The following is a 57,671-nucleotide window of genomic DNA, read 5'->3' as shown; positions in this document are numbered from 1 at the left end:
ATTTCCAGGGCCAAGCCTGGTTACGGAAGATTCTTATAAATATTACTTAGCGTTGCCATTTATGAGAAATTGCAGACGGAAACGCACAAAAAAAGCCTTCATCAAAAGATGAGAGCTTTACGACTGTTTCTGCATATCTTGAATTTTGCAATGCTAAACCCGGCGTGTTTTTCCTCCCCTTACTTCCATGCAAATACAATCTGCCATTCTTCATCAGGAATTGTTTCTGCCAGCTTATCATCTTCCTCGAATAAGAATCGCCATGGTATGCTTGAAAGTGCAGGTACTTCACCAAGAACGGATAAATCAAATGCCTTTTTTGCCCATGCTCTTCCGCTCCCATCCACTAACCATATATCCACGATTTCAAAGCGGATCGCTTTCTCCAATGAATTTCTTAAAAATGCGATGATGATTACATCATCCTCTTCTTTAACGAGCTTCACCCCGGATATCGAAATTTGGTTGGGCTTTAACGCTGGCAGCTGTTGATGGTGGAACCTATAAACGTATTCCTCTTGCTTTGAAATGTTCCATTCGTCATGAAAGAGCAGGGAGGTTTGAACAGAGTCAGCCTGCTTGGGTACGTTATGTTCAGTGGAAGCTAAAATTGCTTTCCTCTCATTAACCCTTTTATAAAATGAACTCATCAATCATCGCTCCCCTCCTGGTTGCTCTTCATATATTCGAAGAAATGAATACTGATATCCGACTCAATTTTATTCAGCAGAAAATTAAATCGACTAAGCGCTTCTTTTTCGAACAACATATACGGATCCTGTTGACCATATCCGCTTAATCCGATTCCTTCCTTCACACCATTCATTTCGTCTAAATGGTTCATCCAATTTGTATCAATATGATGCAGGATGAAAGCACGCAGCTGATTACCCCAATCCGTATCGACTTGAAAAATTTCCAGCATCGATTTCATTTCGGCTAAAGCATCCATCGCTTTGGCTTCAACTAGATGAAAATCCAAATCCTCCCCATCACTTGTCTGCCAGTGCAACGACGGAAAAACAAGGGAAAGCTCTTCAATCAAGGTAGTAATCTCATCCATATTCTTAGAATCAAATTTAACCGCTAGCCTGCGAATGTACGCTTCGATATATTCGAATATAACCGCATTCAGCTTTTCCGTCTCGAAATCAAGTACCTCATCCCTCATTGCAAAAATGATTTCGCTTTGCTCATTCATTGCAAGTTCCAGCTTGAATAAATGGTTACGGCTTGATTGATGCTGCTGCTCGATCGTTTCCTGCACCTTCCTCACGAATTTATCGGGTGCAGGACCGATCACCAGTCCTGTTTCATCCGTTTTGATTTTCTTTAAGTACCGGTCCATTCCTTCTCGATCGTAGTAATCAAACAACTCATCTTCCAAAGAAATGATGAATTGCGAGGAGCCTGGATCACCTTGCCGCCCGGCACGTCCCCTTAGCTGCATATCAACCCGATTGCTTTCGTGCCGCTCCGTACCGATGATATGAAGACCTCCCAGCTTCTTTACTGCTTCATCCAGTATTATATCGGTCCCTCTTCCAGCCATGTTCGTAGCAAGCATCACTTCGTTTATTTGCCCGGCCTTGGCGATGATTTCCGCTTCATCCTTTTCCGTCTTTGCATGAAGGATCTGATGCTTAATGTTCTCCCGTTCTAAATGAACCGATATTTTTTCTGATTGCTCGATAGAGGTTGTCCCGATTAGAATCGGTCTTCCTTCATAATGAATTCGTTTTACGTCCGTAACGATTTGCTTAATCTTGCTGATTTCATCCTTATAAATCAAATCCGGCTCATCTGAACGAATAATATGCTTATTGGTTTGAATTTCAATCACGGGAAGCTGATAGGTTTCCCAGAATTCCGCCTTTGCTGGCATGGCGCTGCCAGTCATACCGGAGATTGAATGATATAATCGGAAATAATTTTGGATGGTGATAGAAGCCTGCGTTTCATTCACCGCGGAAATCTCCAGACCTTCTTTTGCCTCGATAGCTTGATGAAGACCATCGCTGAAGCTTCTTCCTTCCATCACCCTGCCCGTGAATTTATCGATCAATGAAATCTGATCGTCCATGATGATATAATCAACATCCCGTTTCATGATTGCATAGGCTTTTAGTGCCTGTGATAGATTGTGTAATAGCTCCCGGTGCTCTATGTCGTACAGATTCTCGATGCCAAAAGCTTTTTCAATTTTGGACGCACCATGATCCGTAAATGAGGCAGCACTCGCTTCAATCGAGACCTCATAATCCACGTTTTTTATAAGAGACTTCATGATTTGTGCCGTAATTTCGTGAAGCGCTGTCCCTTCACTACACTTACCCGCAATGATCAATGGTGTCCTTGCTTCATCAATTAAAATACTGTCAATCTCGTCGATAATGGCAAAATCGTGCCCTCTTTGCACTTTATCTTCTCTTTGCAAAACCATATGATCACGCAAATAATCGAAACCGAACTCGGTTGCCGTTCCATACGTGATATCTGCTGCATAGGCTTCACGTTTTTCAGCGGCATCCAAGCCGGAAATATTCAAACCAACAGACAGTCCTAAAAATTCATGGATTTGTCCCATCAGCTCTTTATCACGTCTCGCCAAGTATTCATTGGCCGTAATGATATGGACACCCTTTCCTTGCAATGCATGTAAATAGCTAGGCAAAGTAGCGACAAGTGTCTTTCCCTCTCCTGTATGCATCTGGGCAATGGCTCCTTCGTTCAGAACAAAACCGCCCATGAGCTGAACATCATAGTGCCTAAGCCTCAAAACCCGTTTAGAAGCCTCCCGAACGACTGTAAAAGCCTCGATTTGAATATCCCTTATTTTTTTTCCAGCATTCAATTCGTTTGTAAATCTATCCTTCATTGTCCTTAATTCTTGATCTGAGCAGCTTTCATATTCACTCTCCAGCCGATTCACAGCATCTACCGCTTTATATATACGCTTTAGGTCTTTCGAGCTTTCATTGAAGAACTTTTTCATAGCCGATCGCATAAGGTCCCCTCTTCTACTATTTCGATTGAACTCTACTGAAAGTATATCAGTTATATATTTACTGTTTATTAAAAATCATCTATATATTGTAATCAATAGTAAATCTTCTTTTCACAACCTGCCGCTTTATCCAATATCGGTTCCAAACTGTGAATTCTGTCGTTTTATACAAACAAAAATCATTATTCAATAATCAAACGTAGTATAATACTTTTTCATTACTTTTGCTAAACAAATATGAATGAATACCCATTCATATTATGTTTTCATTTTAACATCCGACTAAAGAAGTGTTTTCCAGACAACAAAATCATTATTCTTTGAAACTATTTAACTAAAAATGAGGGTGTACGCTGAAAATATTTGTAAAATCCAAGAAGGATTTAACAAAAATAGTCAGAATATACTGTGTTATGAAGTAGGGCGGGACATTTTCCATCCCATTTCACAACTATCAAGGTATATAGGGGGTAATGTATGAAAGGTTCAGGGTTACAGTTTGGCGGCTCCACTAATAGGACGGGTTGGATCATTGCCATTCTAGCTGTCTTATTCATTCCAATCATTTACGCAGCAATCATTCTAACTGCAAAATGGGGTCCGTACGATAATTTGTCTAATTTACCGGTTGCCGTAGTCAATAAGGATGCAGGTAGTACGATGGGAGATAAGCCGATTAATGTCGGTAAGGACTTAGTAACGGAGCTAAGGAAAAGCGATACCCTTGGCTGGGATTTTGTCGATGCTAAAAGGGCAAACAAAGGTCTGCACGATACAGACTATTATATGGTCATCGAAATTCCCGAAAACTTCTCTCAAAATGTAACGACGGTGTTAGACGAAAAACCTGTTAAACCTGAATTAACCTATATACAAAACGAAGGTCTGCATTACATGGCTGCTCAAGTCACCAGAAGCGCCACCGAGCGCATCCGTGAAAATCTATCAGATAAAGTAACGGCCAGTTATACGACAGCCCTTCTCACTCAATTGGCCGAAATTGAAAACGGTTTCAATGAAGGGGCAGGAGGCTCACAGCAAATCAATGACGGCGCCGGGAAACTAAAAAACGGAACGGCTCAAATCCTCGAATCACTGCAGCAAAAAGCACCTGACATCAACAAGCTTGCAGGCGGAGCAGCTCAGTTAAAGGTTGGAACCGGTACAATGTACAACTCAATGGTAGGTAAACAAACTGATATCGGTAAATTAGCGGATGGAGCTAACCAAGTCGATACCGGTATGCAGCAAATAAACGGCGGCGCCAGGAAATTAAATGCAAGTGTCCAAAAATTGAACGTTGGCATGACCGAATTAAATTCCGGGGCCCAAAGACTCAACGGTGGCATCAATGAAGCCAATACGGGAGCCCAAAAGCTTAGTGGCGGGGCCAGTCAGGTGGATGATGGCGCTCATTCCGTATATGCAGGGGCAAGGAAGTTATCGGGAGGCGTCAATCAAGTGAATGATGGCGCTCAAAACCTAAAGGACGGAGCAGGCTCCGTTTATGCAGGGGCAAAGGTGGTATCCGGCGGCGCCAATCAAGTGAGCGATGGTGCTCAAAAGTTGAACACGGGCATGAAAGATTTAGCCAATGGGGCAACATTGGTGAATGGAGGGGCAAAGAAGGTATTGGATGGCTTGGTGAATGCTGAATCAGGCAGCAACGGATTGAAGTCCGGTTTAACGCAACTGGAAGCTGGCAGCAACAAGGCTGCCGAAGGTGCTGCTGCCGTAAATGCAGCGGCTAAACAGCTGGCCCCGGGTGCAAAAGATGTAGAGCTTGGTATCATAAAACTTGGAGAACAAGTTCCGGACCTTAAAGAAAGCCCTGCATATCAGCAGTTAGTAACTGGCAGTCAAAGAGTCTCGGGAGGTTTGGGCGCTTTGGCTGATCAAACCCCAACCTTAGCTGATGGAACGGAGCAACTTTCTCAGGGACTGAAAAACGCTTCAAAGGGCTCCACTGATTTAGAGGCGGGACTGAATGAATTGCTGGAAGGACAAAAACAAGTATATGGAGGAACCCAAGGTGTCGTCCAAGGGACAAACCTACTATCCGATGGTGCCGAAAAGGTTGCCGATGGAACAAGCAGTGTAGCTCTAGGCAACAAAAAATTGGCTGATGGTTCTGGCGCTGTGGCAAATGGCTCAATAGCACTTGCCGATGGCACCCGTTCAGTAGCTGAAGGAAGTGAAACATTGGCTGTTGGCTCAGGCGCAGTCGCCGACGGTACCCGTTCGGTAGCTGATGGCAATAAAGCATTGGCTCAAGGCACGAGCACACTGGCCAATGGCTCGGGCGCACTTGCCGATGGCATTCAATCGGCAGCGTCCGGAAGTAATGACCTAGCTAATGGTTCAGGCAAACTGGCCGATGGAACAGGTGAGCTTGCAGTCGGAACTGGAGCCGTAGCTGCCGGTAACCAAACCGTAAGAGCTGGCTGGAATCAGTTAACAGCCGGTGCAAACAAACTGAATGAAGGGATGATTCAGGTAAGTGACGGTACGAACACCGTTAAAACAGGCTGGGGTCCTTTATCTGATGGTGTCGAGCAAGTGGATGGCGGATTAAATAAAATTAAAGATGGCAGCAAAGAGCTTGCTACTGGACTTTCAGGCGGTGCCGGCAAATTGAGTAGCATTCATGCGAATGAACCAAATATCGATATGTTCGCCGCACCCGTCCAATTGAGCGGGAAGGCAATCAATGCATTCCCTAAATACCGCTATGCTAATGCTCCATATATCCTTTCATTAGCACTATTTGTTGGTGTTTTGGTGATGGCATGTCTTTTCGACTTACAAAAGCCGGCCTTTACAGAAATTTCGTCCTTCAGATGGTATGCCAATAAGCTAGGAACGATGGCTGCTTTCGCCACGGCACAGGCGCTAATCGCATCCGTATTCGCTTCTTTTTATTTAAAATCAACATTCACAAATGGCATCATGTTGATTTTATTCTCGATATTCGTCAGCGTAACATTCCTTTCAATCGTGTTTTTCCTGGTCGTACTGGCAGGCAATATAGGCAGATTCATTGCATTTACATTCCTGGTTTTACAGCTATCTACAACAGGATCAAGTTTGCCTGTTCAAATGCTGCCTGAAAACCTGGAAAGAATGAGTCATTTTCTCCCGCTTACGCATTCAATCAATGGCTTTAAATCAGTCATAACCTTAAATAATCATGATTTATTTTGGTCAAGTGTAAGCGTTCTCGGCGCTTTCCTTCTCATATTTATCGCTCTTTCGCTAACGGTCATCTGGTTCAAGGCGAGACGTGCTTCGCAACAAACCCATATTGAAGCATAAAACCTATCTCCTTCCTGAATATCAGGAGGGGATTTTTTATGGACTTTAACAAATAATAGGGACACAAACAACAAATGGAGGATTACAGATGAAGAAGACATTTAGGAAATCATACATTCGCAAACTTTTCCAGCCCTATCGCTTTGGCTTACTCTTGTTTTCCTGCCTAATTGGTATCACCCATCCCATTCAAGCAGAAACGAAAAAAATACCCAAAAATGTCATCCTGCTAATTGGCGATGGCATGGGGTTAGGTGCAATGGAAATCGCCCGGCAATTCGAATATGGTAAAACAGGTGTTTTACATATGGAAAAACTGGACCATGTCGCCTTGATGCGCACTTATTCAGCCAATAATCATGTCACCGACTCGGCTGCTGGCGGGTCCGCAATTGCCACTGGTGTTAAAACCAACAATGAGTCAATCGGCGTCGATGTTAATGGCAATGAAGTGGACAGTGTATTGGATGCATTTGAGAACCACGGAAAAAAAGTCGGGATCATCTCGACCAATATGGTAGTCGATGCCACCCCTGCAGCCTTTGGCGCAAGTGTGCCGAACCGTTGGACGGGTGGGGCCGATATCGCGAGGCAGCTCTTCGACAACCAAATTGACGTCATTCTCGGCGGAGGGGCCAGCTATTTTGGAGAAGATAAGCAAAATGGCGAGGATTTAGTCAAGAAATTCAAAAAAGCAGGCTATGGAATTGCGACGACTAAAGACGAACTCAGTTCCATTCATAAAACCGACAAGCTTTTGGGCCTATTTCACCCGACTTATATGAATTTCAAGCTTGATAAAGAAGTGATGCATTCCCAAGAACCATCACTGCCCGAAATGACAGCCAAAGCAATTAGTGTTTTGTCTCAAGGTGACAAAGGGTTCTTCTTGATGTCTGAGGGTGCACGAATTGACTCGATGGAGCATGCAGCCGATTTCACAGGGATATGGAAGGAAACGATCGAATTTGATCAGACCGTGAAAGAGGTTGTCCATTGGGCCAAGAACAGAAATGATACGCTAATCGTTGTGCTCGCGGACCATGAAACGATGGGAATCTCCGCATCTGAAACGATGAACATCGCAGCCTTAAAAAAAATTCGGGCATCAACTGAATTTATGTCCAAACAGCTTACGTTCGATAGAAATCATGAAATTAAACCAGAAAGTGTTTCTTCCGTATTCAAGAACTATGCCCATATATCCCTTACCGATAAAGAAGTGCGCCAATTCATTAACAACGTAAGAAAGAACCGAACGCTCGTCTATCCGCAGCATCGTATCGATTGGGAAATCGGCAGCACCATCGCCAGACACTATAAGGCAGGCGTAGCTGATCGGAGTATTCGCGCTGCCAGTTCAACTGGAGGTCATACAGCCAATATGATTCCCGTTTTCGCCGCAGGTCCAGGCAGCGAAGACATTGATGGGGTCATTGAAAATACCGATATCTCAAAAATCATCACTAAAGCCGCCGATGTCCCCTTCACGCCCGGTGAACATAAAGCAAAAAGCGAGGAATGAACTCATTCCTCGCTAATGATGATTGTTGCTAACTATATTGAATTTGAAGCAGATGAAAATCCTTCTATTGTTCAAATAACTGCATATCGTAAGTGTTCTTGATTTGTTTGCATATGCCACGTGACGCCTGCGTGGAATGCGTGTCTACGTGAGAATACTCAGGCGCGAGCACCGCGGACGCTCCCCAACCATCTCTGAATAAGGGAGCACCTTAAGTGCAATGAAACGGTCGACGTACAGATTCACCAAAACTGGATGACTCCAGAAGCAGCGCCTTTCATCTTCATTTCTTGACATGTTTCTTCTGTACAAAACCGACTTGGCTTCCCTTTTTCACTTTATACCACTCACCTTGTTGAGCCAATATCGTGAGAGCTTGATCCTCATAAAGCGTTCCGCTCGTTTTGGAAGAAGAATCTGCCTTTTCTTTTATCCGTATTTCCCTTGCTGCCACGATTCCCATCGTCTTCCTAATCGGGATTTTCGTTGAGACGGCTTCCTCGGCATCGCCCCCATCCTTGGCGGATATCAACACCGTAAACATCCCGTTCGATATACTCCCAAAATCCCAGTTAACCGATTGGCGCCCTTTCTTGAACTCCCTTTCGGCAAGGACGCCCACCACTTTGCCTTTGCCATTCTTGATTTCCACTGCCACTTTCGAATTTTCGTTTATCGTAAAGGCGATGTTCACTTTTTCTGTACTGTAATTTCCCATTGTTTCGACATCGGTGATTATTGGTTGCGGCGTATCTTTGCTCACCTTGAATTCCAGTGTCTCCCTTGCTTCCATCCCGCTTCCATCCCTGGCAGAGGCTACTGCTGCATATGTACCATTGTGTACTTTATCAACATTCCAGACCGCCACATAACTTCCCTTTTTCAATGATTGTTCATTGACTGGTGTCGTTATCGTTTTGCCTTCATCACCTTTAATCATGAGCGATACGGTTGCAGCTTCTTTAAGCGAATAGGTGATAGTGACTTTATCATTAACAGAATCATGCTTCGCTTTCATGTTTATTGACTTCGCATTTTTAATGGGAATCTCTTCGGATATCTCTGATGCTTCTCCATATTCCCTGGCAATAGTAGTGTTAGGATAGTAAAATGCTAATATCTGCTGATACGCTTGACCTGCCTCCGCCCTTGTCTTGGCGCCAAATTGGCTTAAGCCGACTCCATGACCGTAGCCAGACCCTTCAATGTCAATTTTGGAAGAATCGGATCCCGAATGGTCCACCAAATAGCTTTTCATCACTTCTCGACCGACCATGCCCCTGATTTTGGAAGCTGGTACATTAGTAAGCTCAACCTTTTGCTCTTTAAGTTTCCCGCTTTCATTAACGAGACCTCTGGCATAGAATTTTAGTTTAATGGACCCTTTCGTTGCCCGCCCGCCCGTTTTTTTATCAGTAAAGCTCAAAACGGGAATTTCGGTTATTTTTATATCCCGGTTCGCATATCCATTACTTTTCAGCCAAGCTTTTAGATTAGGTACAATCGTTTTATCTTTTTCCTCTACACGCGTCCACCATTCAGCTGGCTTCGATAAGTCTTTGTTTGACAGATCGATTTGTTGCTTATCAAGCGTTATCGTCCATTTCGTTTTTGGATCATAGGCATCTTCTTTTATAGCTAAATAGCCTAGAGGATTTCCTCTTGACCAAACATTGGAATTCAATTCGGTCATGCCTCCATTGCTTGAGGAAAAGAATGCCTCGATTATTTCCCCATCATGCTTGATTACCATACCGGCTGTCTGTTCGATGGCGGTATTCGTGCGCCTGCCACCATCCGCCCCTCCATACACTTGATAGGATATCGTATCATCGATCATTTCCGCTTGGTGGTGAGTAGCATATGTCCGGGCGGCAACCGCTTGTGCTTTCAATGCTTCAGGGTGCCACAGTGCAGGCATTTCGTTCGGAACGACACCCCTTAAATAATCCTCGATATGCACATGATTGATAGGCCGGATGTAACCTCCAGCCACTGTAAATAAAAATGATCCATGATACGGCCGGCCATTAATGGACAGTAAAGCATCTCCCTTAACCGGAATGATTTTTAATAAAGCAAATGATCCCAATTTCTTGGACTCTTTATACGCGGCAAGTTTTCCTGACTTCACGTTCAAAGTCATCTCTTCTCCTGCCTTGATGAAAATCTCTCCTCTGGAAGTCTGGTAATCCCCTGTTGCCGTTATTTTGACACTCGTCTGATTTCCTAAATAGTTCTTCAATTTCACTTCCATCGTTGCATTCTCTTTAGCTGCAATTGCTTCATGTGAAGGAAATATAGCAAAAATGATAAAGAAAGCCATAAACAAACCCTTTAAACTTCCCATTCCTTTCAACCTCTTTCCTACCTAGTTATCTTTCAAAGATTTTCAACAGCTTCTATAATTTGATTCATTATAGATTCTGGATATCTTCCCTATATTCCTTCATTCTCTATCAAAACTTCAATGCTGTACTCACATGAAAAAAAAAACTGGACATGGAAAGATCCACATCCAGCTTACTTACCGTTTATTTCAAATACTTCTTTAAGACAGGCTTCATATGATCGACAACGACATGGCTGCCGCCTCTTCCCTTTACATCTTCAACCATCCAGGCCATGAGGAGCTCCGGGTCTTCCGTGTCCACGGCTACAAACCAGCCATTTTCCGTTCCATCGGAATTTTTGGATGCCTTGATTTCAGCCGTTCCCGTTTTGGCTGCGATTTTGATACCCAAATCATTAATACCATGTCCACTCCCCTTAGGGTGTTCCACTACCTGCGTCAGCATTTTAGTGATTTTATTCGCTTGCTCAGCAGTCATGGCATTTTCCTTCCATATTTCCTTTTCTTTTTTATCTCCTGACAGCAACGTAGGCTTGACGATGTTTCCTTCATTCAAGAAGGCTGAATAGGTCATAGCCAGATGAAGCGTGCTCATTTGGACCTGCGCCTGACCATATCCAGCATCAGCCAAGCGACCTTCACTGTCGATTTTCCCGATGCTTGACGCCTTTATCGGATAATCGTAGTTCAATGGTTCATCAAAACCAAACGCTTTGAGTCCACTTGTGAATTTTTCCTTACCAAGCCCTAAAGCTTTCTGAGCAAAATAAATATTATCAGAATATATTAAAGCCTTCTCCATATCGATGGCAACACCCGGGTCAGAGACCCTTGTGATGGAATGGTCTTTCCATGTCGATTTAGCCCATATTTTTCCTTGGATATTGATTGCCTCGTTCGGATCCACTCCATTTTTCAAAGCGATTGCGGCAGTGAGGGCCTTTATCGTCGACCCCGGTGCGAAGGTCGAACTGAAACGATTCAGCAGCGGCTTTTTGGAATCTTCCTCCAGCGCTTTTCGCTCCTCATTTGTTATCCCAAAAACATATTTATTGGGGTCGAATGAAGGACTCGATACAAGTGCAAGCGTTTCGCCCGACTTCGGATCAAGTGCCGTTGCAGAGCCGACTTCGTTCTTATATTGCTTGAAGATATCCTTTTGAAGCTCGGCGTCGATGGTTAATGTAATGGTCTCTCCCTCTTCAGCAGGCTTTTCAGCGATCACTTTTTCTTCGCCATCTTCTGATTTAATATAAATCTTGCCGCCTGGCTTTCCTTTCAAGCGTCCTTCCAAAACTTCTTCAAGACCGCGCTTGCCAATGACGTCACTTGCGGTATAACCCTTCCCTTTCAACTTTTCCAGGTCTTCGGCAGATGCTTCACCGACATATCCAATCAGATGGGCCGTAGCATCTTTGTATGGATATATCCGGGATTCCGTATTATTGACCGATACCCCAGGAATGGCCAAAAGCTTTTCCAATGTTGAAGAATTATCATTGGACATTTTCTTGATCGGTACAAAATAACCGGGCTTCACCCATGTTTGATTTAACTTCTTATCCAGTTCGTCGGTGGACATATTAAGGATTCCAGCGACCTGTTTGACCGTTTCGGTTTCGTTGGCCATTTTCTCAGGCACAATCCCCACTTCCGCGACTGTTCCATTCATGGCAAGGCCGCGCTCATTTCGATCGACAATTTCCCCGCGGATGGCTGGATATGTTTGAACAGATATCTTTTCACCTGCTTGCAGCTGGGGGAAAATATAGCTTTCATCCCACTTGATGTACCAATTTTCCTTGTCACCTTCGCCTTCCTTGACAAGGGTAGCTTGATGATCGGAGCTTACCTCCCCCACCAGCGTCGATAGATCAACGGTATAAGCAAGGTTTACTTCTTCTCCATCTTTATGCTTTTTTTCTTCTTTGGGCTTTTTATAATCAACCTTTAATTGGTCTACCTCTATGCCGTTATAAATTTTTTCATAACGCTTCGCAAATTCATCCGCGCTAATGTTTTTTTTCGTTTCAGGTGACAGATATTCGTACATCTTTGTAAAATCCTGTTTATTCCAAAGCTTGGTGTATGCCGCAAAGCGCTCTTCCGGACTTGGCTCATCCGAGCAGCCCGCCAGGAAAAGTACGCTCATCAACAACAAGCTGGAAACTATAGCTAGTTTCTTCATGAGTTCCTCCTAATGAATAGTTAGAATGATATACATATAGTTTATCAAAATATTAGAGGGAATGGGGGAATTTGTATGACCATTTTCTTTATTTTGCTACTTTATCCTATTTTCACTAAAGCAAAAGTCCTACACATCGATATAAAACTCAGCAACTAGAAAAAAACAGGTCCATCTACACGTCAAAAAAAGCTGATTCCCAATAAATATGCCGCACCCCCACGAGTGCCGCTGGCAAATCAAGTCCTTTAAGTGCAAAGCAAAGGGCAAAGTCTAGACCCTCCACCTAGGGTTGATGGAGCTCCTAACCTAGATTCCTTCCAGATTGGAGTTCAAAGTAAGGCGCGAGAATCCTCCGGGAACTGCGCGTCTACGTGAGACCCCGCAGCTAAAAACGAGGCTGCTGAAAAACTTACGATACTAAATTAATCATTGTTTATGAAACAAAATTTGCTCAGTTCCTGTTCGATACGGAACAGGAACTGAGCTATTTTTTCTTATTTAGTTACTTTTCTGCATCTATTATCGTGAGAATTCGTTTGAGGTTGACTGCGAAAATGGCTGTTGCTCCTTGGATGTTCATGCCTAATAGAACCGTTGATGATGCTTCATCATACCCGTGTCTGTGTTTGAATTCACTGTTCTTCGCCTCAATAGTTTCTTTACTTTTCCCGATTAATTCTTGTAGGTATTTCCCATCACTTTTTTCACCAGTTGTAATAATCGCAGCTGTAATGATGCGTTCATCGCTCATCGCAATATGTGTTTTAATATCAAAAAAAGAAGAATCAGCTGTTTTATTTCCAACGCGAGCATCCCGGTCACTGGAAAAGCTTAGCTGTTCTGTGTAATCTTCCACGACTTCTTTTAATACATTTAATTTTTCCTTCACTGCTGGAATGGATGCGATTTGTGGCTCATTCTCAACTATGGTAATAATTTCACTGCAATATTCTACTTCTTCTTTTACTTCGTTGGAAGTGGGTTTTGAAGGGAATTTAGTTTTCATTGATTCATCGATTTGATACACGGCTTTTCGAACATTTTTTGATTTCTCTTGTAAAAATTCTTTGGGTGATTTTTGGTTATAACGTGCTTTTGTATGTGTGGCATCAACAATAATGGTTTTACTTTTAATGATTTCTTTTTCAAGTGCAATCTCAACGCTCTTCCCAATAAGCATGTCTAATAAACTCACATCTTGTAGGCGGAGTTTACGAAATTTCGTTAGTGAGCTTGGATTAATGACGGGATCTTCAGGTGCCATTTCTAAGAAGTATTTAAACGACATATCATATTTTGATCGCTCTACTACATCCACATCTGATAGGTCAAAAAAAGATTTTAATAATAGATACTTAAACATGCGAATAGGCGAGACGGCATTGCGACCATTATCTAGGCAATATTTATTTTTTAATTCTTCTAGAATGAAGGAAAAGTCAACGAGTTCATTGATTTGGCGAAGCATATTGTCTTTTGGGACAACAAAATCGTAAATGGCCATAAAGGGACTAAGATTGAAAGATGCTTGATTTGAAATCATTTGGATACCACCTATACATTAATATCCTAAGTGTAATGCATAAAAGGGGTGGAAAGTTTGACTAACTCGAACTTTCCATCCCCTAAGTTTAAAATTTGGACTTTTTCAGTGCCCTCGGCTGAAAGCCGAGGAGGCTCACGGACCGCCGCTTGATTAGGGAGCGCCTGAAGTGCAATGAAACGTTCGAAGTACAAAAACAAAAAAAGTAGACACCCTCCATCATCGAGGTTGTCTACAGACCGAATCCTGAACATGAATTCAGGATTAAAGCATTCTTTTTTTCCGGCTCTTTTTCTCATGCAACCATTTTTTCAAGAAGAAAAAGCCCAAGATGGATGTAATGGCAAGACCGCTTGTCGTAACGAATACTGCCACCCACTCATATAAGGTATAATCCATATACGCTTTCCACGGTAACTTCTTTTTCCAATCTTCAATATAGAGATTCATCCCGAATATTCCCGAAACGACGGTATAAATCGTTAGGATCTGCAAGAGATAATTACTACTCTTACCAGACAATTTATCCTGATTTTTATAGAGGTAAGAAAGCGTCTCTTTTACTTCATTATAGAGAGGACCGATCCTAAAGGTATCGTCCGTAATCTTGAATAGCTCTTTACCAGACGCCGTACTATTGACTTCAGTGAATAAATATTTTGCAGTAAACTCCGTAATCATGAAAATCAACTGCTCGGTATCAGATTGATCTTTTTCAATATCTATTTGGGAATGCTCATGTACCAGCTTTAGAAGCACAATTTTATAATAAAAGGAGAGCAATATTGAATAAAAGTTTTGGCCGTACATTTCACTAGCCAATTGCCGTTCCAGCTTGCCCTTCGCTTTCGTCAAACAAGCGAAATGGTACAAACTTGTTACATAAAAGGTTTCCTCACCCCACCTGTCATACACCCTCTTCTGATAATACTTATCAATATAAGCGGGGTTTGTTGCCCCGATATATGGCTCTCCGTCACTGTCGTATCCATTCAGTTCACTGGCCCTAAATAAATCCTCCTTACTTATGTCACGATGCTCAGGGAGTGCAATATAGCTGATGACGTACATCCTTTCATCGATAAAGAACGGTAAACTTCCGAAATACGTGGAATCCGTCTGCTCTTCATCCATATATTCCTCCATTGGCGGCAATAGCTCGTTGAAGATGAAATCCTTCACTTGTTCATACTGGTTCTTCCTGCAGCCTACTTTTGTCTTCTGTTCATCGTCAGCAATCGGTTCGAGAATTCGAAATGTATCTCCAAAATAAAGCACATCATCGTACGAAAGATTTTCAGGTAATGTAATACGCAAATTCATCATGCCAATATGAAATGGGCATATGAAGATATCGATAGAATTAATAATGAATGAGGTATTTAAAAAGGGGGATTCAAACGTGCAATCAATATCCAGTTTCTTCGTAAAACGCCGCAGTCCTTCTTTTTCTTTTAAGTTCGCTGGAAATAGGATTGGCTCGATGTATGGCATGAAATACTTTTCCAAATTACGATGTGATACTTGATGGTTACCGTAAAATTGATTTTGCTGGTCCATATCTCTCAAGTTCAGGAAAACGAAATGATTTTCAAGCAACTTTCCCACAAACGTTTCGATCTTATTCCCTTCGAGCGTAAACGGAAAAAGGAATTGCTGAAAACTCCCCTTCGTGGAACCATTATTTTCTAGCTTCATTTCCATAATTTATATTCCTCCGATTAAACATGGATGTTCAAGGTTTAATTCAACTTGTTTCTTATGTTTACCCATGTTTACGTAATCAAAACGAAACATTTCATAGAAATAAAATGGACAAATTACTTTTTCATAAAAAAAATCCCCCAAGCTAATGCTCGAAGGCCATCGAAAAGGGTTCTTCAACCCTCTTCACTATAGGGTACTAGAAACTGATGTTTCTAATGAAAAATCCGATATTCGGATCATTTTAGCATGTATTATAAAGAAGGTAAAACACGGAATTTCTCCATATATAAGCTCTACACCTCAATAATCGCTATATGTTCCAATTAAACCGGAACTGACAAAAAAATATATAACTATAGGAATAAAGAAATCACTCCGCAGCTCCCTTTGTGAATTCTAGTTTTAAGTATGCGAAAAAGGGGAAATGAAAAAAAGAAAAGGAGAGACATCATGAAAACTAATAGCAATAAACAGCCCTTGAACTATTTAAAACAAACACATAGCTCTAAACCGACTGAAAGAAAACAAATGAGCGATTTCATCAAAAAAATGAAACTGCATGGCCAAAACACTCATTTAAATGGAAAAAACTCATGACACGAATAGGAGGTCATGAGTTTTTGTGATTAGGATGTAATTTCATTTCCCTGCAGGTTGTGCCGCACACATTTTTTGATACCGATTACATTCAAAAAATGTTGGATTTTCTTCATGGAGGTTGCCTGGTATTCATCTACAATGGAAAATTTTTTAATGTAAGCGACTTTTTCTTGTACATCTGTATCTATATGATCTTGGTTGCAATCTTTTTCTTCTGATTTTTCGCATGTATACACGACAGCCTCACCAATTTTCCTGGTCGCCTTATCAAAATAAAAAGAAAACACAATGGCACATTCATCATCGTAAAAAGAGGGTTGAACTTTCATATTAATATCAATCATCAATTTTACACCTCTCTCCGTTTTGTTATATAAACTATAACAAAATCCGTAAGGGGAAATAGGTGTTCCAAACTACGCTACCGCTTCTCCCACACCCTCCAAATGAACCGTACATCAGTCATGCATGGATAATTATAACTACAGGAATATGCGCAAAAGAATAATAATAAAGTTAAATCAAAAAAAGACACTCCCTTTTGGAAGTGTGTATTATACATTCGTTATTTTATGCCTTAGTAAATACTGAAGGTAATTCAAAAACGCTTGGCAGTTCAGCTGGTGAAACGCCACCTACTAATACTATCGCAGTTACTAAAAGAAAGGATACAGTGATTCCCTTAAAAGCTTTTTTCATAGGTACTTCCTCCTTATTTTTAATAAAATATTGGTTTTAATAGAAATAACTTCTATAGTTGTATTTAACCATAGTTTTATTTTAAAAGTTTTAGCTATTCTGAAACGCAATACATATTTTAAATGATACATTCTATTTTATACTTCTATTTTCCACTAAAAATATAACTCTAGGCATATTTTAAGGAGATTTAACATGGATTTCTTTGCAGTAGGGAAAAAAATAAAAGAACTTAGAAAACAAATTGGTCTTTCTCAAGAAGAACTTTCAGAAGGCATTTGTACTCAAGCCCAAATCAGTAAAATTGAAAAAGGCGATGTCTATCCATACGCGACTACTTTATACTTAATTTCTAAAAGGTTAGGTGTCGATGTGAATTACTTTTTTGACATCGGTATGACACCGAGATTAGATTATGTACAAGAAGTTTCCCATCAGTTAAAAATTGCTCGAAGAACAATGAACTATCAAGAAATGAAGGAAATTGTTAGAACAGAAGAGAAAAATCCTTTATTTACTCAAAATAAACAAAACCACCAATTACTCATATGGCACAAAGGCATATATGAGTACATGATGAATAAAAATCTCGATAAAGCTATTCAGTATCTCGAAGAAGCGATTGCTTTATCGGATTTAACAGACAAGGTTTACTCTGAGCGGGAAATTGAATATCTACTTAGTATGGGCGTTATATATTTTGAAGAGAAGCTCTATGAAAAGGCCCGATCTATAGATAAATTGGCTCTAACTCATTTGAACCATTTACCCTTTTTAAATGATAAAACGATAAAAACAAGATTATATTATAATTCTGCAAGGGTTTCCACACGCTTAGAGGATTATAATGCATCCATCACGTACTGTATGGAAGCTATCAAGTGGTGCTTACAGGAAGATCACTTGTACCTTTTAGCTGAGTTACATTATCATCTGGGTTATAACTATGAATTGCAGGCAGACTATAAACATGCTAAAAAGTACATGGAAAGAGCCCGCTTGATCTTTGATTTACAAAAAGAAAAACGATTCGTTACTTTTATTGATGAAAAATTCAAAGCTTGGGAAACCAAATTAAAAAGTCATTAAGAAACAGCCATTCCCCACTGGAATGGCTCTTCCCATTCGCCACGATTTCCAAAACCTCTATTCTACATTTCAAATTCCAAGCCAAAATGAAGTATAATAAAGAGATGCTTCAAAAAAGGCACTTTTAAAAAAGGTTTCGGCCCTAAATGTTAAGTTTTATGCAGTGTAAGTGGATGAAGATTTTGAGGCTTGGTTAACATGAATGCCAGTTATTCCTGTTTGGAAGGCTATATATCCGTTTCATACCGCTTATATTCAAGGCGATTTTTGACGATATTGACTTTTATAGGGTTTTATTAAATATACGGCTAAAAGCAGTGATTGGAAGATGAAAAAGTCCAGTTATCGAGACAGAAAGTCAAAGCACTGATGATTCATGATCAGGTAAAAATATAAACTTTGGTAAGCGGGGCTTGTCCCTGAAGGAGGAGAGTATGGAGCGGGAGTTGTTGTTAGGTGGGGAGCTGCTGGCGGAATTTTTGGAAGCCGGGAATCCAGATGATTCGGACGTGGTGAATCAGGGACTCCAGTTATACCGTCAGGGGCTTGTTGAAATTAAAGAAGAAGCGGCAGATATGATTGCGGCTGAGGTACAGGACGAAACGCGTCATAAGGCTAGGTTGAATCTCATCTTCCCTCAGGATGGAAGCTGTACATGTGATTCAAGGTTCATATGCCGGCATCAAATGGCCGTTTTCTTTTCCGCGTATTCGGATTACGCCAGTGTTTCCGACTGGCTGAGCGAATGGAAAGCACCAAAGAGTGAATCGACGGCACAAGCGCTGCAGCAAGTAAAACGTGCAAGTGAAATACTGAAACAAGCGGAGGATAAATCGATTACGCTAGATAAAAGCTATCCATCATGGAAGCAATTCGTGGACGTCACCTTCTCGGAACATGTCGAGCCCCATATTGGCGAACCAAACTATATGATCGAAAATCATATACAAACATACTTTAAACGCCTTAGTTCAAAGGCTCCCATGGAACGGGAATGGAAACTGCTTTACCATTTCGTTACACAATTTTGTACGATGCAGCTGACACTGAAAATGATTCAGCTGCATAAAAGCCAGACGCAAGCGGTCAGGGTCTTTTATGCACTTGCTGTCGACCTTGCGGAAGAACTGCATGAAACCGTGCAGCCGCTTAGCCGGCAAGCGCGGCCCTTCGCTTTTGATCCCTTCGTTTTCAGCATCAAGGAAGATGTAGCTAAGCTGCTGGACGGCGGATTTGGTCTTGAATATGAAAAGATCGATCTGTACAGGGAAATTTGGAGCTACTTATTCTCCAACTCCTCGTGGCGCAGAGAAGAGCTGGAACGAATCAAGGAAGAACTTCCAGACAAGTATATGGGCACGACGGAGAGGACGTCCTACTCCCTTGCAGCCATTCACCTATCCCTTCTGGAGAATCAAGATAAACAGGCAATTGAACTTCTCCTGGATTTGAAGAAGGATGCCTGTCCATACATTTTCTATTGGCTGAATCTCCTGTCTGAATCAGATAACCGGTCACGGGCCATTCCTTTCATTGAATTCATCATCGCCAATGTCCAGGAGTTCCTCGCAGATTTAACCGATTATTATCAGCGGGTGGACTTCGTAAGGACGTTTACAACTTTGATCAGCAATTGCTGTTATAAATTGAAACGAACAGATTTACTCGAGAAATTTTACAGAGCCACCCTTCCACACAGCTATTGGAACTATGCAAATTTTCTTTTTGAACAAGGACAATACAAAAAATGGGTGGAGATGCATATTTATTCTGAAATCAGCATTGATTTAATCAGCAGTGAGTCCATTAAAGTGGTGGTCTCTAAAGAACCTGAGTTAATTCTGCCCCTATACTATCATGCGGTACAGGAAAAGGTATCGTTAAAAAACAGGCCTGCCTATAAACAAGCCGTCCGTTATTTAAAAAGAATGCGCACCATTTATAAAAAGACCAAAAAGGAAGACGTTTTCGAACGCTATATATTATACGTAGCCGACTCAACCAAACGGCTTCGCGCTTTCCAAGAAGAACTAAAAAGGGGTAAGCTTATCGATGTTTAATCCAGGGAAATTAAAAATCAGAATAGCGGCTCTCGAAAACGGATCTTACGCCTTAGGTGTCGCCAATGAAGACAATGCCTTCCTCAACACGAATCATATACGCAGGCTGCTCTTCAATTGGGATGACGCAAGCTTTTATGGCACGAAAATGACTACGGATATCTTGGATGGCAATCCTGTATTCATTCTTGATGCGTGGGGACTTCTCAATTTTTTTGCGAAGGAGAGCTTCAACTCCTTCATAGAATGGGAATGGTCCGAGATTTCATCGCTATGCCTTGCAGCGGCACCCGTTCTTCATGAGTCGATCGAGGCCGGCATCACCGTACCCGATTTCACCAATCTGCAGCTGGACTCCATAGGCTGGAAGCTTCCGGAAGAAGTCGAGGACGAATTCGTCCCTTCATTTTGGGAAGAAAGCATAGCACTGGATCTCCCTTCGCCTGAAGCGGAAACGAATCGGTCATTCATCGAAAAATGGTATAACGGTGCCGCCAACATGTATTTAAAGAATTATTCTCCCATGCAGCATAAATGGAGCGAAGCTGTCGGTGCTTTAAAGGATTCGAGACTTTCCCCTGAAGAGCTGCAGGCCTTTTTTGACAAAGAAAGCTGGCAGGAGTGGCTTGGAACAAAGCCCGATCCGAAGCCCTTCACTATCGGCCTTCGTTTAACTGAGCCTCCTGACGGAAATGGGCCGTGGATACTCGACGTAACCCTTCGTTCCAAAAGGGATGAGAATATCATTGAAACTTATACCGGAAAAAAACTGCCGCGCGGCTGGAATAAGTATGCAAGTGAAGTGGTGCGGGCCACGAAACGCTGGCAGCTCGTCGTGCCCTGGCTCGGAGAAAATGGCCGGCTGAAAAGGGAGATTTCGGAAACGGACGCATGGGAGTTCTTGACCGATGCAAGTGAAAAACTGCTATTCCTTGGCGTCGAGATCCTGCTTCCATCATGGTGGCTTGCCTTGAAGGAGTCTTCCTTGAAGGTGAAGGCCAAAGTAAAGAGCCAAACCAACCGCGGCCCTTCATACGTAGGGCTGAAAGCTTTAATGGATTTTGATTGGCGTTTCTCATTGAATGGCAAGGAGCTCACTGAGGCGGAGTTCGAGGAGCTCGTTGACCAAAAAAGGCGTCTCGTCTTCATTCGCGGTCAATGGGTCAAGCTTGACCCGGCTTTCATTAAACAAATTCAGGTGCTGATGGAAACAGCCAATGAAAAAGGAATACAGCTGTCAGACTTGCTTCAGCAGGAATTATTGAATGGCGAAAATGAAGATAGTGATAACGATCCAGAAAATGATGATATGCTCCGAATTCAATTTGAATTGAATCAAGAGCTCCGTAAGATGGTCGGAAGGCTCAGGGAAACCAAAAACATTTCCGTCCTCCCCGTCCCTAATGAACTTCAAGGTGACCTTCGCCCCTATCAAAAGCTGGGCATGAGCTGGCTGCTTTTTTTAAGGGAGCATGGTTTTGGCGCTTGCCTTGCGGACGATATGGGGCTGGGAAAAACGGTTCAGATGATTGCCTACCTGCTTCATGTTAAAGACCAAGAAGAAGCAGGTAAAGAGCTACCCACGACAGCCAATGACGAGCAAAAGAGTGAAACGATCATCGTCGAAGAGGAATTCTGCACAGAGGACAGTGATGCGGTAGATATGACCGCCACACCTGTTGAACCTGTTTCCGTAAAATCTGCGCTCATCGTCTGCCCTACGTCGGTCCTTGGCAACTGGCAGAAGGAATTGGAAAAATTCGCGCCAACACTTAAAGTCCACCTGCATTACGGATCAAATCGATCAAAAGGTGAAGCGTTCATCAAAAAAGCGGCACAGCACGATATTGTGCTCACATCATATGGCCTGACGCATCAAGATGTGGCTGAGCTATCTTCAATCCATTGGAGCAGCGTCATCCTTGATGAAGCACAAAACATCAAGAACGCCCAAACCAAGCAATCCAAGGCGGTCCGCAAACTCAATGGCCAGCATCATATCGCTTTATCGGGAACGCCGATGGAAAACCGCTTAAGTGAGCTATGGGCGATTTTCGATTTCATTAACAAAGGATATCTTGGGACGCTGGGCCAATTCCAGGAAAAATATGTGGCCACCATCGAACGGGATGAACAGAAAGATAAAATCAAGGAATTGCAGCGTTTAATACAGCCATTTTTGCTCCGCCGTACAAAACGGGATAAAGATGTCGCACTCAATCTTCCTGATAAGCAGGAGCAGAAGGAATTCGTCCCGCTTACCACCGAGCAAGCATCGTTGTATGAACAACTGATCAAGGATACCTTCGCTGATATTGAACAACTGTCAGCCTTTGAACGAAAAGGCATCATCCTGCAGATGCTGAATAAGCTGAAGCAACTTTGCAATCACCCAGCCCTTTATTTAAAAGAGACGGATAAGGAGAACATCATGAAGACGGCGAATCGATCGGGGAAACTCGAGAAGCTGACCGAGCTTGTTGATGCCGTCCGCGAACAGGATGAAAGCTGCCTCATTTTCACGCAATATATCGGGATGGGCAACATGATGAAGGAATTGCTGGAGAAACGGTATAACATCGAAGTTCCATTCCTGAACGGAAGTGCGAACAAGAAGCAGCGTGATGAAATGATTACACGCTTCCAAGATGGCGAATTCCCCATCTTCATTCTCTCATTAAAGGCTGGCGGAACCGGCCTTAACCTAACAGAAGCAAACCACGTGATCCATTATGATCGCTGGTGGAACCCGGCTGTCGAAAATCAAGCCACCGACCGCGCTTACCGAATCGGACAGCAGCGGTTCGTTCATGTTCATAAACTAATCTGTACAGGGACACTCGAAGAAAAGATTGATCAAATGCTTGATAAAAAACAAGCATTGAACGACGAAATCATCAGCAGTGACAACTGGATCACCGAACTTTCCACAGAGGAAATCAAGGATCTGGTCGCACTTCAATAAGGTCGAAAAGGAGAATGCTTATCGAATGGCATTCTCCTTTTTCGTGTTGAATATTCGCCAAACCCGGCTCGACACAGTTCAAGAGAAAATCGATTCAAAAGTTGAACTCATCATATAGAGAGCCGTAATCCAGATGATGATTGCCGAAATCTTATTTAACATCCTTAGAAACTTTCCAGAAGTATCAACCTTTTTCAATACTCGCCCTGCAAGACATAGTCCATGAAACCAGCACCATGACACCGTGATGCACGTTATCGTGAAAATCACTTTATCCGTTCCTGAATAAACAAGCGAGCTTGAACCGATGACACCGATCGTATCCAAGATTGCGTGTGGATTCAGCAATGATACCGATAAAGCAAATACCATTTGTTTTTTGGCGGACATTGGCTTACTATGAGCATCTGCCTGTGGATTCGCACCGGAAGACCAAATCTGAAAACCCATAAACAATAGAAATACGACGCCAATAATGAGTAATGCCAGACGCAGCCAATCATATTGCATGACAATTAACGAAACGCCGAAAATGGCCAACAGAATGAGAGCTGTATCACAAATGGCAGCTGTAATCGTTGCAGGCAATGCTTTTTTTATGGTCGGCTGGATTGCCCCTTGATTGAAAATAAATACATTTTGCACCCCTAATGGCAGGATCAGGCCTAATGCCAATAACAATCCATGAAAAAATGGTCCCATACGAATACCTTCCTCCCTCACATTCAGTATAATGAATAAAACGAAGGAATTGACCATCCATTTGAGAGGAATTCAACCCAACCAATTAATGATGAATCGAACAGGAAAGGAGTGTTTTCTTATCATTATCGAATGGAGACCAAGCCGGAAATCCAGCCTATCCCTTCACCAGCAAATAGTGAATTGGATGAAAGAACAAATTACAAGCGGAGAATGGCCAGTGGCGACCAAGCTTCCATCGCAACGCTCATTGGCCGATTCTTTTGGCATAAACCGAAGTACGATCATATCGGCTATAGATGAGTTGATTGCAGACGGACTTTTGGAAACGAAGGTAGGGTCCGGCACATTCGTTTCCAACAACACTTGGAACGTGCTCGTCGCAAGCAAGCAGACCGATTGGAAAAACTATGTCCGCAATGGCCTGCACGAACCTAATTTACAGACGATTCAGGACATCAACCGCTATGAAGCAGACACTACCATGATCAGATTGGGCACCGGCGAGCTTTCACCAACACTATTGCCAGTAAAAAAAATTGAACAAACGATGCATTCCACCGCTTTTGATGCACACTCACTTGGATATTCCGATCCCAAGGGTGATAAAAGACTGCGTCAAAGCATAAGTGATCATTTAAAGGAAAAAGGAGTAACCGTAAGTCCGAGCTCGCTCATGGTCGTATCCGGAGGGCTTCAGGCACTCCAATTGATTGCAGTTGGCTTGCTTCAAAAAGGATCATTGATCTTACATGAATCGCCTTCTTATATAAATTCGGTTCACCCCTTTCAATCAGCGGGCATGCATTTGACAGGCTTATCAAAACAAAGCAGGGAAACTATCCCGAGACAAATAAAGCGAATTAATGGAAAGCAGAAAGCATCACTATTTTATACGGTTCCAACGTTTAACAACCCAACCAATTACACATGGACAAAAGAAGAAAGGCTAGATCTCCTATCTCTATGCAAAAAGGAACAAGTTCCAATTATTGAAGACGACGTTTACGGTGATTTATGGTTTGAAAAAGAACCGCCGCCACCCTTAAAATCCTTTGATGTCGATGGTCTGGTCTTGCACATTGGCAGTATGTCGAAAACATTAAGCCCAGGGCTACGCATCGGATGGATTGCTGGGCCGATGCCTGTTATCGAACGCTTGGCGGATATTAAAATGCAAATGGACTACGGCTCGAGTGCACTATCGCAGCAGCTTGTAGCAACATGGCTATCACAGGGCGATTATTCGAAGCATTTAGATTGGCTGCGGCGTGAACTTATCGCACGCAGGGATTTCACATTAGCTCTTCTCAATCAATATTTTGAGGGAATCGCCAACTGGCATATACCTCAAGGGGGTTTTTATATATGGTTAGAATTATGCAAACCGATTGTAAATCCAACCCTCTTCAAGCTAGCGATAAAGGAACACCTACTCATCAATCCAGGGTACATATATGAACCAAATAACCATACGCATCTTCGGCTCTCGTACTCATATGCATCTGAGGAACAACTAACTTATGGGATTCGAACCCTCTCAAAAATCATCCGGCGGTTGATTTAATTATGTGAAAGGCGATCGAGGGCAAGTGAAAATGACTTAAGGTTTGCACTTCACTAATTGGGTCACGAAAAGGCTGCCACGGCAGCCTTCTTGTTTAGCTAAAGAATTGCTCACTTTTTTACATTCATCTCACTTAAATTGCTGATGAAAAAAGAATGGTGTTTTCCGTGATCGATCATGATGTGCTCAAGAATGGCATGAATCCCCCCGCCTTTATTTAAATGATATTCTTCTGAACTATCTTCAATCGTAATCAATTCTTTATGCGGGTCGTAATTAATCGATGTTCTAGCACCATTTTCAAAAAAAGAAAGGGTTACTAACTGGCTTAGTGGATAATTTTGATATGTTGAATCCGAGAGGGGCATTTTTTCAAATGGAGAACTGACATGTTGAAGCGCATCAAAAAAACTCGGTCTTGCCAATGAAGCCGGATCACTGTCTCTTTTTTCGAATTTCACTGTAATTCCAGGAACATCATCATTGCTCGAACCTTGCTTATAATTCATAGAAATCCTCCTTCCTAATGATTCCTTATACCTAATTCTTTTTTTCTCATGCGAATTACCTGCTAGATTATAAAAATATTTTCATCATACCCAATAAATCGTTTACAAATTAAACGGACCTACATCAAAAAACCGCTCCATGCATCTGTTACCGTGAAAAAAAAGATTGTAAATAATAGGATCCCTCTCTCCGACTTATTGCAGGAATGATAGATTGAAATGAAAGGTGCGAGACTTCTGCGGGAAATGCGCGTCTACGTGAGACCCCGCAGGCTGAAAGCCGAGAAGGCTCTCCGACCAACCGCGGAAAGGGAGCGCCTGCAGTGCAATGGAACGGTCTAGGTACACCACCACAAACTAGAGCCAAGTGGAATGCCATCTTCGTTTTCACGAACAGTGGAATGAAACGGAAGGTGCGACACTCCTGCGGGAAATGCGGTTTACGTGAGACCCCGCAGGCTGAAAAGCCGAGGAGGCTCAAGGACCGCCCGCGGAAAGGGAGCGCCTGCAGTGAAATGAAACGTTCAAGTATCAAAATAAAAAAAACTGTAGACAAACTCCATTATTACCCGAGTTTGTCTACAGTATGGGATTTATTTCCTTACTTTAAAAATGTTATATTCCTTCTTCGACTCATTTCCAGCAAGGTCGGTCACTTTAAATTCAATCTTGTTGTTGCCCGATTTAAGCGGCAGCTCCAATTTCTTTATTTCCTTCTTAAAAGCACGCATTTTGTATGGTTCCTTGAATTCATTATAAAACACTTCACTTCCGTTCAAGTAAAGGCGGATCTCATCGAAATTATCCTCTACCGTCACATCCACTTTTGGGTTTTTCGCTTTTACGCCCACAGTTGCCGGCACACCTTTAACCGTTAAACCTGGTTTTTTTGTATCAACCATGAAAATCCGTTTAAACGAAACCGTGTTATCCCATTTATCTGTCGCTTTAACCGTCAGGCTTTGGACGCCATCTCCCAATTTCTTTTCAAAAGAAAATCCATACGTTTTGCTCGTTTTGTTATATGTTACAGGGATCGTTTGATTGTCGATTTTAAATTCCTTGATTGCCGAGGCTTCCACGATTTCCCCTGTTATCTTGATTTTACTTTTATTGCTCACGCTTAAGGTTTCAGGGCTTGTAATCTTTACAGCCGGTGCATAATTATCGATTGGTGCTGTGTCTGTGGCTAATTCCGTTTCAGCCGCTTTTTCATTGCCTGCATGGTCAATTGCCACCACCTGAACCTTGTCCCCTCTTAGATCAGGCAGGGTGAATTGTTTCGAAGTCCCCGGAAGCGGATTTTCCAGGATCGATTTTCCATCGATCTGTACATCATAATAAGCTACTCCTGAACCATTCAAATTATCTTTACCTTGGATCGTTAACACGTTACCCTTTTTCGAAATCCTTACCGTTGGTTTTACCGTATCAATTCTGACCGGCATTTTAAACGTCTGCCATTGTGCACCCTCGTAATCTATTATCGCTTTAATTTCAAAATAATAGACACCATCTTTAGCCAATGAATTATTAACCTTACCATCCCATTTACGGGCAGGGTTTATGGAGTAATTAGCTACCAGGCCGCCATCAAAATAATCCTTACGCACATTATTCTCCGTGCGAAGTTTCCGGACTGATTTGTTTTCACCATTCAAGATACTGTATTCTACCTTTTTTGCGTTCCTTAAGAATGATAGGACCGGCACGAAGTCGTCCTGTGCCCCGTCACCATTCGGGGAAATCGCGATATGCTTGCTGTTGAATGTATCCCCTGCAGGGTCGGAGCCTAAGTAATTGAATTCTTTACCTGCTGTCGTTGCTGCGCCTGCCATACCGTAGAAGGACTTCTTATCATATACCGTTCCATCAAGGATCGGTGCTTTATCCCACTCTCCCTTAAACCCAACATACGGTACGTGCAGCTCCGGGTTGGTGTCGGTTGGATCCTTTAATGTAACGAACCCTTCGACAAAATATCCATTCGGGAAAACCTTGTTAATGTCGACAAGCGTTTCGAGATCATCGCCAAGCACTTTTGCTTTGGATATGTCGACTTTCACTTCAAACGTAATTGATTTTTTCGCTGGTACGGTTATGTTGCTTGTATCTTTATTATTGATTTTGATGGAAGCGTCTTTAATTTCCTGTGCTTCTAATTGATGAGCGGAATAACCGAGTTGACCTTTGATGGCATAATCGGTTTGGATATTTCCTTTTACATCATATTTGACTGCTTTGTTGCTGAAGTTTTCAACCTTCAAGGTAAATGCGAACGTATTGCCGACCTCTTTCATGGCAACCTTCGCTTCTTTCGTCCGTGTCTCGGTCACGACAGCCGGGGTCGATAGTGCAGAATCAAGCTGCATGACTCCAGAGCCCTGCCTGCGGGGTGAATATGGATTCTCCCAGCCAAATGCCTTATTGACGACACCTTGATCCGTCACTGGTCTTGACGTATTCATCATCAGGTCCTTTGCCAACTTGGCACGGGCAAATCCTGTTAATTTAAAGTCTTTATCCACTCTTCCCAGAACAAGGGCAGAACCGCCTGCTACATGTGGCGCCGCCATCGAGGTACCACTCAACATCCCATATTCATCGTTGTTCAAAGTCGAGTATATTTGCCCGCCCGGAGCAGTGATTTCTGGTTTGAAATCTAAATTCGGTGCCACGCCCCATGAACTGAATGCGCTCATTTTTCCCGCTTCCGGGTTTGCCGATTTTGTTTTATCGCCATTGAAGCTGATTTTAACCTTTTCTCCAGCGGTTAAGGCCGTTTTCAGCTTAGCTCCATCGGATTTCAACATGAACAGCTGGGGAATCGTGATGCTTGCATCTGTCGCCATTGAAATATATCCATCGGCATTGTTATAAATGATCACGCCTGCAGCTCCTGCTGCCTGGGCATTTTTAGTCTTATCGATAAAAGAAAGCGTGCCGCGCTCGATGAGGGCAAACTTTCCCTTCACATCAACTTTTGCAAGCTCCTCTGGCGTGCCGATTCCTGCCGCAACCAAATCATGCGTTTTTTCCTTTAAAGCATTGGGATGTACGCTTGACGCCGACATGAACGGTGCCTTTCCTTCTTGACCGTTAAAATTATAGGTCGCCGCATCCAAATCCATAAAGTTATTCTCGACGGATGCCACTTGCACCGAGTCATAAGCAAGACCAGGTGAGCCTGATACGCCGATATCGGGGTTCGAGGCTGATGGATTGGCAAATCCGTTTCCAAAGTGAGCCGAGTTTCCGGCTGAAATCGACATGAGTATCCCATTATCAACGGCTCTCGATACCGCCTGCTGCTCAGGGTCTTCCTCCGATACAAAACCTGCAGTCGCGCCAAGGCTCATATTTATCACATCTGCCCCAAGAACGATGGCATCATCAATTGCCTTAATATAAATATCGCCCCATGTTGACTCCATGGCAGGATCATTCCCGAATACTTTCAAAGCAAGCAGCTGGGCTTCAGGTGCAACCCCTTTAATCCCTCCATGCTCTTCATCTCCATTGGCGCCCGCCGTTCCTGCGACATGCATCCCATGCATGGAGGCCCCTTCACCAAGATCAAGGATTTCTTCATTTTCATCCATGTAATTGTATCCATATGGCACCTTAGGCGTATAGTAGTTACCTAATAGATGACTAGACTTCTTCATCGCTTTAATTTCACTTTCAGTAAGCTCTGCCTTATTCTCTTCGTTCAGGACCATATCACGGTGTGATGGATCGATTCCCGTATCAATGATTCCAATGACCATTCCTTCCCCTTTATAACCATGATCCCGCCAAGCTTCCTGGGCTTGGACGAGCTCTTTACTATAAATCATCTCGGGCTTTTCAACCGGACGTTCATATTCATTCGCTATATGTACTTCAGCAACTTCAGGCATGGCCTCCACTTTTTGGATATCTCCAAACTGAATTTCACCGCTGAACCCATTGACTACTGTCGTAAAGCTTTCAAGTTCCTTGAACGCTATTTTTTTATCTTTCACCTTAGCTTTCAATTTCTTCTGGTTAGCCAGCTTGTCAGACTTTAATTGTTGTTTCTTACTTTTCGATAACTGTTTGAATAGCTTGCCTTCTTTGGAAGCTATATCAATCGCAGGCGCTTCCTTCATCTCTACGATGACCCTGACCTTCTCGTTACTTTTATAATTCTTTCCTATATCATCTTGCTTCAACTTCAGGTTACTTTGCTGATTCTTCTTCCCTTCACCAGAGCCGCTCGGTGAATCCGGAAGCTTAGCTGCGGAAACGCTTGCAGTAAATACTAATAGAAAGATTGCTAGAATGGACAAGCTACGCTTAATCAATGAACTTTTCCCCCTCTAAAATAATCAATATTTGGAATTTTATTACTTATTATAAAAATACCACAACTTTTGGGGTGATTTTAAGAGATAAAAGTCACTATTTTCCTATTTGAAACTAGGATATTATCATTATTTTTCCTTTTTTTATAGATTTACAACACAAACAACAAAAAGATGGTGATGTTACAACTAACATCACCTTATCACCTTTAGTTTTTCATCCGTGGATCCAGAGCATCGCGCAGGCCATCACCCATTAAATTGAAGCCTAGGACCGTAAGCATGATCGCTAGCCCAGGAAAAAGGACCGTCCATGGAGCCTGAATGATGAAAGATCTTGAATCGGCTAGCATTTTCCCCCACTCTGGCGCTGGTGGCTGTGCCCCAAGACCGAGGAAGCCGAGTGCTGCACATTCAATGATGGCAGTGGCAATTGCCAGTGTCCCCTGCACGATAATCGGCGCAAGGCTATTCGGCAGGACGTGATGCAGGAGGATCCGGCCATCTCCCATCCCAATGGCCTTTGCAGCCGTTACATATTCCTCTTCTTTCACCGTTAACACCCTTGAGCGTAAAAGCCGCCCGAATATCGGCACATTGACGATGGCAATGGCAATGAGGGCATTGCGGAGGGAAGGTCCCAAGACCGCTACTACCGCAATGGCAAGCAAGATACTGGGAAAAGCCAAGATGATATCAAAGATCCTCGAAATGAGCGTATCGATCCACTTTCCATAATAGCCGGCGATGATTCCAAGGAAGGATCCGACCACGACAGACCCGGCTACAGATAAAAAGCCGACTCCGATTGAGATGCGCGCGCCATAAATGACCCTACTCAAAATATCACGGCCAAATTCATCCGTTCCAAACCAATGTTCTGCAGAGGGCGCCAAATGTTTATCACTTAGCTTTTGCCCTTCAAATGAATACGGTGCAATGAGGGGGGCGAAGATGGCGATCAAGATGAAAAATAAAACGATCCCTAAACCGACTAGGGCCACCTTATTCTTCCTAAAGCTCTTCCACCCTTCCTTCCAGGGAGAGATGACTTTATCCTCTGCCTCCTTGGGAGGAAGGATTGGCGATGTATTCGTTGCAATTTCAGGCATGAGTTTCCCTCCCTATTTATACTTGATCCTAGGATCGATCGCTGCATACAGCAAATCCACAATTAAATTGATCATGACGAACAAAAAGGCAATGACAAGAATCCCGGACTGTATGACCGGATAATCCCTGGATAAGATTGCATCATAAATATATGTACCGATACCTGGCCAGCCAAAAATGTTTTCCGTTAAAATGGCGCCGCCCAAAAGCAAGCCAGTCTGCAGGCCAATGACCGTCACCACTGGAATTAAAGCATTTTTCAAGGAATGCTTGTATACGACCCAAAACATTCTCATCCCTTTAGCACGGGCTGTGCGAATGAAATCCGACCTCATGACTTCGAGCATGGATGAACGAGTCATCCTTGCAATGATCGCCATCGGAATGGTCGCAAGCGCAACCCCCGGCAAAATGAGATGCCTGATTACCTCAAAAAACTGATCAACCCTGCCAGTAATGAGCGTATCGATCAAGTAAAGGCCGGTTATGGCCTCGACGGGATCCCTGATATTATCCCTGCCTGTAGTCGGAAGTAAGTCCCATTGAATGGAAACGATGTATTGCTCCATCAATCCAAGCCAAAATATCGGCATGGACAAGCCTACCAACGCAATTACCATCGCTACATAGTCAAACCAGGAGTTTTGGAACCAGGCCGAGATGATTCCGGCATTTACACCAATGACGACAGCGATGATCATGGCAATTAACGCTAGCTCGACTGTGGCCATTAAGTATGGCCCAATTTCTTCCGATACCGGACTATTCGTTTTTAACGATACTCCAAGGTCACCTTGTAATAGGCCTGATAAGTAATCCCAAAATTGAATGAACCAAGGCTTGTCCAAACCAAGTTCTTTTGTCATTGCTGCAACTGCCTCTTTTGTTGCTTGCTGTCCTAGGATCACCTGTGCTGGATTACCAGGAATCGCCCGAATCATCATGAATACTATAAATGCCATTCCTAGCAGTACTGGAATGAGAGATCCTAAACGTCGTACGGTATAGGAAAACAAAACAATCACCCGCCTTTTACATAAGGGGCCATGAAGCTCCCTCGATCATTTTGAACTGCATTCCATAACAAAACCGGGAAGCATGCAGGATCCCATACTACCCGGTTCGTACGGTTAATTTTCTAGAGAAACGTTTACAAGAGATTGTGAGCCCGTTGGATGCGGAACAAACCCTTTGACTGCCTTTGTTCCGGCCAGCTGCGGTAAAGAGTGGACAAGTGGAACCCATGGTGCTTCATCATGGATGATTTCCTGAGCTTTTCCATATAACTCATTACGCTTGTCTTCATTTGCGGTGGACTGGGCCTCGATCAACAGATCATGCACTTCATCATTTGCATAACGAGCATAATTGTTAGAGCCGATATTATCTTTATCCAATAATGTATAAAGGAAGTTATCTGCATCCCCATTATCGCCTGTCCAGCCTAGCATGAACGATTGAGCTTCACCAGCCTGCACTTTCTCCAAATAGGCAGCCCATTCGTATGAAACGATATTCGCTTCGATGCCTACTTGTTTTAAGCTTGCTTGGATCGCTTCAGCTACCTTTTGACCATCCGGCATATATGGACGTGGTACCGGCATGGCCCAGAGGTCCATTTTGAACCCATCTTCAAGTCCAGCTTCTTTAAGTAATTTCTTCGCTTTTTCTACATCATAGTCATAGTCTTCAACGTTGTCATTGTATCCAGAAACGGATGGCGGCATTGGATTTTTAGCAGGCTCCGCTGTGCCTTCGAAAAAGTTATCAATGATATCTTTTTTGTTGATTAAGTGTGAGATAGCTTGGCGTACTTCCTTTTTGTCGAATGGTGCTTTCTCAACATTGAATGCAAAGTAGCCGACATTCATGGATGGACGCTCAAATGATTGCAGTTTGTCATCTCCCGTCACTTTGCTGATATCACTTGGGTTCAACCCGTCCATTAGGTCGATTTCGCCCTTAATTGCCGCATTTAGACGTGCAGAGTTATCTTTGATGACTTTAAATGTGATTCCATCAAGCTTCGGCAGTCCATCTTGCCAATAGTCATCGTTTTTCACGACTTCGATCGTATCGCCAGGCTTCCATGCTTTGAATTTGAAAGGACCTGTTCCAGATGGATTCTTCGTGAAGTTATCTCCCTCTTTTTCAAATCCAGTCGGACTGGCTATTGCAAATGTAGGCATAGCAAGGTTTTTCAAGAACGGTGCCTGCGGACGGTTCAAAGTGAACTCCACCGTGCTATCATCAATTGCTTTCACTTCCTTGATGACATGGCCTTCATCTCCTTCAAATCCTCCGAACATGGACGCATAGTAAGCAAATTTCGCTTCATCCTTACTCTTTGCCCAGCGTTGAAAGTTTTTCACGACCGCATCTGCATTGAAATCCGTACCATCATGAAACTTGATGCCTGTTTTCAATTTGAATGTGTATGTCTTTGCGTCATCAGAAACTTCCCATGATTCAGCAAGTCCAGAATTTATTTCCGTATCATTTTCCCCATATTTCACAAGCGTTTCAAAAATCTGTTGTGTGACGATGAATGATTCCCCATCGGTTACGACGGCTGGGTCAAGACCGACGGCATCTCCGCCTTTCCCATAAATCAAAGTACCGCCTTTCGCATCACCCGAACCCCCTTTGCCCTCATCTTTGTCTTTTGATGTGGACGCGGAGCAACCCGCAAGTGCCAGTGAAAGAGCAAGGATACCAGTCAACAATAAAGCTAATGTTCTCTTCATTTTCATCCCCCTTATTTTTACGAATTTATGTATACGCCGTGTGTCAGTTGTATAAGTGACAAGCAACGTAGTGACCAGGTTTATGCTCATGCAGAATCGGCTTTACCGATTTGCACTCTACCATCGCTTTCGGGCACCTCGTATGGAACGGACAGCCGCTAGGAGGGTTCGATGGGCTTGGAACATCGCCTTGCAGGATCACCCTATCCCCTTTATACTCCACATCGGGAATCGGCACGGCTGATAATAAAGCTTGGGTATAAGGGTGAAGGGGATCTTCATACAGTTCCTCACTCTCCGTCAATTCAACGATATGTCCAAGATACATGACACCGACACGGTCAGAGATATGCCTCACCACCCCAAGATCATGGGCAATGAAAAGATAAGTCAGATCGTACTGCTCCTGTAAATCCTGCAACAGATTCAAGACCTGGGCCTGGATCGACACATCGAGTGCAGATACTGGCTCATCGGCAATGATCAGCTTAGGGTTGACGGCGAGTGCCCTCGCGATGCCAATGCGCTGCCGCTGGCCCCCACTGAATTGGTGCGGATACCTTTTCGCATGGTAACCGCTTAAGCCGACAACCTTGAGTAACTCCTGAACACGGGCTTTACGGACCTTTTTATCTTTAACCCCATGAACGATGAGGGGCTCTTCCAAGATCCTTTCGACCGTATGCCTTGGATTGAGTGAAGCGAATGGATCCTGGAAGACCATTTGCATTTCACGGCGCATTTTTCTCATTTCCCGCGAAGACAAAGTGGTCAAGTCCTTCCCTTCGAAGTAAACATTTCCCTCACTAGGCTCGAGCAATTGAAGCAGTAATCTTCCCGTTGTAGATTTCCCGCAACCGCTTTCACCGACAAGCCCCAGTGTTTCCCCTTTATAGATGGAAAATGACAAGCCATCTACGGCCTTGACTTCTCCGACGGTCTTTCCTAGAACGCCGCCCTTAATCGGAAAATGCTTCTTAAGGTTTTCCACTTTAACCAATGTTTGATTCATGGATGGCTACTCCCTTCCCATCTTCATACAACCAGCAGCGAACAGACTGCCCTTCGCCAAGACCCAATAGAGACGGGGCCTCATTCATGCATTGCTCCATGGCATGGGAGCAGCGCGGCGCAAACTGGCATCCAAGGTTGCTTGTCCCCGGTTTCGGAACATTACCGGGAATCGAGTAAAGGCGCTCTTTCTTAATCCGCATATCCGGTATCGATTGAAGCAATCCTACCGTATAGGGATGTTTTGGGTTTTGGAAAATCGTTTGCACATTTCCTTCCTCTATCACCTTGCCTGCATACATGACAATGACCCGTTCACACATTTGCGCCACAACCCCAAGATCATGCGTGATCATCATGATCGCCGTATCCGTTTCTTTATTTAAGTTCTTCATTAACTCCAGTATCTGCGCTTGAATCGTCACATCCAAAGCCGTTGTCGGTTCATCCGCTATAAGAAGCTTAGGCTCACAGATCATGGCCATGGCAATCATGACCCTCTGTCTCATTCCGCCTGAAAGCTGATGCGGATATTCATCGATCAGTTCTTCGGCACGGCCAAGCCCAACCAGCTTCAGCATTTCTACAGCTCTAAGCCTGGCCTGTTTTTTGCTCCACTTCTTATGTATCCGAAGTGTTTCCACCAGCTGGTCGCCGATCGTGAACACAGGATTCAGGCTTGTCATCGGTTCCTGGAATATCATCGCAATGTCATTCCCGCGAATCTTTCTCATTTTCGCTTCAGAGGCATTCGCGATATTCTCACCATTAAAAAGGATTTCTCCTTCCACCTTGCCCGTCGGCGAAGAAACCAGTCCCATGATGGACAAAGAAGTTACGCTTTTTCCGCACCCAGACTCCCCTACAATCCCTAACACTTCACCGGGATTGACGTGAAAATCGATTGAATTTACAACCGGGATCACCCCATCGTCCGTACGAAAACTGGTTCTCAGCCCATTCACCTTAATAATTGGTTTGTCCATTACATCACTTCCTATATATAACTTTTTTACCAGTTATACTATTTGGTATATTATTGCATCAAAATTAAAACTTTACAATATGTTTTCTAAAAATTCTAATTTAACAGAATTATTTTTTTGTTTTCTAGATAAATGTGTATTTTGGCACACAAAAAAAAGACTGCTTTTGCAGTCATTAAAAGAAGGCGAATCAAATAATTTGATTCCAGGAGGAGGTAAACCGAAGGATCAAGCGGGGAAAAGCTTATGTTAGCTATAGGGGATTCAAGGGAGGGTTGAAGGTCACTATCGTGAGCCAGCTTCGCGGAGTTTCTTTCTTTCATTTAAATATCCTGCACCCTTTTCAAGAGCTGATATCCGTTTCATTAATTTTTCATTATGGTCATATAAATACTTGTTTTGTAATTCCAATTCAATAAGCATCGATTTAACCTGTCCTAATTCATATTCATTATCCCAAGTTCTCACATGATTCTTTGCCATAAGGCCAATCAAAACACTGAGACGTTCTTCCATTTGCTTATTATCCTGCATGAATTTAGATAGAGAGTCTTCACCCTCAAGGCAAAACCTACACTCTTCGCTCATTTGCTAAACCTCCAGTACGCCTATAGGCCTATATGTTCGAAATCCTTTGGCTTTACATCCTGCTGTTTAGGTCCCAGAAATTGGACCCTTTCGGCGACCACTTCAGTTACGTATATGTTTTTGCCGTCTTGGTTCTCGTATCTCCTCGTTTGTATTCTGCCCGTGATGCCGATCAATGTCCCTTTTTTACAATACTGGGCAGTATTTTCAGCTGCCTTTTTCCATAAAATACACTGTACGAAGTCCGCTTCGTAGTCACCGACCGTATTCCGGAAATTCCGGTTGACCGCTAGCGTAACATTGGATACGGCCTTGCCATCGGGAGTGTATTTTAACACAGGGTCCTTTGTAAGCCTGCCGACAAGAGTTACTTGGTTGATCATCTTTTCTCTCCTCTCCCTTTAAGATGCTTTAATCATACTCGTTCTTCAATCAATAAAAAAATGACGGAAATGGACTTATTTCAGCACTTTCCTTCTTGAAAATTGTTTTGAACAGGTTAAAAAGCAATTTTCTCCTTCCAAAACCGTTAATAACAGAATAGTTAACGAATTTAAATATTTTGCAAAGTTTTAAACTTTCATTCATAATTTAGACAATTGCTGGATTTTCATTTCATTAAGGAGCAGTTTTTTAGTATGATATAATTACCTTTAAAAGGATTATCAAGAGGATAAATGAAAAAAACACGTATGAGAGGGGTATATACCGCTCTTTTGGCAAGAAACGGAGGAGTTAGATGAAATCATTTAAATTAATCTCGTTGCAAATTGTTACTGAGAATTTACACTTGATTGATATTGCATTAACAGACGGGCTGATAATAAATAAAGAAAACGATGCCAACACATGGCTAATGGAAGCGTTTGTCGAAGAAAATCACTTCAAAGAACTTGAACCCTCTCTTCCCGATATAGATGGAGAGGTCTATATTCAGGCCGTCATCACCAAAAAGGACAATGAACCTGCTTTGTTTCAAACTGTCCTACGCACCATAAGAAAAGTGGGGAACCATTATAGCCTCCTATTCGTAGGTCACATTCAAAAAACGCGCAGCAAATATGCAGAACTTCTGCTTGAAGATTTGGTCCAAGAAGGTCTAGTCGGTGATGAATTAATAAATCAATTCAAACAAAAAATCCGCTCGAAGCCTAAACTGGCCACGAATAAGTAAATATGCTATCCATGATCCCCCTAACCGAATATAAAAAAGACTAGCATAGATTAAAAAGGATGATCATCCTTTTCTTCACGATGCTAGTCTTTTATCATTTTTTCAGCTAATTACTTATTGTTGTTTTCTTTCTTGTCATCTTCGATTAAGTCATCAGCGTCGTTATTATCCATCATTCCATCATCATCTTTATTCATATCATTCATGTCGTTATCATCTGTACCGCCGTCGTTATCATTTACGTCATTGTTATTATCTTCCATGATGTTGTTATCATCTTCTGGAGCGGGATTGTTATCATTATCATTCGTTCCACATCCTGCAAGGAACATTAAGGATAATAAAGATCCCCCAATTAGTGCTAAAATTCTGCTCTTCATCATTTTTGGCAACCTCCCTTCTTTCTTAATCATTAGCTATTTTGCCCGAATGTGAAAATAACTTGCGTCCTATTTAAAATTTAAAAAAGAAAATGTCCGATTACCGAAATCAGACATAAAAATAATGCCGGACATACAACATCCGGCATTCAAAGGGTGAATAAAAAAAGTTGCTATTCAGTTTGCATTCATAAAGCAATTAAAAAGGGTGGATATTATTTGTCACCAAAGGCAAACATGATTTCGGCTTCACATGCTATCTCGCCATCTACAGTTGCGACAGCTTTCCCCTTGCCCATTGATCCTCTCATCCGCACTATTTCGACTTCCAGACGAAGTTGATCGCCCGGTTTCACTTGCTTTTTAAAGCGACAGCTATCGATTCCTGCAAAAAATGCAAGCCGTCCTTTATATTCCTCTTGTTTCAATACGGCTACAGCACCGACCTGTGCCAAAGCTTCGACGATTAATACCCCTGGCATAACTGGATAATCAGGGAAATGGCCATTAAAGAATTCTTCATTGGCAGAAACATTCTTCAACCCAACCGCTCTTTTCCCCTCATCTATCTCGATAATCCGATCGACTAATAAAAATGGGTAGCGATGCGGAATGATTTCTTTTATTTGCGTGATATCAAGCATATTTTTTTCCTCCTGAGCTTTTTTTCAATAACGTAGACGTGCCCCTGCCTTGAAGACAGAGGCGTAGTTGCCATGTACTATACATCGAAAACCGACGGCAACTGCTTCATAAGACAAAGCATTATGCACCCTTGTTCACTATATCAATAATATGGGTCCATGTTGATTTTTGGAAAACATCCAAGGCATGTCCTCCCCCAATGACACTGTATCCTAAAAGTGCCCCTGATAATACAGCAATGATTATCAAGCCAATAACAATGAGTAAACGAAGCCAAATTGGCATAAGACGTACCTTGATTCTGCGATTCGGTTTCGTCTCGGCTTCCTTTACCTCTTCTTCAAATTGTTGTCTCATTACACGATTTTGTTCCATATAGAATGTGAAAGCTCCTTTTTCTTTTAGAAAACTCGCCGACTTATTTTCCCCATACTCCAAAAATTCGGCTTACTATGCAAATGGATAGGCATTAAAGATTCCTTTTGTTATGAATCCATTATAACCGATTTGCTTAAAATCCGCAGGATGACATTTAATATCGGGATATCTTAGCGGATCCCATTGATTAAACCACCCATTTGGTCTGCCATCGTGATGGACCGGGATTGAAACTGATAGGATCGCTGAACATTGATCAAATCCGACATTTCTTTTGATAAGTCCACATTAGAGGATTCGAGTGCACCTTGACGGACAGCTATTTGATCCCGGGAGTCACCTGTTAGTGAAGTCATGATATCGTCTACGGTTACACCTAGGTTATTGATGTTTTCGGGCAGTCCAAGTAAGTTCCCGCCTAGCCGGTCAAGGAATTGCGGTTTCTTGACCGAGACGATGCCGAGTCCGAAGCTTTCACTTCCATATTCTTCAGTATCCACCGTCAGAACTCCATTGTCCGAAATCTTCATGTTAGTAATATTCCCGACAATAAGAATTGGATTACCCTTTTCATCAAGAACTTGATGCCCGGCAGAGGTAACCAGCATCATTTGATCCGGATTATTCGCATTGGGTGATAAGTAAAATGCCCCATCCCGCGTTAGCCTTGTATTGACCCCTTTGCCGTCCTGAACGCTCACAGTGAAGAATTGGCCTTCCTTAGTCAATGCAGCATCAAGGTTACGGTCTGTCGTCTTTATCGCTCCCTGTGAAAGCACCAATTGAGATTGACTTAGCATAGCACCCGTTCCCTGCCGGATGCCCGGTGCCGTCAGCCTTCCTTTCTCCTTGGACTCATTCGGTTGATTATTGAAGCTCTGTGTCAATAGGTCATTGAAGCTCGTTTGAGTCTTTTTGTAGGCGGTCGTATCAACATTGGCGATGTTATTACTTATTTGATCGATCTTGCTTTGAAGTTGGTTCAGCGTATTTGTCGCTGTCATCATGGTCCGATTCATGAATATTCCCCTTATATGTTCAAATTTCCAGAGACGTTTTTCTACTTATGTTCGCTTAAAGCCTGCCAACTTCATTGACCGCTTTATCCAAACTTTTATCATAGGCTTGAAGAACCTTCTGACTGGATTCAAACGAACGGTATGCGGACATCATTTCCGTCATCGTCCTCGATTGGTCGACATTAGATCCCTCAAGAAAGCCCTGCTTAGTAGAAAAACCACCCTCTAAGGCCGCATATGCGCTAGGTAGTTCCTCATCGTTCACAGCCCGATACAAGCCTTCCCCATCCTTCATCAGCTGTGAAGATGGATCGATTGAATAACCGATGCCCAGTCGTGCGGTTTGAATATTTCCCTCTAAAATGGCACCACTATCCGTGACGGTGAACCGGTCGCTCTCAAGCTTGATCGGTTCCTTATTATCATTCAGGACATAGTAGCCTGAAGGGGTAGTTAAATATCCTTGCCCATCCAAGGTAAAACTGCCGTTGCGCGTATACCGGAGCCCGCCATCCCCATCCTGGACAGCAAAAAGCACAGACCCTTTCCGTCGCTCTTCATTGATCGGCAGGTTTTCATCAGCCAAGGCCAGATCGGTATTAAGCCCTGTTTCCTCCAATGTACCCTGGGTGAATAACGGGTTTGCCTCTTGTACGTAAACGCCGGTGCTAAGGGCTCCAACCTGGGAAAATACGGGGATGCCCAATTTATTCTCAGTAGGAATCGTTTTGCCACCCATGTTGCTGATAAGCATTTCCGGAAAAGACCTTACACTCGTTTGATCCGCTTTATACCCGGTTGTATTTGCATTGGACATATTATTTGTGAGTAATTCAGTGCGCCTTTGCTGCGTAATCATCCCGGAAGCCGCTGTATAAAACCCTCTTAGCATCTTCTTCACTCCTCATTGTTTACAAAAACGTTCATTTTCTCATATCTTTCTTATCGGCCATGAACATCAGTATCTTAAGGAAAAAAGAAAAGCTTTAGGCAGAAGTGGTATTGGCTAGGTCAGATGTAAAGGAATGGTGTTAAATCCCCGAATAAAAGAAGAGGGCCTATTGCTCATCAGTACTAGAACCGCACGCACTTTCACTATGCCTCATGTTTGTCTGAACCTTAGACCCTTATCTTATGATGCAGATTTTCATCCGCTTTTTAGTTGAATTTGTGCCTTGGCAATTTGTCCATATTATCAAGCATGATTCCAGTTCCAATTGCTACACAATCCATTGGATGCTCGGCAACGAGCACAGGGACTTTAAGTTCTTCGGCAAGCAGTAAATCGATGCCGTGAAGCAATGCTCCCCCGCCTGTCAAGATGACGCCACGGTCAATGATATCAGCTGAGAGTTCAGGAGGTGTCCGCTCAAGTACGCTTTTGGCAGCTTGTACAATGATTGAAACCTGCTCGCGAAGAGCTTCCTCAATTTCTTCAGAGTTGACGGAAATGGTTCTAGGCAAACCTGACACCATATCCCGACCACGAATATCGATCACTTCATTACGGGAACCTGGGAAGACGGTTGCAACCTGGATCTTGATGTTTTCCGCTGTACGCTCACCAATCAGAAGCTTATACTTCCGCTTGATATAATGTAAGATCTCGTTGTCGAATTTGTCACCGGCCATTTTAATGGACGACGATGTAACGATATCACCCATTGAAAGCACGGCAATATCAGTTGTGCCTCCGCCTATGTCCACGACCATATTTCCGCTCGGTTGAAAAATATCCATGCCAGCGCCGATTGCAGCCACTTTCGGTTCTTCTTCAAGGAATACTTTCTTCCCGCCGCTTTTTTCAGCAGCTTCTTTAATTGCCTTTTGTTCGACACTCGTTATGTTTGTCGGGCAGCAGATCAAAATTCTCGGCTTTGAAAGGAAACCCTTTACATTCAATGTATTGATGAAATGCTTAAGCATCGATTCCGTTACATCGAAATCGGCAATGACTCCATCTTTTAAAGGACGGATTGCGATGATGTTTCCCGGGGTCCGGCCTACCATTTTACGAGCCTCTTCACCAACAGCAAGAACACGGTTCGTATTCTTATCGATCGCCACTACCGAAGGCTCATTTAACACAATTCCTTTACCTTTGACATGTATAAGAACATTGGCTGTTCCAAGATCTATCCCAATATCTCTAGCAAACATTTCTTAAATCCTCCTTGAATATCCTCACATATAACCTACTTCTGTCCTAATTGTTTATTTTACCATATTGCATTGACACAAGTAAGTATGAATTATAAATAAACGCTAACGATTGCTTTTCCTTCCTATTTTACCAATAAGTGAAAAAAATCAATACCATATGTACTACCTCTGCATTTACAAAAAAAAATTCCGGCAGTGAACCGCCGTCAAGGATTGGATTTCATCCTGTCCTTGATAGCTCGACTCACGTCCATGCCGGAATGGTGCCGAGTTTCATTTTACGATTTCTTCTTCTCTTTCAGATCGTTTATATTTTAATTTTGTCGCTTCTCCGCCCCTAAGGTGACGAATGGATTTGTGATAATCCAATATATCCTTTACTTCGTTAGCCAAATCAGGATTAATTTCTGGCAGCCTCTCCGTTAAGTCTTTATGAACGGTACTTTTCGAGACTCCGAACTCTTTTGCAATGACGCGGACCGTTTTTCTAGTTTCCACGATATACTTTCCTATCTTGATAGTTCTTTCTTTGATGTAATCGTGCACACCACTCGACCTCCCCAGATTGGATGTGAGAAGTGTGAAATGAGATTCGTATTTTTCGAATCGAATACCGCTGCCCTATAAACAATGAAAGATAGAATTATTCACCTATTAGATAATTTGTAATAAACGATTCCTCACCTCAAACACTCTCTTTGCATGGTTTATAACATCTTATTAGCTTGGTTAAGAATATATGCCTAATGGGACAGGAGGTTTGGATTTATTTCTAAGTATGATCTGTTTACTTTTCTTGCAAGCAAATTATTTCCCAAGAAATTTGTCGGAAATTAAAATAGTTCAAAGTATTTCCTCGACAAAAAAAAGCCGTTCATAGTGAACGGCTTTTTTTTACCAAATTTTCAGTTGTTGTCATTCGTAACGTTCAAGGTTTTTGTTTTGATTTTATGAAAACTCTTTATTTTAATTTGATTGATTTAACGAATCTTTTAAGGAGTCGCTCTCCTCGGTTGTATCCTCAGCAGGGGCAGATTCTTCTTTATCCGTGCCGTTTTCTAAATCCGTGCTATCGTTTGTTTCGTCAACGGCAGGCGTTTCATCCTTGCCAGTTTCTGATTCTTCGACTGCTGGTGTTTCTTCTTTTTTAGCTGCTTCGTCAAGTTCGCTGCCTTCCGCTTCAGTTGCAGCTTGAATGGCAGAAGCTTGTTTATTGACGAATTCAGCCGGATTCAACGCGATGTTATCTTTTCTGATTTCGAAGTGGACATGCACGCCCGCCTCTTCATTGATTTGGCTTTTTCCAGCCGCAGCAAGTGATTGTCCTTGTTTCACCTTATCACCAACAGCAACCTTAATGTCCTTGACAGATTGATAACGGGTAACGACACCATCTTCATGCTCTACTTCGATTAGATTTCCAAGTAATGCATCATTTTGGACTTTCGTTACATTTCCACTTAAGGAAGCCTTTACATCGAAAGACTTTCCGTCTTCCATCGCAATGTCTATCCCTTTGTTTTGCTCATATCTATTGTTGTAAAAAACCAATGCATCTTCTTGTGCCTTTTCATCCGCATTCACATCATAAAATTGTTTCTTGATAACCGTTTTATCTGCATTGGCTACAGGCATCTTGGTTGTTTCAAGATTACTGTTAACCTCGACAGAAGGCTCACCATAGTTTTTTCCTGTTTCAGCCAATTCCTCTTTGCCATCTTTAGCTGAATCATCAAAACTATTTTGTAATAAGAAGGCCGCGGCTAAGATTATGGCTGCACTTGCGATATAGATTGCTGCTAACGCCCAACGTTGCTTTAGTATACGTCGGATTGTGGAAGTTGATTTCTTTTCTTCCTCTCTCATATTAATCACCTCAGCAATCATTCTGAACATTTTGTTAAAATTATATACACTCAGGAAAAAATTTTTTTAGATTTATTTTGTGGAAACGAAACCGATTTTATTCGTGGAATGGTAAAATGTTTGGTATCATACTGCTAAAGGGTGTTTAATTCATGAAAAAAGCCTTTAAACTTTTGTTAACGTTATTGCCTTTTCTATATATGATTGCAATTTGGATAATGTCAGGCAATCCCGATGACATGATTCTTGATCTTCCGTCATCCTCATTTGACCGTTTTATTAAAGAGTCACTTCATCTAGTCGAATTTGCCCTTTTATTCATATTATTCGTTTCGGCCCTTGCCGCAAACCAAAAACTGAAGCCAGGCTTAAGCCTGCTGGCGGCCCTTGTCGCATGCTTTTATGGAGTACTCGATGAATTCCATCAATCATTCATTCCGTACCGCTCAGCAACCTTAATTGATGTAATTAAAGATATCATAGGGGTGGCTGCTGTCTATTTCCATGTTCAATATCATTATTTCAAGCATGGACGGGGCTTTTTGACCAACATAGAAAAATTAACCGCAAAAAAATGAGAGACGGGATATCCCATCTCTCATTTTTTCGCGGTCATCGTATTCATCCACTTATTCGAGGACTGAACTTCGACGCCTTTATAATAATACTTTACGATGTCTTCATAGCTTTTTCCTTCTCTGGCCATTCCGTTGGCACCGTATTGGCTCATCCCAACACCATGACCTGAACCCTTTGTCGTAATGACGATCCGTTGGCCTTGGCGCTCCCAGTTAAAATCGGATGAAGTTAGCCCGAGCTTTTCACGAATCTGCTTTCCGGTCAATTTCTTTCCTCCGATGTCCACTATACCTACGCGATTACCTGAGGTTCTTTCAACGACAGTGCCTATTGTTGTTCCTGACGATAAACTTACACCAAGTTTTTGTTCAAAGTCCGCCGTGTTCACAACCACTTTATTATAAAACTTCGGTGACTCCTCTTTATCCCACGGACTCGAAACACTTCTTAAATAAGGGAAATCCGCTTGCCAGTAGTCCTCTGAATTCTCCGTATAGCCATTGCTGGTCGAAAAAAAAGTGGCAGTGATCGGCTTTCCTTCATAGGTTAGGATTTGCCCTTCCGTTTCCTTAATGGCTTTGTTGATTTTCTTCATTTTCGATTTATAATCAGAGCCCCATTGCTTTTTCAGCTCATCATTGTTCAGATAAACTTGATGCATGATCGTATCGCTCACATCTGCACCATCCGGCAAGCCCAACTTACTTTTGCTTATTAGCTGATTGACAATGTACGTTCTCGCGGTCAAAGCTTGTGCCTTCAGTGCTTCTTCCTCAAAATCGGCTGGCATTTCCGCTGCAACCACACCGGTCAAATACGATTCCATCGCCACTTTTTCAATCTTTTTTGCAGTGGTTCGGTAAACGGCAACTTCCACGGTACCCACTTCATTGGCACTTACTTCACTATTTTCCTTCTTCTCTTTCACTAATTTTTCAGCTAACTCACCACTTGTCTTTTCATTTGAAAACGGAAGCACAAGCACTGCTGGAATCATGATAATTACGAATGCTACTGCTATGAATAGTATGATCATCGGTTTGATTGCTTTCAAACTCCTGAGCCTCCCTACACTTGTTTTCTCTGCCGCTCACCAACTGCCCCGGCAGGATCTTTACATAACAAATGTATGTCGAAGGACAAGCTTTTATGAATAGAAAATCAACAACCATTCAACCGGAGTGCAAAAAGTATGGACAGACAAAAAAACCATTCACGCCCCAATGACAGGAACGTGAATGGTTTTATAAGCTATATTATGCGTTTTGATCTGCTATTTTTTTTGTTTCTGCCGGTACATCTTCGTTAATACGTTCCACATCGGCACCTAATGCTGCCAACTTGCCATGGAAATTCACGTAGCCTCTGTCAAGATGCTTTAATTCAGTAACACGAGTAATGCCATCTGCAACCAATCCAGTCAGGATGAGTGCTGCCGCGGCACGTAAATCTGTTGCAGCTACCTCTGCACCTTGAATGTTAGTCGGTCCATTAACGATAACGGAGCGGCCCTCGATTTTAATATTGGCATTCATGCGACGGAATTCCTCAACATGCATGAAACGGTTTTCGAAAACGGTCTCCGTAATCATACTCGTTCCTTCAGCACGCAGCAATAATGCCATCATTTGTGACTGCATATCAGTCGGGAAACCAGGATGCGGCATTGTTTTGATATCAATCGCCTTCAAGGTTTTAGGACCGATGACGCGCAAGCCATCTTCTTCTTCAAGAATTTGAACGCCCATTTCTTCCATTTTGGCAATAAGGGAAGTAAGGTGTTCAGGTACAGCTCCTTGAACGAGAACATTTCCGCCAGTAAGAGCTGCCGCTGTCATGAATGTACCAGCTTCGATACGGTCAGGTATAATATGATGTTCAACGCCATATAATTTATCGACGCCTTCGATTCTCATCGTACCCGTACCGGCACCTCTAACTTTGGCACCCATTTTATTAAGGAAGTTCGCAAGATCTACAATTTCAGGCTCTTTGGCCACATTTTCCAGAACGGTAATACCTTCAGCAAGCGTTGCTGCCATCATGATGTTCTCGGTGGCACCCACACTCGGGAAGTCTAGATACACACGTGCACCCTTAAGCCTTCCTTCTACCTCGGCATCAATGAAACCATTGCCGACCTGCACTTTTGCTCCCATCGCTTCAAAGCCCTTTAAATGCTGATCGATAGGACGTGAGCCGATGGCACAGCCACCCGGAAGAGCAACGCGGGCCCGGCCATTCCTTGCTAATAAGGAGCCCATCACTAAAACGGAAGCTCTCATTTTACGTACATATTCAAATGGTGCTTCTTCTAATAACTCTCTTGATGCATCTACAGTTACTTGATTGTCATGAAAGGCAACATCTGCATTTAAGTTGCGCAATACTTCATTGATTGTATATACATCGGAGAGCGTAGGAACATCTTTAATGATACTTTTCCCATCACTTGCTAATAATGTTGCAGCGATAACTGGCAAAACGGCGTTTTTAGCACCTTCTACTTTAACTGTCCCGCTAAGCCTTTTTCCGCCGCGGACGATGATTTTTTCCAAAAGTATTCCCCTCCGCGTCCATTTTCTCTATATTAATATTCAAACGTTATGATTGGTGTGCCAACTACAAAGTTCGTTCGTTCACCCAATCCTTCTGTCCGTAGCCCAAACTGCAAATTTAATTTTTGATTTGTCAAAGGTTGTTTAAACAATGTTGAATGTGCAGATATAGATGTAAAGTTTGTTTCATGCACACTCTCAATTTCCCTCGCTTGGAACATATCTAACAGGTCTTCAGTTTTAGAGTTTAAAACCGAATCCATATTATCATTGATAGACCCTTTTATACAAGAAAAAATTGAAGGAGTCCCTATAAATAGGTCATTCACCCTGTTCTGGAATGTTGTTCTAAAAAAGGCCGGATTCGCTTTTTTCCACTTCTGTCCCTTCACTTCATAAATAACATAGGTAACCTTATCAAATTCCGCTTCCGTTGTCATTATTTTAATAGACTCGGTTAGACCTGAATCGACGTTGTAAGTTGACGCTTCAGCCTTCCAGCCGGAAGTATCATCTTTCCGATGCCATTGAAATTGAGGGTATTTGTGTTTCAAAGCGGAAACTTCGTTTTCGAACTCTTGTTTAGTTGCAATCTCTTTATTTATTTCTCTAGCGAGTACAGACCAATCACCTATGTCTAAATCCTCATCTTCTTGTAACAGACCAACCATTTTTACTATATCTGGTTTAGTTTCTGCCACAATCGTACTATTCCCAATTAAAATCACCATCAAACCAAGAAATACTATGTATATTAACATTTTTTTGTTTACATTATACATGTTAAATTCCCCTCCTTTTATGCATTATTGCCATAAGGAGAAAAATCATACTTCAAGTTTTCCGACAATTAGTGATACCTTCCAACTGACATGTTTCAGAGGGAAGCAAGGCGAATAAAAGAGTAGGATCTTATTTTGCTATAAACAGAGTCTCACAGCTTATCAGTCATTTCTGAACATATACGGGAGCTGATTTGCAAATCCCAGGTAGTCGAGGAAGAAATTACTCACAACTGAACCGATGGCAATCGTTAATAAAATATATAAAACCCTGGCCTTAATGACCGAATTCGATCTTAACATTTTATCAAAATGTAATGCCTGTAAAGCCCACCAAGTAACTGCAATGAAAAACAAATGTGCAGTTATTCCAGTTAAAGCCTGTTGTCCCATTGCTGAAAACATGTACATACCTCCTAAAAGACACCCAGCTTCTATTCTAACACAAAACCCCTTCACATTTGGAATATAAAAGGAAGAATTGCAAAATATCTTTTTAGAAACTGTAAATAGGGGCTTGATCCAATGGAACAAGCCCCTATCAACTACCATTATATCATTCACTTGAAATAAAGTCTGTAAAATCACCAAATTGGTCATGAAGAAAATCAAAGGCAATATTTGGGAACAATCCAAAAAGTACGGTGCCGATTGCACAAATGATCAGAACTACGGAAACACCCGAGCGGATCTTTACGACTTTGTCTGAATGGATCGGCCGGAAAAAGATCTGTACCAATAGGCCGAAATAGTACACGTAGGAGACGACGGTACCTGCAATCATGATTCCTGCCAATACAAAATGGCCAGGCTCCGTAATGAATGTTCCGAGGAATATGTTCAGTTTGCCGATGAATCCTGTCGTTCCGGGAATTCCGGCTAGCGAAAGGATATAGATGGTGAACGCAAGTGCAAGATATGGAGATTTCCTTCCTAGTCCCGCAAGAACGCTGATATCCTCTGAACCGCTTTGGCTGGAAAGCAGCTGAATGACTGCAAATACGCCGATATTCATCAATACGTATGCCAGTAAATAATACCAGATTGTATCCAGCAGGAAATATCCTCCGCCCAATGTAGCCACAGCCACAAGGAGATAACCCGCATGGGCGATGCTTGAGTAGGCAAACAACCGTTTTAAGTTTTGCTGCCTTAAAGCAACTACATTTCCAATGATGATCGTCAGGCCTGCCATCGAAGCTATATAGATATTATTTTTTTCCAAAAAGTCGAGTGCCCCGAAGGCATCACCGGGAGCAGTCAGGAACAAGGAAAGAAAAATGCGCAGCAGGATGACAAATCCCGCCATTTTGGAAATGACACTTAAGAAGGCCGCCACTGGTGTCGGTGCCCCCTCGTAAACATCCGGTGCCCACATATGAAAGGGAGCAGCGGCTATCTTGAAGGACAACCCGACAAAAACCATGAAGAAAGCGAGACCCATAATGTATTGCAGCTGACCGTCCGTCATCGCAGCCATCGTCCGGCTCATCTCGCCTAGATTGACCGAACCGGTCACACCATATAGGTAGCTCATTCCGAATAAGGTGATTGCCGTGGATATGCCGCCGTTTATCACATACTTCATCGATGCTTCATTAGCCGAACGATCGCGTTTACGTATGCCGACCAATATATAGGATGATAGTGAAAGCAGCTCCAGTCCGACAAACAGGGTTATCAAATCCCCGCTTGAGGTCATGATCATCGCACCTAGCAAAGCGGTCAGGAACAGATAATAAAATTCGCCCCGATGTTCCCGTAACCCCTCCTTCGGTTCATAGCTATGTGCAAGAAGGATGATAAGGCCCGCACCGATTAATAAAAGGAGCTTAAAGGCTTTTGCAAATGAATCCAAACGAAACGTATCGGATAAAATACTGACAGTCTCAAACGAAAATAGGCTTATCAGCGACAAACATGCCAAAATGATACCGGTTAGCGCGAACCACGCCAACTTCCTTCGATTAAAGTGCACCGGCCAGAACAAATCCAATATCGATAGAGCCATGGTCGTTCCAAGGATGATGAATTCCGGCATCATCGCTCCCCAATTATAAGAAAGCATCGTGTTCAAATCCATCTATCATCGCCCCCCTAGAGCAAGCATCATGGCTTCAATCGTACCTTGAAGAGGCCCGCCTAACAAATTTGGAAATACCCCAATCAATAGAATCAAACCGAGAAGCACCAATGCCGGTATAAACTCCCAGCCTTCAAGGTCCAGCTTCTCTTTTTCTACCAAGCTATCATTCTTGCCAAACGTCATCAGCATGACCGCCCTCAGTATATAGACGGCGGTTAATACGAGCCCGATCACACTAATTGCCGCAAGCACTGGCTGACTTTTGAATAAGCCGAGAAATACCATGAATTCACTGATGAAGCCGGACATGCCTGGCAAACCCAGTGAAGCAAGCCCACACGCCAGCATGAACCCGGAAAAAACCGGCATCGACTTCGCCAATCCCCCAAGCTTAGGAAGCATCACAGTCCCTGACCGTTCGGTTAATGCACCCACCAGGAAAAACAGCATTGCCGCAATTAATCCGTGTGAGATGACTTGAAAGATTGCACCTTGAAGGCCCGCTTCATTCAAGGCTCCCAGCCCCATCATGACGATTCCCATATGCGAGATCGATGAGTAAGCTAAAACAAGCTTGAAGTCCGTTTGCACCAGTGCCAGCAATGCTCCATATAAAAAGCTAATGACTCCCATCAGTACAATGCCAAAAGCCAAGCTTTTGTATTGTTCAGGGAATATCCCCATTCCGAACCTGATGATCCCGTATGCCCCTATTTTCAATAGTACACCCGCATGGATCATGACGATGGCTGGAGGCGCCTCTGCATGAACCCGCACCATCCAGCTGTGAAATGGAAAGACGGGCAGCTTTATCGCAAACGCAATGACAAAGGCAAGACATAAGCCATATTTCATCGAGCTGGAAATCGGCGCGAACAGCGATACACCGCCCATTGTCATCATTTGTGTCAAAGCCGCAATGTTGGTTGTACCTGTCCTGGCAAACAAAATCAATATCGCCACCAATAAAATGGCCGAACCGATGCCGTTATAAATGAGAAAATGATAAGACGCCTTTTCCCTCTCCAGAAAGCCCCATCTGCCAATTAAGAAGAAAGCGGGAATCAACGTCATTTCAAAAAAGATGAAGAAAAGGATCAGATTTTCTGCCGTAAAGACACCAAGCATCCCGATCTCCAGGATCAGAAATAACAAGTAATAGCCTTTCCATCCTTGCTTTATATATATCGAGGCCATTGCCGCCAGTGAAGAAATGATTGTCGTCAGTAATATGAAGATGAGACTCAATCCGTCCAGCCCCAACTCAAAATTCACCGTAAAGAGTTTAGGATCATACATCTCCAAATTTCCAAATCTGATCCAATCCAACTTAATGTTAAAGCTGGAAAGAGCCACGCCCGAATAATGTTGGCTGCATAAAAAGAACGAGAGGAAAAGGGGGGGAAGCGTTCCGAAAAAGCCAAACTGTTTGATGGTCCTTTCCTCATTTTTCGGCATGAGGGCAACCATCAAAATTCCCAGCAAAGGTGAAAACACTAAAAGCGAGAGCAAATAGGCATTCATCTTAAATACCCCCCTGTTAAAGCAAAAATGACCAGCAATACCGCAAGGCCCAGAAACGCAATCATCCCATATTGCTGTACCTGCCCCGATTGCAGTTTAGACCCTATCTTCCCCATTCCTTCTATTGAACCGGTTACAGTCGATATTAAGCCACCGATAATGAACCTCTCCATATAAGATAGAAATAAGCTAATCCCTTTGATCATTTGAACTATAGTAAAATAATAAATTTCATCCATATAATACTTATTCTCCAAAACTCGGTATAACGTGGAGTTTTCTTTGACGAGCCCTTCTCTTGGCAGCTTCGTTCTAGCATATTTCATATAAGCAAGCAATATCCCAGCGAGCGCTACACTCACGGCAAGGATCATAACCCAAGCAGGTCCTTCACTATGTGCCGCACCCAGCACGGTTTCATTCCCCTCTACAAGCCACTCACCAAGGAAGGTCCCGAACCATGGGGTTTGGATATACCCACTGATCACCGCAAGTACCCCTAAAACAAGCATGGGAAGCAACATGATCGCAGGTGATTCCTTGACCTGTTTTGCTTGCCTGCGAGACTCTCCGGCAAAGATCATGAAAAATAACCGGAACATGTAAAAGGCAGTTAAAAAAGAGGTAATCACCGCGAGAATAAATAAGAAATAATTACCATTCGTCCATGCAGCCATCAAAATTTCATCTTTACTGAAGAAGCCCGAGAGCAAAGGAAACCCTGATATCGCCAGAGTTCCAACCAAGAACAGCGGCCCTGTCCATTTCAGCCTTGCCCATAACCCGCCCATCCTTTCGATATCCTGTGTATGTATGGCATGAATAACACTACCTGCAGCCAAAAACAAAAGTGCTTTAAAAAAGGCATGGGTCATTAAATGAAACACACCGGCCACATATCCCGCAGTACCTAATGCAAGCATCATGAAACCAAGCTGAGAGATTGTCGAGTAGGCTAATACACGCTTGACATCCTTCTGCACGGAAGCGATGCTCGCGGCAAAGATGGCAGTGAATCCGCCTGTTATGGCAACAGCCTGCATGGCGGCTTCACTAGCGAGGAACAAAGGGAACATGGTCGCTACCAGGTATACGCCCGCGGCGACCATCGTTGCTGCGTGAATCAATGCAGAAACCGGTGTTGGTCCCTCCATTGCATCAGGCAGCCATGTGTGAAGCGGGAATTGCCCAGACTTGCCAACTGCGCCAACAAAAATGAGGATGGCGATCAATGTCAAACTCCCATCAGATATCACACCTGATTGAACAGCTTGAAAGATTTCACCATATTCGAAGCTGCCCGTTTCCCAGAATAGGAGGATAATCCCGATTAAAAGCCCTACATCCCCGATCCTGGTCATGATGAATGCCTTTTTCGCTGCAGCCTTGGCTTCCTGTTTATAAAAGTAAAACCCAATCAACAGGAAGGAGCCAACACCGACCAATTCCCAGAAGAAATAAAGCTGTACTAAATTTGGAGCCATGACCAGTCCAAGCATGGCAAAGGTGAAAAAGCCGAGATAAGCATAAAAAGTGGAGAATCGCCCTTCACCCTTCATGTATCCCAACGAGTAGATTTGGACAAGCAGGCTGACAAGGGAAACGATCACAAGCATCAAGGCATTAAGCTGATTGATTTCGAATCCGGCTGTAAGCTGCGTCCCTCCTAACGTAAGCCATTCGAGCGTTTTTTTATAAGTGGGTGCTGAGAACCTTTCCATCAACGTAAGCAACGATAACATAAATGAAGCCAACGTAAAGATTATTCCGATATAAGCCCCGCGCTCCCGTAACCGGCCACCTACTAGAAGCAGAACCAGAAACGCGACGAGTGGAAAAATCGGTATGAGCCAAGCGTTCTCCATCATCGTATCAAATCCCCTTCTTCGTTCATATGAACCCTCAATGCTTCATGATATCCATTTCATCGACATTGACCGTCTTCCGATTGCGATAAAGGGACATTAATATAGCCAGCCCAACAGCCGCCTCAGCTGCTGCAATGGTTATCGTGAATAACGAAAACACTTGTCCCGTAATCGATGGCGTTACCCCGAGTTTACTGAAAGCAACTAAATTGATATTGGCGGCGTTCAACATCAGCTCGATTGAAATCAAGACAATGACCGCATTTCTTTTCGTCAAGGCGCCATACAGCCCTATACAAAAAAGAACAAGCGCCAATACGAGATAAGCCGACAAGGGAACTCCCGTCATGATCGATCTCCCTCCTCATCATCTTTTTTTGCTAATACGATGGCACCGACTAAAGCCACTAGCAGAAGTACTGACATGACTTCAAACGGAATCACATATTTAGAAAACAGTTCAATTCCTATTTGTTTTGTATTTTCCTCATGCAAGGCAGTTGGCTGTACCGGGATATCCAAATTATAGATTCCCAGATAAACCGCAACGGCGAATCCCGCAATTGCTAACAGCAAAAAGAATCTCTGCCAGCCCCCCTTTGCCGGTTCATCATTTTCCCGATGCTTCGTCAGCATAATCCCGAATAACATCACGATCGTAATCGCCCCGGAATAAATCAGGATTTGGACGATTGCGACAAACTCCGCCGAAAGCAGCAGATATATGCCGGCAATGCTCAAGAAGGTAAACACGAGCGCAATGACCATGTGCACTACTTTCGTTAATGTAATTAGCAGCACCCCGCCCAATATGGCGACGAGTGCCAAGCCAAAAAAGGCAATCAGTTCGCCGGAAACACTCATACTTTATTCACCTTCCGAATATTTTCATCATTTTCATCAAGCCACTCCAAATTTTTGAACAAATGATCACGGCTATACTCCGCCAGCTCAAACTGATTCGTCATGACAATCGCTTCAGTAGGGCATACCTCCGTGCATAGATCACATAAGATGCATATCTCGAAATTAATGTCATACGTGTCGATGATTTTCCCCTTTTTGGAAGGGTCGGGGTGTTTTTTTCCCGTTAATTGAATACAGTCCGTGGGACAGATCGTCACGCATTGATTGCATACAATACACTTTTCAGGGTAGAATTTTTGGATTCCGCGGAAGCGGTCAGGAAGCGGCAGCGGTTCATTCGGGTAGTCATACGTCACTTTTTTCCGGGTTAAGTTCTTTAATGTATAGCTTAAACCTTTAGCTAAACCAAGCATGTTCATCCCTCACTTTCCGATCTGCTTACGTTTTTTTAAAAAAGGTTAACGATTTCTTTTATGATTGCCGTCAAAAATATATTGGCTAACGCAACCGGGAGCAGCACCTTCCAACCGAACTCCATTAATTGATCGGCCCTTAGCCGAGGAAAGGTTACCCGGATCCAAACCAATATATAGAACACCGCACTGAACTTAAGGCCGAACCAAATGGCTTGCGGAATAAAATCCAAAAACGGAATAGAATTCCATCCCCCTAAAAATAATACAGTGGTTAACGTGGCCATTGCAAACATATACACATATTCCGATAACATAAAGAACGCCCAGCGAAATCCGGAATATTCAACATGATACCCCGCCACAAGCTCGGACTCCGCTTCCGGTAGGTCAAAAGGGACCCGGTTCAGCTCTGCCACCGACGCAATCATGAAGATGATAAAGGCAATCGGCTGAAGAAATATGAACCAAACCTTCTCTTGGGCAGCCACTATATCATTCAAGTTCAGGCTTCCTGTCAGAAGGACGATTCCCACTAGCGACATCACCAGGGGAATTTCATAAGATATCATTTGCGCGGCTGCACGCATGCCACCGATCAACGAATATTTATTATTGGATGCCCATCCCGCCGTGACGATGCCGATCGTCGATATGCCCGAGATCGCCACATAATACAGCAAACCTACCCCAATATCAGCAAATTGGAACGCATCGGTGAACGGCAGGGTGGCAAGGACCATGAAAGCAGGAGCAAAGGCGATCACCGGTGCCAATATATAAAGCGGCCTGTCGGCTTTTTTCGGTATCGTATCTTCCTTGATCAGAAGTTTCAAAACATCGGCAACCGTCTGCAAGAGACCCCATTTCCCGCCGATTTGGTTCGGGCCGATCCGCAGCTGCATGAACCCCATGATTTTTCGTTCCGAGAGAATTCCATATGTGACGAACCCTAAGACAACGAATAACAGCAGGACTGCCAAACCAAAATAAATGCCAAAGTTCAGAAGGCTTGGAGCGGAGTGGAGTAAATCCTTGATCATTTATCCATCCACCTCCCCTAAAACGATATCGATTGCTCCTAATATCGTTATCAAGTTCGCCATATTTTCCCCTTCCAATAATTTAGGGAGAATTTGCAGATTATAGAATGAAGGCCGGCGAAACTTTAAGCGATATGGCTCCTTTTTCCCTTCACTCGCAATATAGCAGCCTATCTCCCCTCTTGGTGATTCAATTCGTACGAAGGCTTCACCCTTTGGAACCTTTATGATTTTCGGAACCTTGGCAAGGATAGGCCCTTCTGGAAATTGCACGACTGCTTGCTCAAGAATTTTCAATGATTCTTCGATTTCTTCCATTCTGCAGTGATACCGCGAAAAGGCATCTCCCTCTTCACGAGTGGGAACATCAAACGTGAACCGATCATAAATCGAATATGGTTCGTTTTTCCGCAAATCCCATTTGACCCCCGTACATCTTAAGTTGGCACCGCTAAGTGAATACTGCAGCGCTTCCTCCTTCGTATAAATGCCAACCCCTTTTACCCGATTCACAAAGATTTCATTCCCTGTCACCAGCTCATGGTAACCGGCAAGCTGCTCCCTCATATACGGAACAAACTCGGCAACCTTTTCTATCCAGCCTTCAGGGGCATCCCATTTCACACCACCCACTCGCATATAATTGAATGTTAGCCGTGCCCCTGATAATTCAGTCAATAAGTTAACGATCATTTCCCGCTCGCGAAAGGCGTATAAAAAAGGGCTCGTCGCACCTATATCAAGCAAGTATGTTCCCCACCAGACAAGGTGGCTCGCCACCCTGCCCAATTCCATGGCGATCACCCGCAAATATTCAGCCCTATCGGGTACTTCAATCGCCATCATTGTCTCAACGGCATGACACAGCACATAATTATTTGTCATCGCCGCTAAATAATCGAGCCGGTCGGTATATGGAATGATTTGTGTATATTGCAGGTTTTCCGCCAGTTTTTCCGTACCTCGGTGCAAATACCCAATAACAGGGGTGGCCTCTTTTATAATTTCGCCATCAATTTTGATGACAAGCCGAAAAACACCATGCGTACTCGGATGCTGCGGCCCGACATTGAGAAGCATTTCTTCGGTCCTTAACATTGGGGTTACACCTCCACATCATAAGGCTGATAATCTTTTCTAAGGGGATACCCTTTCCAATCATCACCAAGTAAAATCCGCTTTAAATCAGGATGCTCACGAAAATCGATGCCTAATAAATCATACGCCTCACATTCCGGCCAATTCGCACCAGGCCATAACGGGACCAGCGAGGGAATGACAGGAGCAGCTCTGTCCAGCTTCACCTTAAGGGCAACCGATTGGTTCATGTTGAATGAATGCAAGTGTACATAGATTTCCATATGGGTCTCAAAATCGGTGCCGTGAAGTTCCGATAAGTACGCAAAGTTAAGCTGTTCATCATAACGCAGTAGCTTAGCTATTGAGTAGTATGTATTAGGATTCGCCACTATTGTCGGTACATCCTTTGATAGTTTATTAATATAGTGGTCTATTAATGCATCTTGTCCCACATGACTTTCAATAGCGGAAACAATTTGATTGAGTTTGGGCTGGTTTGGGGATGGTTCATTCTTTGTAGCATCTTCCGTCATTTCCTCGACGATGGCTCTGGTCTTGGCAGCAGCAGCAGCCTTTGCCTTCGCAGCTGCAATTGCCTTCGCCTTCGCTTGTTCAGAATCTGCATCACTACCTGCAGATTT

Annotated in this window: 47 protein-coding genes and 1 pseudogene; 9 read left to right on the top strand and 39 right to left on the bottom strand. The window is 43.0% G+C overall.

What is annotated here, in order from left to right:
• Positions 1-179: 179 nt before the first annotated feature.
• Positions 180-650 carry an SLAP domain-containing protein gene (locus tag ASU00_RS02995; RefSeq protein WP_236712581.1) on the bottom strand — a complete coding sequence of 157 codons (471 nt, stop codon included), beginning with the start codon at positions 648-650 and terminating at the stop codon, positions 180-182.
• The gene (gene secA, locus ASU00_RS02990; RefSeq protein WP_057911957.1) at positions 650-3,007 is read right to left on the bottom strand and encodes a preprotein translocase subunit SecA; all 2,358 of its coding nucleotides are present in this window, start codon (positions 3,005-3,007) and stop codon (positions 650-652) included. Before secA ends, ASU00_RS02995 begins: the two co-directional genes overlap by 1 nt.
• 477 nt (positions 3,008-3,484) lie before the next feature.
• On the opposite strand from secA, the gene ASU00_RS02985 reads away from it, so the two are divergent.
• Positions 3,485-6,322, top strand: coding sequence for a YhgE/Pip domain-containing protein (locus tag ASU00_RS02985; protein WP_057911956.1), 2,838 nt, complete (start codon positions 3,485-3,487; stop codon positions 6,320-6,322).
• 88 nt (positions 6,323-6,410) lie between these two features.
• Complete coding sequence (locus ASU00_RS02980) at positions 6,411-7,847, top strand: alkaline phosphatase (protein WP_082630123.1); 1,437 nt, start codon at positions 6,411-6,413, stop codon at positions 7,845-7,847.
• 283 nt (positions 7,848-8,130) lie between these two features.
• On the opposite strand, the gene ASU00_RS02975 is transcribed toward ASU00_RS02980, so the two are convergent.
• The 4 genes from ASU00_RS02975 to ASU00_RS02960 all read right to left on the bottom strand — a co-directional run bounded on the left by ASU00_RS02975 (position 8,131) and on the right by ASU00_RS02960 (position 15,638).
• Positions 8,131-10,197, bottom strand: coding sequence for a SpoIID/LytB domain-containing protein (locus ASU00_RS02975; RefSeq protein WP_057911955.1), 2,067 nt, complete (start codon positions 10,195-10,197; stop codon positions 8,131-8,133).
• A gap of 184 nt (positions 10,198-10,381) precedes the next feature.
• The gene (locus ASU00_RS02970) at positions 10,382-12,388 is read right to left on the bottom strand and encodes a penicillin-binding transpeptidase domain-containing protein (RefSeq protein ID WP_057911954.1); all 2,007 of its coding nucleotides are present in this window, start codon (positions 12,386-12,388) and stop codon (positions 10,382-10,384) included.
• Positions 12,389-12,893: 505 nt separating this feature from the next.
• Positions 12,894-13,934 carry an IS1182 family transposase gene (locus tag ASU00_RS02965; protein WP_057911953.1) on the bottom strand — a complete coding sequence of 347 codons (1,041 nt, stop codon included), beginning with the start codon at positions 13,932-13,934 and terminating at the stop codon, positions 12,894-12,896.
• 264 nt (positions 13,935-14,198) lie between these two features.
• Positions 14,199-15,638: a hypothetical protein gene (locus ASU00_RS02960; RefSeq protein WP_057911952.1), complete on the bottom strand. Its 1,440-nt coding sequence runs from the start codon at positions 15,636-15,638 to the stop codon at positions 14,199-14,201.
• A gap of 453 nt (positions 15,639-16,091) precedes the next feature.
• Here ASU00_RS02960 and ASU00_RS25285 point away from each other — a divergent pair, with 453 nt between their 5' ends.
• Entirely contained in the window at positions 16,092-16,238 is a 147-nt protein-coding gene (locus tag ASU00_RS25285) for a hypothetical protein (protein ID WP_161809683.1), read from the top strand.
• A 29-nt stretch (positions 16,239-16,267) separates the two neighbouring features.
• Here the strand turns inward: ASU00_RS25285 and ASU00_RS02955 are convergent, their stop codons facing one another.
• A complete protein-coding gene (locus tag ASU00_RS02955) occupies positions 16,268-16,585 on the bottom strand; it encodes a hypothetical protein (RefSeq protein WP_057911951.1) in 318 nt (105 codons plus the stop codon).
• Positions 16,586-16,811: 226 nt separating this feature from the next.
• Positions 16,812-16,940 carry a hypothetical protein gene (locus ASU00_RS26620; RefSeq protein WP_269085305.1) on the bottom strand — a complete coding sequence of 43 codons (129 nt, stop codon included), beginning with the start codon at positions 16,938-16,940 and terminating at the stop codon, positions 16,812-16,814.
• Between the two features lie 195 nt (positions 16,941-17,135).
• Here ASU00_RS26620 and ASU00_RS02950 point away from each other — a divergent pair, with 195 nt between their 5' ends.
• From ASU00_RS02950 to ASU00_RS02940, 3 genes are all read left to right on the top strand, one after another.
• Positions 17,136-18,029 (top strand): helix-turn-helix domain-containing protein, encoded by an 894-nt coding sequence (locus ASU00_RS02950; RefSeq protein ID WP_057911950.1) that lies wholly within the window; start codon positions 17,136-17,138, stop codon positions 18,027-18,029.
• A 434-nt stretch (positions 18,030-18,463) separates the two neighbouring features.
• Positions 18,464-20,089, top strand: a complete 1,626-nt coding sequence (locus ASU00_RS02945) for a hypothetical protein (RefSeq protein WP_057911949.1) — start codon at positions 18,464-18,466, stop codon at positions 20,087-20,089.
• On the top strand, positions 20,082-23,054 hold the full coding sequence (locus ASU00_RS02940) for a DEAD/DEAH box helicase (RefSeq protein WP_057911948.1): 2,973 nt from the start codon (positions 20,082-20,084) through the stop codon (positions 23,052-23,054). Before ASU00_RS02945 ends, ASU00_RS02940 begins: the two co-directional genes overlap by 8 nt.
• Before the next feature lie 78 nt (positions 23,055-23,132).
• Here the strand turns inward: ASU00_RS02940 and ASU00_RS02935 are convergent, their stop codons facing one another.
• Positions 23,133-23,756 carry a LysE/ArgO family amino acid transporter gene (locus ASU00_RS02935; RefSeq protein WP_057911947.1) on the bottom strand — a complete coding sequence of 208 codons (624 nt, stop codon included), beginning with the start codon at positions 23,754-23,756 and terminating at the stop codon, positions 23,133-23,135.
• A 61-nt stretch (positions 23,757-23,817) separates the two neighbouring features.
• Here ASU00_RS02935 and ASU00_RS02930 point away from each other — a divergent pair, with 61 nt between their 5' ends.
• The gene (locus ASU00_RS02930; RefSeq protein ID WP_330219511.1) at positions 23,818-25,323 is read left to right on the top strand and encodes an aminotransferase-like domain-containing protein; all 1,506 of its coding nucleotides are present in this window, start codon (positions 23,818-23,820) and stop codon (positions 25,321-25,323) included.
• A 110-nt stretch (positions 25,324-25,433) separates the two neighbouring features.
• On the opposite strand, the gene ASU00_RS02925 is transcribed toward ASU00_RS02930, so the two are convergent.
• The 9 genes from ASU00_RS02925 to ssb all read right to left on the bottom strand — a co-directional run bounded on the left by ASU00_RS02925 (position 25,434) and on the right by ssb (position 36,988).
• Positions 25,434-25,832, bottom strand: a complete 399-nt coding sequence (locus tag ASU00_RS02925) for a hypothetical protein (RefSeq protein WP_057911946.1) — start codon at positions 25,830-25,832, stop codon at positions 25,434-25,436.
• A 593-nt stretch (positions 25,833-26,425) separates the two neighbouring features.
• A complete protein-coding gene (locus tag ASU00_RS02920) occupies positions 26,426-30,160 on the bottom strand; it encodes a S8 family serine peptidase (protein WP_236712574.1) in 3,735 nt (1,244 codons plus the stop codon).
• A gap of 209 nt (positions 30,161-30,369) precedes the next feature.
• Positions 30,370-31,272 carry an ABC transporter permease gene (locus tag ASU00_RS02915; RefSeq protein WP_057911945.1) on the bottom strand — a complete coding sequence of 301 codons (903 nt, stop codon included), beginning with the start codon at positions 31,270-31,272 and terminating at the stop codon, positions 30,370-30,372.
• A 12-nt stretch (positions 31,273-31,284) separates the two neighbouring features.
• A complete protein-coding gene (locus ASU00_RS02910; protein ID WP_057911944.1) occupies positions 31,285-32,289 on the bottom strand; it encodes an ABC transporter permease in 1,005 nt (334 codons plus the stop codon).
• Between the two features lie 114 nt (positions 32,290-32,403).
• Positions 32,404-34,026: an ABC transporter substrate-binding protein gene (locus ASU00_RS02905; RefSeq protein ID WP_057911943.1), complete on the bottom strand. Its 1,623-nt coding sequence runs from the start codon at positions 34,024-34,026 to the stop codon at positions 32,404-32,406.
• A gap of 37 nt (positions 34,027-34,063) precedes the next feature.
• Positions 34,064-35,032, bottom strand: coding sequence for an ABC transporter ATP-binding protein (locus tag ASU00_RS02900; RefSeq protein ID WP_057911942.1), 969 nt, complete (start codon positions 35,030-35,032; stop codon positions 34,064-34,066).
• A complete protein-coding gene (locus tag ASU00_RS02895) occupies positions 35,013-36,017 on the bottom strand; it encodes an ABC transporter ATP-binding protein (protein ID WP_057911941.1) in 1,005 nt (334 codons plus the stop codon). Before ASU00_RS02895 ends, ASU00_RS02900 begins: the two co-directional genes overlap by 20 nt.
• A gap of 285 nt (positions 36,018-36,302) precedes the next feature.
• Positions 36,303-36,605, bottom strand: coding sequence for a hypothetical protein (locus ASU00_RS02890; RefSeq protein ID WP_057911940.1), 303 nt, complete (start codon positions 36,603-36,605; stop codon positions 36,303-36,305).
• 20 nt (positions 36,606-36,625) lie between these two features.
• Complete coding sequence (gene ssb / locus ASU00_RS02885) at positions 36,626-36,988, bottom strand: single-stranded DNA-binding protein (protein ID WP_057911939.1); 363 nt, start codon at positions 36,986-36,988, stop codon at positions 36,626-36,628.
• Positions 36,989-37,344: 356 nt separating this feature from the next.
• Between ssb and ASU00_RS02880 the strand changes: the two genes are divergently transcribed.
• On the top strand, positions 37,345-37,779 hold the full coding sequence (locus ASU00_RS02880) for a YwpF family protein (RefSeq protein WP_057911938.1): 435 nt from the start codon (positions 37,345-37,347) through the stop codon (positions 37,777-37,779).
• 110 nt (positions 37,780-37,889) lie between these two features.
• Here ASU00_RS02880 and ASU00_RS02875 read toward each other — a convergent pair whose 3' ends face one another.
• From ASU00_RS02875 to ASU00_RS02840, 8 genes are all read right to left on the bottom strand, one after another.
• The gene (locus ASU00_RS02875; protein WP_057911937.1) at positions 37,890-38,162 is read right to left on the bottom strand and encodes a hypothetical protein; all 273 of its coding nucleotides are present in this window, start codon (positions 38,160-38,162) and stop codon (positions 37,890-37,892) included.
• Positions 38,163-38,374: 212 nt separating this feature from the next.
• Complete coding sequence (fabZ, locus tag ASU00_RS02870; protein ID WP_057911936.1) at positions 38,375-38,803, bottom strand: 3-hydroxyacyl-ACP dehydratase FabZ; 429 nt, start codon at positions 38,801-38,803, stop codon at positions 38,375-38,377.
• Between the two features lie 121 nt (positions 38,804-38,924).
• Positions 38,925-39,179: a DNA-directed RNA polymerase subunit beta gene (locus ASU00_RS02865; protein WP_057911935.1), complete on the bottom strand. Its 255-nt coding sequence runs from the start codon at positions 39,177-39,179 to the stop codon at positions 38,925-38,927.
• A gap of 173 nt (positions 39,180-39,352) precedes the next feature.
• Positions 39,353-40,201: a flagellar hook-basal body protein gene (locus ASU00_RS02860; RefSeq protein ID WP_057911934.1), complete on the bottom strand. Its 849-nt coding sequence runs from the start codon at positions 40,199-40,201 to the stop codon at positions 39,353-39,355.
• Between the two features lie 55 nt (positions 40,202-40,256).
• Positions 40,257-41,093: a flagellar hook-basal body protein gene (locus ASU00_RS02855; RefSeq protein ID WP_057911933.1), complete on the bottom strand. Its 837-nt coding sequence runs from the start codon at positions 41,091-41,093 to the stop codon at positions 40,257-40,259.
• A 266-nt stretch (positions 41,094-41,359) separates the two neighbouring features.
• Positions 41,360-42,361 (bottom strand): rod shape-determining protein, encoded by a 1,002-nt coding sequence (gene mreB, locus ASU00_RS02850; RefSeq protein ID WP_057911932.1) that lies wholly within the window; start codon positions 42,359-42,361, stop codon positions 41,360-41,362.
• A 276-nt stretch (positions 42,362-42,637) separates the two neighbouring features.
• The gene (spoIIID, locus tag ASU00_RS02845; protein WP_034315767.1) at positions 42,638-42,910 is read right to left on the bottom strand and encodes a sporulation transcriptional regulator SpoIIID; all 273 of its coding nucleotides are present in this window, start codon (positions 42,908-42,910) and stop codon (positions 42,638-42,640) included.
• Between the two features lie 420 nt (positions 42,911-43,330).
• Positions 43,331-44,230 carry a M23 family metallopeptidase gene (locus tag ASU00_RS02840; protein ID WP_082630122.1) on the bottom strand — a complete coding sequence of 300 codons (900 nt, stop codon included), beginning with the start codon at positions 44,228-44,230 and terminating at the stop codon, positions 43,331-43,333.
• A 152-nt stretch (positions 44,231-44,382) separates the two neighbouring features.
• Between ASU00_RS02840 and ASU00_RS02835 the strand changes: the two genes are divergently transcribed.
• Positions 44,383-44,808, top strand: coding sequence for a VanZ family protein (locus tag ASU00_RS02835; RefSeq protein WP_057911930.1), 426 nt, complete (start codon positions 44,383-44,385; stop codon positions 44,806-44,808).
• Positions 44,809-44,828: 20 nt separating this feature from the next.
• On the opposite strand, the gene spoIID is transcribed toward ASU00_RS02835, so the two are convergent.
• The 13 genes and pseudogenes from spoIID to ASU00_RS02770 all read right to left on the bottom strand — a co-directional run.
• Complete coding sequence (spoIID, locus tag ASU00_RS02830) at positions 44,829-45,863, bottom strand: stage II sporulation protein D (protein ID WP_236712573.1); 1,035 nt, start codon at positions 45,861-45,863, stop codon at positions 44,829-44,831.
• A gap of 202 nt (positions 45,864-46,065) precedes the next feature.
• Positions 46,066-47,367 (bottom strand): UDP-N-acetylglucosamine 1-carboxyvinyltransferase, encoded by a 1,302-nt coding sequence (murA, locus tag ASU00_RS02825; protein ID WP_057911929.1) that lies wholly within the window; start codon positions 47,365-47,367, stop codon positions 46,066-46,068.
• A gap of 32 nt (positions 47,368-47,399) precedes the next feature.
• On the bottom strand, positions 47,400-48,149 hold the full coding sequence (locus ASU00_RS02820) for a YwmB family TATA-box binding protein (RefSeq protein WP_057911928.1): 750 nt from the start codon (positions 48,147-48,149) through the stop codon (positions 47,400-47,402).
• A gap of 162 nt (positions 48,150-48,311) precedes the next feature.
• Positions 48,312-48,554: a DUF1146 family protein gene (locus ASU00_RS02815; RefSeq protein WP_057911927.1), complete on the bottom strand. Its 243-nt coding sequence runs from the start codon at positions 48,552-48,554 to the stop codon at positions 48,312-48,314.
• 151 nt (positions 48,555-48,705) lie between these two features.
• Positions 48,706-50,232, bottom strand: coding sequence for an NADH-quinone oxidoreductase subunit NuoN (gene nuoN, locus ASU00_RS02810; protein WP_057911926.1), 1,527 nt, complete (start codon positions 50,230-50,232; stop codon positions 48,706-48,708).
• Positions 50,233-50,235: 3 nt separating this feature from the next.
• Positions 50,236-51,759 (bottom strand): complex I subunit 4 family protein, encoded by a 1,524-nt coding sequence (locus ASU00_RS02805; protein WP_057911925.1) that lies wholly within the window; start codon positions 51,757-51,759, stop codon positions 50,236-50,238.
• A complete protein-coding gene (nuoL, locus tag ASU00_RS02800; protein ID WP_057911924.1) occupies positions 51,756-53,627 on the bottom strand; it encodes an NADH-quinone oxidoreductase subunit L in 1,872 nt (623 codons plus the stop codon). The genes ASU00_RS02805 and nuoL overlap by 4 nt, the downstream gene beginning before the upstream one ends.
• 34 nt (positions 53,628-53,661) lie before the next feature.
• A complete protein-coding gene (gene nuoK / locus ASU00_RS02795) occupies positions 53,662-53,976 on the bottom strand; it encodes an NADH-quinone oxidoreductase subunit NuoK (protein WP_057911923.1) in 315 nt (104 codons plus the stop codon).
• Positions 53,973-54,491 (bottom strand): NADH-quinone oxidoreductase subunit J, encoded by a 519-nt coding sequence (locus tag ASU00_RS02790; RefSeq protein ID WP_057911922.1) that lies wholly within the window; start codon positions 54,489-54,491, stop codon positions 53,973-53,975. The genes nuoK and ASU00_RS02790 overlap by 4 nt, the downstream gene beginning before the upstream one ends.
• The gene (nuoI, locus tag ASU00_RS02785; RefSeq protein ID WP_057911921.1) at positions 54,488-54,907 is read right to left on the bottom strand and encodes an NADH-quinone oxidoreductase subunit NuoI; all 420 of its coding nucleotides are present in this window, start codon (positions 54,905-54,907) and stop codon (positions 54,488-54,490) included. The genes ASU00_RS02790 and nuoI overlap by 4 nt, the downstream gene beginning before the upstream one ends.
• A 35-nt stretch (positions 54,908-54,942) precedes the next feature.
• The gene (nuoH, locus tag ASU00_RS02780; protein ID WP_057911920.1) at positions 54,943-55,950 is read right to left on the bottom strand and encodes an NADH-quinone oxidoreductase subunit NuoH; all 1,008 of its coding nucleotides are present in this window, start codon (positions 55,948-55,950) and stop codon (positions 54,943-54,945) included.
• Complete coding sequence (locus ASU00_RS02775) at positions 55,951-57,048, bottom strand: NADH-quinone oxidoreductase subunit D (RefSeq protein WP_057911919.1); 1,098 nt, start codon at positions 57,046-57,048, stop codon at positions 55,951-55,953.
• Between the two features lie 5 nt (positions 57,049-57,053).
• A pseudogene (locus ASU00_RS02770) lies at positions 57,054-57,671 on the bottom strand (NADH-quinone oxidoreductase subunit C); the annotation flags it as partial.

This window comes from Peribacillus muralis (genome assembly GCF_001439925.1).
Taxonomy (GTDB): Bacteria; Bacillota; Bacilli; order Bacillales; family DSM-1321; genus Peribacillus; species Peribacillus muralis.
Note: the sequence above shows the minus strand (reverse complement) of the source record. Positions and strands in the feature narration are given on the sequence as shown.

Coding starts and splice junctions, on each gene's coding strand:
- ASU00_RS02995 (WP_236712581.1), bottom strand. CDS start 650: ATGAGTTCATTTTATAAAAGGGTTAATGAGAGGAAAGCAATTTTAGCT.
- secA (WP_057911957.1), bottom strand. CDS start 3,007: ATGCGATCGGCTATGAAAAAGTTCTTCAATGAAAGCTCGAAAGACCTA.
- ASU00_RS02985 (WP_057911956.1), top strand. CDS start 3,485: ATGAAAGGTTCAGGGTTACAGTTTGGCGGCTCCACTAATAGGACGGGT.
- ASU00_RS02980 (WP_082630123.1), top strand. CDS start 6,411: ATGAAGAAGACATTTAGGAAATCATACATTCGCAAACTTTTCCAGCCC.
- ASU00_RS02975 (WP_057911955.1), bottom strand. CDS start 10,197: ATGGGAAGTTTAAAGGGTTTGTTTATGGCTTTCTTTATCATTTTTGCT.
- ASU00_RS02970 (WP_057911954.1), bottom strand. CDS start 12,388: ATGAAGAAACTAGCTATAGTTTCCAGCTTGTTGTTGATGAGCGTACTT.
- ASU00_RS02965 (WP_057911953.1), bottom strand. CDS start 13,934: ATGATTTCAAATCAAGCATCTTTCAATCTTAGTCCCTTTATGGCCATT.
- ASU00_RS02960 (WP_057911952.1), bottom strand. CDS start 15,638: ATGGAAATGAAGCTAGAAAATAATGGTTCCACGAAGGGGAGTTTTCAG.
- ASU00_RS25285 (WP_161809683.1), top strand. CDS start 16,092: ATGAAAACTAATAGCAATAAACAGCCCTTGAACTATTTAAAACAAACA.
- ASU00_RS02955 (WP_057911951.1), bottom strand. CDS start 16,585: ATGATTGATATTAATATGAAAGTTCAACCCTCTTTTTACGATGATGAA.
- ASU00_RS26620 (WP_269085305.1), bottom strand. CDS start 16,940: ATGAAAAAAGCTTTTAAGGGAATCACTGTATCCTTTCTTTTAGTAACT.
- ASU00_RS02950 (WP_057911950.1), top strand. CDS start 17,136: ATGGATTTCTTTGCAGTAGGGAAAAAAATAAAAGAACTTAGAAAACAA.
- ASU00_RS02945 (WP_057911949.1), top strand. CDS start 18,464: ATGGAGCGGGAGTTGTTGTTAGGTGGGGAGCTGCTGGCGGAATTTTTG.
- ASU00_RS02940 (WP_057911948.1), top strand. CDS start 20,082: ATGTTTAATCCAGGGAAATTAAAAATCAGAATAGCGGCTCTCGAAAAC.
- ASU00_RS02935 (WP_057911947.1), bottom strand. CDS start 23,756: ATGGGACCATTTTTTCATGGATTGTTATTGGCATTAGGCCTGATCCTG.
- ASU00_RS02925 (WP_057911946.1), bottom strand. CDS start 25,832: ATGAATTATAAGCAAGGTTCGAGCAATGATGATGTTCCTGGAATTACA.
- ASU00_RS02915 (WP_057911945.1), bottom strand. CDS start 31,272: ATGCCTGAAATTGCAACGAATACATCGCCAATCCTTCCTCCCAAGGAG.
- ASU00_RS02905 (WP_057911943.1), bottom strand. CDS start 34,026: ATGAAAATGAAGAGAACATTAGCTTTATTGTTGACTGGTATCCTTGCT.
- ASU00_RS02900 (WP_057911942.1), bottom strand. CDS start 35,032: ATGAATCAAACATTGGTTAAAGTGGAAAACCTTAAGAAGCATTTTCCG.
- ASU00_RS02895 (WP_057911941.1), bottom strand. CDS start 36,017: ATGGACAAACCAATTATTAAGGTGAATGGGCTGAGAACCAGTTTTCGT.
- ASU00_RS02890 (WP_057911940.1), bottom strand. CDS start 36,605: ATGAGCGAAGAGTGTAGGTTTTGCCTTGAGGGTGAAGACTCTCTATCT.
- ssb (WP_057911939.1), bottom strand. CDS start 36,988: ATGATCAACCAAGTAACTCTTGTCGGCAGGCTTACAAAGGACCCTGTG.
- ASU00_RS02880 (WP_057911938.1), top strand. CDS start 37,345: ATGAAATCATTTAAATTAATCTCGTTGCAAATTGTTACTGAGAATTTA.
- ASU00_RS02875 (WP_057911937.1), bottom strand. CDS start 38,162: ATGATGAAGAGCAGAATTTTAGCACTAATTGGGGGATCTTTATTATCC.
- fabZ (WP_057911936.1), bottom strand. CDS start 38,803: ATGCTTGATATCACGCAAATAAAAGAAATCATTCCGCATCGCTACCCA.
- ASU00_RS02865 (WP_057911935.1), bottom strand. CDS start 39,179: ATGGAACAAAATCGTGTAATGAGACAACAATTTGAAGAAGAGGTAAAG.
- ASU00_RS02860 (WP_057911934.1), bottom strand. CDS start 40,201: ATGAATCGGACCATGATGACAGCGACAAATACGCTGAACCAACTTCAA.
- ASU00_RS02855 (WP_057911933.1), bottom strand. CDS start 41,093: ATGCTAAGAGGGTTTTATACAGCGGCTTCCGGGATGATTACGCAGCAA.
- mreB (WP_057911932.1), bottom strand. CDS start 42,361: ATGTTTGCTAGAGATATTGGGATAGATCTTGGAACAGCCAATGTTCTT.
- ASU00_RS02840 (WP_082630122.1), bottom strand. CDS start 44,230: ATGAGAGAGGAAGAAAAGAAATCAACTTCCACAATCCGACGTATACTA.
- ASU00_RS02835 (WP_057911930.1), top strand. CDS start 44,383: ATGAAAAAAGCCTTTAAACTTTTGTTAACGTTATTGCCTTTTCTATAT.
- ASU00_RS02820 (WP_057911928.1), bottom strand. CDS start 48,149: ATGTATAATGTAAACAAAAAAATGTTAATATACATAGTATTTCTTGGT.
- ASU00_RS02815 (WP_057911927.1), bottom strand. CDS start 48,554: ATGTTTTCAGCAATGGGACAACAGGCTTTAACTGGAATAACTGCACAT.
- nuoN (WP_057911926.1), bottom strand. CDS start 50,232: ATGGATTTGAACACGATGCTTTCTTATAATTGGGGAGCGATGATGCCG.
- ASU00_RS02805 (WP_057911925.1), bottom strand. CDS start 51,759: ATGAATGCCTATTTGCTCTCGCTTTTAGTGTTTTCACCTTTGCTGGGA.
- nuoL (WP_057911924.1), bottom strand. CDS start 53,627: ATGATGGAGAACGCTTGGCTCATACCGATTTTTCCACTCGTCGCGTTT.
- nuoK (WP_057911923.1), bottom strand. CDS start 53,976: ATGACGGGAGTTCCCTTGTCGGCTTATCTCGTATTGGCGCTTGTTCTT.
- ASU00_RS02790 (WP_057911922.1), bottom strand. CDS start 54,491: ATGAGTGTTTCCGGCGAACTGATTGCCTTTTTTGGCTTGGCACTCGTC.
- nuoI (WP_057911921.1), bottom strand. CDS start 54,907: ATGCTTGGTTTAGCTAAAGGTTTAAGCTATACATTAAAGAACTTAACC.
- nuoH (WP_057911920.1), bottom strand. CDS start 55,950: ATGATCAAGGATTTACTCCACTCCGCTCCAAGCCTTCTGAACTTTGGC.
- ASU00_RS02775 (WP_057911919.1), bottom strand. CDS start 57,048: ATGTTAAGGACCGAAGAAATGCTTCTCAATGTCGGGCCGCAGCATCCG.